The sequence below is a fragment of the Agromyces sp. C10 genome, assembly GCF_023217995.1.
GTDB lineage: Bacteria > Actinomycetota > Actinomycetes > Actinomycetales > Microbacteriaceae > Agromyces > Agromyces indicus.
On the sequence record NZ_JALPSX010000004.1, the window covers coordinates 1 to 55,332 of the forward strand.

55 protein-coding genes, 1 tRNA gene and 1 other RNA gene (1 of these 57 only partly in view) are annotated in these 55,332 nt (G+C 71.8%); 21 read left to right on the plus strand and 36 right to left on the minus strand.

What is annotated here, in order from left to right:
* Positions 1-103: 103 nt before the first annotated feature.
* The 4 genes from serA to M1L56_RS05210 all read right to left on the minus strand — a co-directional run bounded on the left by serA (position 104) and on the right by M1L56_RS05210 (position 3,147).
* The gene (gene serA, locus M1L56_RS05195; protein WP_067946629.1) at positions 104-1,696 is read right to left on the minus strand and encodes a phosphoglycerate dehydrogenase; all 1,593 of its coding nucleotides are present in this window, start codon (positions 1,694-1,696) and stop codon (positions 104-106) included.
* 152 nt (positions 1,697-1,848) lie between these two features.
* Positions 1,849-2,202, minus strand: a complete 354-nt coding sequence (locus M1L56_RS05200; protein WP_248598432.1) for a hypothetical protein — start codon at positions 2,200-2,202, stop codon at positions 1,849-1,851.
* Positions 2,199-2,675, minus strand: coding sequence for a DNA polymerase III subunit gamma/tau (locus M1L56_RS05205; RefSeq protein WP_248598433.1), 477 nt, complete (start codon positions 2,673-2,675; stop codon positions 2,199-2,201). The genes M1L56_RS05200 and M1L56_RS05205 overlap by 4 nt, the downstream gene beginning before the upstream one ends.
* Positions 2,676-2,790: 115 nt before the next feature.
* The gene (locus M1L56_RS05210; protein WP_067946635.1) at positions 2,791-3,147 is read right to left on the minus strand and encodes a hypothetical protein; all 357 of its coding nucleotides are present in this window, start codon (positions 3,145-3,147) and stop codon (positions 2,791-2,793) included.
* 112 nt (positions 3,148-3,259) lie between these two features.
* Here M1L56_RS05210 and M1L56_RS05215 point away from each other — a divergent pair, with 112 nt between their 5' ends.
* Positions 3,260-7,492 (plus strand): BTAD domain-containing putative transcriptional regulator, encoded by a 4,233-nt coding sequence (locus M1L56_RS05215; protein ID WP_248598434.1) that lies wholly within the window; start codon positions 3,260-3,262, stop codon positions 7,490-7,492.
* 110 nt (positions 7,493-7,602) lie between these two features.
* Here the strand turns inward: M1L56_RS05215 and ilvC are convergent, their stop codons facing one another.
* The 5 genes from ilvC to M1L56_RS05240 form a co-directional block, all read right to left on the minus strand.
* A complete protein-coding gene (ilvC, locus tag M1L56_RS05220) occupies positions 7,603-8,631 on the minus strand; it encodes a ketol-acid reductoisomerase (protein WP_067946639.1) in 1,029 nt (342 codons plus the stop codon).
* Between the two features lie 78 nt (positions 8,632-8,709).
* The gene (gene ilvN, locus M1L56_RS05225; protein WP_067946641.1) at positions 8,710-9,219 is read right to left on the minus strand and encodes an acetolactate synthase small subunit; all 510 of its coding nucleotides are present in this window, start codon (positions 9,217-9,219) and stop codon (positions 8,710-8,712) included.
* 2 nt (positions 9,220-9,221) lie between these two features.
* The gene (locus M1L56_RS05230; RefSeq protein WP_248598435.1) at positions 9,222-11,030 is read right to left on the minus strand and encodes an acetolactate synthase large subunit; all 1,809 of its coding nucleotides are present in this window, start codon (positions 11,028-11,030) and stop codon (positions 9,222-9,224) included.
* 45 nt (positions 11,031-11,075) lie between these two features.
* Positions 11,076-12,770 carry a dihydroxy-acid dehydratase gene (gene ilvD, locus M1L56_RS05235; RefSeq protein WP_248598436.1) on the minus strand — a complete coding sequence of 565 codons (1,695 nt, stop codon included), beginning with the start codon at positions 12,768-12,770 and terminating at the stop codon, positions 11,076-11,078.
* Positions 12,771-12,802: 32 nt separating this feature from the next.
* The gene (locus M1L56_RS05240) at positions 12,803-15,025 is read right to left on the minus strand and encodes a bifunctional alpha,alpha-trehalose-phosphate synthase (UDP-forming)/trehalose-phosphatase (protein WP_308198815.1); all 2,223 of its coding nucleotides are present in this window, start codon (positions 15,023-15,025) and stop codon (positions 12,803-12,805) included.
* Between the two features lie 95 nt (positions 15,026-15,120).
* On the opposite strand from M1L56_RS05240, the gene M1L56_RS05245 reads away from it, so the two are divergent.
* On the plus strand, positions 15,121-15,993 hold the full coding sequence (locus tag M1L56_RS05245; RefSeq protein WP_248598437.1) for a sugar phosphate isomerase/epimerase: 873 nt from the start codon (positions 15,121-15,123) through the stop codon (positions 15,991-15,993).
* A gap of 55 nt (positions 15,994-16,048) precedes the next feature.
* On the opposite strand, the gene M1L56_RS05250 is transcribed toward M1L56_RS05245, so the two are convergent.
* From M1L56_RS05250 to M1L56_RS05260, 3 genes are read right to left on the minus strand one after another with little or no spacing between them, the layout of a single operon-like run.
* Entirely contained in the window at positions 16,049-18,160 is a 2,112-nt protein-coding gene (locus M1L56_RS05250; protein WP_248598438.1) for a YhgE/Pip family protein, read from the minus strand.
* On the minus strand, positions 18,157-21,087 hold the full coding sequence (locus M1L56_RS16080; RefSeq protein WP_248598439.1) for an MMPL family transporter: 2,931 nt from the start codon (positions 21,085-21,087) through the stop codon (positions 18,157-18,159). The genes M1L56_RS05250 and M1L56_RS16080 overlap by 4 nt, the downstream gene beginning before the upstream one ends.
* A 9-nt stretch (positions 21,088-21,096) precedes the next feature.
* Positions 21,097-21,702, minus strand: coding sequence for a TetR/AcrR family transcriptional regulator (locus M1L56_RS05260; protein ID WP_248598440.1), 606 nt, complete (start codon positions 21,700-21,702; stop codon positions 21,097-21,099).
* A 122-nt stretch (positions 21,703-21,824) separates the two neighbouring features.
* On the opposite strand from M1L56_RS05260, the gene M1L56_RS05265 reads away from it, so the two are divergent.
* The 9 genes from M1L56_RS05265 (at position 21,825) to M1L56_RS05305 (ending at position 28,650) form a co-directional block, all read left to right on the plus strand.
* The gene (locus tag M1L56_RS05265; RefSeq protein ID WP_248598441.1) at positions 21,825-22,013 is read left to right on the plus strand and encodes a hypothetical protein; all 189 of its coding nucleotides are present in this window, start codon (positions 21,825-21,827) and stop codon (positions 22,011-22,013) included.
* A 184-nt stretch (positions 22,014-22,197) separates the two neighbouring features.
* Positions 22,198-22,677 carry a hypothetical protein gene (locus M1L56_RS05270; protein ID WP_248598442.1) on the plus strand — a complete coding sequence of 160 codons (480 nt, stop codon included), beginning with the start codon at positions 22,198-22,200 and terminating at the stop codon, positions 22,675-22,677.
* Between the two features lie 175 nt (positions 22,678-22,852).
* Entirely contained in the window at positions 22,853-23,500 is a 648-nt protein-coding gene (locus M1L56_RS05275) for a biotin transporter BioY (RefSeq protein WP_248598443.1), read from the plus strand.
* On the plus strand, positions 23,497-24,747 hold the full coding sequence (locus M1L56_RS05280; protein WP_248598444.1) for an AMP-binding protein: 1,251 nt from the start codon (positions 23,497-23,499) through the stop codon (positions 24,745-24,747). Before M1L56_RS05275 ends, M1L56_RS05280 begins: the two co-directional genes overlap by 4 nt.
* Complete coding sequence (locus M1L56_RS05285; RefSeq protein ID WP_248598445.1) at positions 24,744-25,880, plus strand: thiolase family protein; 1,137 nt, start codon at positions 24,744-24,746, stop codon at positions 25,878-25,880. Before M1L56_RS05280 ends, M1L56_RS05285 begins: the two co-directional genes overlap by 4 nt.
* Positions 25,877-26,557 carry an energy-coupling factor ABC transporter ATP-binding protein gene (locus tag M1L56_RS05290; protein WP_248598446.1) on the plus strand — a complete coding sequence of 227 codons (681 nt, stop codon included), beginning with the start codon at positions 25,877-25,879 and terminating at the stop codon, positions 26,555-26,557. Before M1L56_RS05285 ends, M1L56_RS05290 begins: the two co-directional genes overlap by 4 nt.
* A 7-nt stretch (positions 26,558-26,564) precedes the next feature.
* Positions 26,565-27,158 (plus strand): energy-coupling factor transporter transmembrane protein EcfT, encoded by a 594-nt coding sequence (locus M1L56_RS05295; RefSeq protein ID WP_067945733.1) that lies wholly within the window; start codon positions 26,565-26,567, stop codon positions 27,156-27,158.
* A 110-nt stretch (positions 27,159-27,268) separates the two neighbouring features.
* Positions 27,269-28,090 (plus strand): metal-dependent hydrolase, encoded by an 822-nt coding sequence (locus M1L56_RS05300; protein WP_067945735.1) that lies wholly within the window; start codon positions 27,269-27,271, stop codon positions 28,088-28,090.
* Complete coding sequence (locus M1L56_RS05305) at positions 28,087-28,650, plus strand: GNAT family N-acetyltransferase (RefSeq protein ID WP_248598447.1); 564 nt, start codon at positions 28,087-28,089, stop codon at positions 28,648-28,650. Before M1L56_RS05300 ends, M1L56_RS05305 begins: the two co-directional genes overlap by 4 nt.
* A 98-nt stretch (positions 28,651-28,748) precedes the next feature.
* On the opposite strand, the gene M1L56_RS05310 is transcribed toward M1L56_RS05305, so the two are convergent.
* Positions 28,749-28,821: transfer RNA gene (locus tag M1L56_RS05310), tRNA-Lys, on the minus strand.
* Positions 28,822-28,998: 177 nt separating this feature from the next.
* Between M1L56_RS05310 and hisN the strand changes: the two genes are divergently transcribed.
* The 4 genes from hisN (at position 28,999) to M1L56_RS05330 (ending at position 31,787) form a co-directional block, all read left to right on the plus strand.
* Positions 28,999-29,868, plus strand: coding sequence for a histidinol-phosphatase (gene hisN, locus M1L56_RS05315; RefSeq protein WP_082846931.1), 870 nt, complete (start codon positions 28,999-29,001; stop codon positions 29,866-29,868).
* Between the two features lie 48 nt (positions 29,869-29,916).
* Positions 29,917-30,840 carry an LLM class F420-dependent oxidoreductase gene (locus M1L56_RS05320; protein ID WP_248598448.1) on the plus strand — a complete coding sequence of 308 codons (924 nt, stop codon included), beginning with the start codon at positions 29,917-29,919 and terminating at the stop codon, positions 30,838-30,840.
* Between the two features lie 94 nt (positions 30,841-30,934).
* A complete protein-coding gene (locus M1L56_RS05325; protein WP_157356686.1) occupies positions 30,935-31,174 on the plus strand; it encodes a hypothetical protein in 240 nt (79 codons plus the stop codon).
* 97 nt (positions 31,175-31,271) lie between these two features.
* Positions 31,272-31,787, plus strand: a complete 516-nt coding sequence (locus M1L56_RS05330; RefSeq protein ID WP_248598449.1) for a septum formation family protein — start codon at positions 31,272-31,274, stop codon at positions 31,785-31,787.
* Positions 31,788-31,863: 76 nt separating this feature from the next.
* On the opposite strand, the gene ssrA is transcribed toward M1L56_RS05330, so the two are convergent.
* Positions 31,864-32,233, minus strand: a transfer-messenger RNA (tmRNA) gene (ssrA, locus tag M1L56_RS05335).
* A 166-nt stretch (positions 32,234-32,399) separates the two neighbouring features.
* Between ssrA and M1L56_RS05340 the strand changes: the two genes are divergently transcribed.
* Positions 32,400-33,056 carry an SIMPL domain-containing protein gene (locus M1L56_RS05340; protein ID WP_248598450.1) on the plus strand — a complete coding sequence of 219 codons (657 nt, stop codon included), beginning with the start codon at positions 32,400-32,402 and terminating at the stop codon, positions 33,054-33,056.
* 62 nt (positions 33,057-33,118) lie between these two features.
* Here the strand turns inward: M1L56_RS05340 and M1L56_RS05345 are convergent, their stop codons facing one another.
* The gene (locus M1L56_RS05345) at positions 33,119-33,856 is read right to left on the minus strand and encodes a tyrosine-protein phosphatase (protein WP_248598451.1); all 738 of its coding nucleotides are present in this window, start codon (positions 33,854-33,856) and stop codon (positions 33,119-33,121) included.
* A gap of 85 nt (positions 33,857-33,941) precedes the next feature.
* On the opposite strand from M1L56_RS05345, the gene M1L56_RS05350 reads away from it, so the two are divergent.
* Both M1L56_RS05350 and M1L56_RS05355 read left to right on the plus strand, forming a co-directional pair.
* The gene (locus tag M1L56_RS05350) at positions 33,942-34,439 is read left to right on the plus strand and encodes a hypothetical protein (protein ID WP_248598452.1); all 498 of its coding nucleotides are present in this window, start codon (positions 33,942-33,944) and stop codon (positions 34,437-34,439) included.
* A complete protein-coding gene (locus M1L56_RS05355; RefSeq protein ID WP_248598453.1) occupies positions 34,432-34,755 on the plus strand; it encodes a transcriptional regulator in 324 nt (107 codons plus the stop codon). Before M1L56_RS05350 ends, M1L56_RS05355 begins: the two co-directional genes overlap by 8 nt.
* Before the next feature lie 39 nt (positions 34,756-34,794).
* Here M1L56_RS05355 and smpB read toward each other — a convergent pair whose 3' ends face one another.
* From smpB to M1L56_RS05375, 4 genes are all read right to left on the minus strand, one after another.
* Positions 34,795-35,271, minus strand: a complete 477-nt coding sequence (smpB, locus tag M1L56_RS05360; RefSeq protein WP_248598454.1) for an SsrA-binding protein SmpB — start codon at positions 35,269-35,271, stop codon at positions 34,795-34,797.
* A gap of 107 nt (positions 35,272-35,378) precedes the next feature.
* Entirely contained in the window at positions 35,379-36,290 is a 912-nt protein-coding gene (gene ftsX, locus M1L56_RS05365; protein WP_248598455.1) for a permease-like cell division protein FtsX, read from the minus strand.
* Positions 36,287-37,660 carry a cell division ATP-binding protein FtsE gene (gene ftsE / locus M1L56_RS05370; RefSeq protein WP_248598456.1) on the minus strand — a complete coding sequence of 458 codons (1,374 nt, stop codon included), beginning with the start codon at positions 37,658-37,660 and terminating at the stop codon, positions 36,287-36,289. The genes ftsX and ftsE overlap by 4 nt, the downstream gene beginning before the upstream one ends.
* An 82-nt stretch (positions 37,661-37,742) precedes the next feature.
* A complete protein-coding gene (locus tag M1L56_RS05375; protein ID WP_248598457.1) occupies positions 37,743-38,282 on the minus strand; it encodes a flavodoxin domain-containing protein in 540 nt (179 codons plus the stop codon).
* Between the two features lie 151 nt (positions 38,283-38,433).
* Here M1L56_RS05375 and M1L56_RS05380 point away from each other — a divergent pair, with 151 nt between their 5' ends.
* Entirely contained in the window at positions 38,434-39,228 is a 795-nt protein-coding gene (locus M1L56_RS05380) for a gamma-glutamyl-gamma-aminobutyrate hydrolase family protein (protein ID WP_067950294.1), read from the plus strand.
* A gap of 30 nt (positions 39,229-39,258) precedes the next feature.
* Here the strand turns inward: M1L56_RS05380 and prfB are convergent, their stop codons facing one another.
* Positions 39,259-40,368 carry a peptide chain release factor 2 gene (gene prfB, locus M1L56_RS05385; RefSeq protein ID WP_248598458.1) on the minus strand — a complete coding sequence of 370 codons (1,110 nt, stop codon included), beginning with the start codon at positions 40,366-40,368 and terminating at the stop codon, positions 39,259-39,261.
* A gap of 235 nt (positions 40,369-40,603) precedes the next feature.
* On the opposite strand from prfB, the gene M1L56_RS05390 reads away from it, so the two are divergent.
* Positions 40,604-41,914, plus strand: a complete 1,311-nt coding sequence (locus M1L56_RS05390) for an MFS transporter (protein WP_248598459.1) — start codon at positions 40,604-40,606, stop codon at positions 41,912-41,914.
* Between the two features lie 10 nt (positions 41,915-41,924).
* On the opposite strand, the gene M1L56_RS05395 is transcribed toward M1L56_RS05390, so the two are convergent.
* The 4 genes from M1L56_RS05395 to M1L56_RS05410 are packed head-to-tail and all read right to left on the minus strand — an operon-like array spanning position 41,925 to position 43,459.
* The gene (locus tag M1L56_RS05395; RefSeq protein ID WP_248598460.1) at positions 41,925-42,392 is read right to left on the minus strand and encodes a pilus assembly protein TadG-related protein; all 468 of its coding nucleotides are present in this window, start codon (positions 42,390-42,392) and stop codon (positions 41,925-41,927) included.
* Positions 42,389-42,871 (minus strand): hypothetical protein, encoded by a 483-nt coding sequence (locus M1L56_RS05400; RefSeq protein WP_248598461.1) that lies wholly within the window; start codon positions 42,869-42,871, stop codon positions 42,389-42,391. The genes M1L56_RS05395 and M1L56_RS05400 overlap by 4 nt, the downstream gene beginning before the upstream one ends.
* A gap of 7 nt (positions 42,872-42,878) precedes the next feature.
* Positions 42,879-43,283, minus strand: coding sequence for a TadE/TadG family type IV pilus assembly protein (locus M1L56_RS05405; protein ID WP_248598616.1), 405 nt, complete (start codon positions 43,281-43,283; stop codon positions 42,879-42,881).
* Entirely contained in the window at positions 43,280-43,459 is a 180-nt protein-coding gene (locus M1L56_RS05410; protein ID WP_248598462.1) for a hypothetical protein, read from the minus strand. Before M1L56_RS05410 ends, M1L56_RS05405 begins: the two co-directional genes overlap by 4 nt.
* A 333-nt stretch (positions 43,460-43,792) precedes the next feature.
* On the opposite strand from M1L56_RS05410, the gene M1L56_RS05415 reads away from it, so the two are divergent.
* The gene (locus M1L56_RS05415; protein ID WP_248598463.1) at positions 43,793-44,641 is read left to right on the plus strand and encodes an aldo/keto reductase; all 849 of its coding nucleotides are present in this window, start codon (positions 43,793-43,795) and stop codon (positions 44,639-44,641) included.
* A 23-nt stretch (positions 44,642-44,664) separates the two neighbouring features.
* Here M1L56_RS05415 and M1L56_RS05420 read toward each other — a convergent pair whose 3' ends face one another.
* From M1L56_RS05420 to M1L56_RS05475, 12 genes are all read right to left on the minus strand, one after another.
* A complete protein-coding gene (locus M1L56_RS05420; RefSeq protein ID WP_248598464.1) occupies positions 44,665-46,485 on the minus strand; it encodes a recombinase family protein in 1,821 nt (606 codons plus the stop codon).
* A gap of 160 nt (positions 46,486-46,645) precedes the next feature.
* Positions 46,646-46,894, minus strand: coding sequence for a DUF4314 domain-containing protein (locus M1L56_RS05425; RefSeq protein ID WP_248598465.1), 249 nt, complete (start codon positions 46,892-46,894; stop codon positions 46,646-46,648).
* Positions 46,891-47,226, minus strand: a complete 336-nt coding sequence (locus tag M1L56_RS05430; RefSeq protein WP_248598466.1) for a hypothetical protein — start codon at positions 47,224-47,226, stop codon at positions 46,891-46,893. Before M1L56_RS05430 ends, M1L56_RS05425 begins: the two co-directional genes overlap by 4 nt.
* Positions 47,223-47,513, minus strand: coding sequence for a hypothetical protein (locus tag M1L56_RS05435; RefSeq protein ID WP_248598467.1), 291 nt, complete (start codon positions 47,511-47,513; stop codon positions 47,223-47,225). The genes M1L56_RS05430 and M1L56_RS05435 overlap by 4 nt, the downstream gene beginning before the upstream one ends.
* A gap of 1,068 nt (positions 47,514-48,581) precedes the next feature.
* On the minus strand, positions 48,582-48,953 hold the full coding sequence (locus tag M1L56_RS05440; protein ID WP_248598468.1) for a hypothetical protein: 372 nt from the start codon (positions 48,951-48,953) through the stop codon (positions 48,582-48,584).
* A 70-nt stretch (positions 48,954-49,023) separates the two neighbouring features.
* A complete protein-coding gene (locus M1L56_RS05445) occupies positions 49,024-49,359 on the minus strand; it encodes a hypothetical protein (protein ID WP_248598469.1) in 336 nt (111 codons plus the stop codon).
* 84 nt (positions 49,360-49,443) lie between these two features.
* On the minus strand, positions 49,444-49,788 hold the full coding sequence (locus M1L56_RS05450; protein WP_248598470.1) for a hypothetical protein: 345 nt from the start codon (positions 49,786-49,788) through the stop codon (positions 49,444-49,446).
* The gene (locus M1L56_RS05455; protein WP_248598471.1) at positions 49,785-50,009 is read right to left on the minus strand and encodes a hypothetical protein; all 225 of its coding nucleotides are present in this window, start codon (positions 50,007-50,009) and stop codon (positions 49,785-49,787) included. The genes M1L56_RS05450 and M1L56_RS05455 overlap by 4 nt, the downstream gene beginning before the upstream one ends.
* A gap of 251 nt (positions 50,010-50,260) precedes the next feature.
* Entirely contained in the window at positions 50,261-52,294 is a 2,034-nt protein-coding gene (locus tag M1L56_RS05460) for an AAA family ATPase (RefSeq protein WP_248598472.1), read from the minus strand.
* Positions 52,294-52,509, minus strand: a complete 216-nt coding sequence (locus tag M1L56_RS05465; protein WP_248598473.1) for a hypothetical protein — start codon at positions 52,507-52,509, stop codon at positions 52,294-52,296. Before M1L56_RS05465 ends, M1L56_RS05460 begins: the two co-directional genes overlap by 1 nt.
* Positions 52,510-53,063: 554 nt before the next feature.
* Positions 53,064-53,909: a hypothetical protein gene (locus M1L56_RS05470; protein ID WP_248598474.1), complete on the minus strand. Its 846-nt coding sequence runs from the start codon at positions 53,907-53,909 to the stop codon at positions 53,064-53,066.
* A 169-nt stretch (positions 53,910-54,078) separates the two neighbouring features.
* Positions 54,079-55,332 carry the final stretch of a class I SAM-dependent DNA methyltransferase gene (locus M1L56_RS05475; RefSeq protein WP_248598475.1) on the minus strand. 1,338 nt of this gene lie beyond the right edge of the window, so only the last 1,254 of its 2,592 coding nucleotides appear in the window; its start codon lies beyond the right edge, outside the window — the gene reads right to left on this strand; its stop codon occupies positions 54,079-54,081.

Here is a 55,332-nt window from a genome sequence, read left to right on the forward strand (position 1 = left end):
TGGTCGAGTAGCACGCGAAGCGCCCGTACCGAGACCCGCCCGTGGTCTCGATACGCGCCTTCGGTGCTACTCGACCACCGTCACGCCGTCGCCGTATCGAGACCTAGGACTCCGTGATGTCGACCTCGACCATGACGTCGGCGTCGATCGCGGTGCGCACCCGCTCGATCACCTCGGCCGGAACCGGCGAGTCCACCGTGAGCACCGACAGCGCCTGGCCCCCGGCCTCGCGACGCGCGATCTGCATGCCCGCGATGTTGATGCCGGCGTCGCCGAACTCGCTGCCATAGACCGCCACGATGCCCGGCCGGTCGGTGTAGATCATCACGATGTGGTGGTCCGCGATCGGCACCTCGATGTCGTAGCCGTTGATGCCGACGAGCTTCTCGATCTGCTTGGTGCCCGTGAGCGTGCCCGACACCGACACCTGGGTGCCGTCGGCGAGCGCGCCGCGCAGCGTGATGACGTTGCGGTACTCGGGGCTGTCGGCGTCGGCGATGAGGCGCACCGCGACGCCGCGCTGCTCGGCGAGCAGCGGCGCGTTCACGTACGAGACGGTCTCGCTCACGACGTTGGTGAAGACGCCCTTCAGCGCGGCGAGCTTCAGCACGCTCACGTCGTAGTCGACGAGCTCGCCGTGCACCTCGACGTCGAGGCTCTCGAGCGGTCCCTGCGCGAGACCCGCGAAGAGCTGGCCGAGCTTCTCGACGAGCGGGATGCCGGGGCGCACGTACGGGTCGATCACGCCGCCGGCGACGTTCACGGCGTCGGGCACGAGCTCGCCGGCGAGCGCGAGGCGAACCGACTTGGCGACCGAGACGCCCGCCTTCTCCTGCGCCTCGTCGGTCGACGCGCCGAGGTGCGGCGTGACCACCACGTTCGGCAGGGCGAGCAGCGGCGACTCCTTCGGCGGCTCCTGGACGAACACGTCGAGGCCGGCGCCGGCGATGGTGCCCGCCACGAGCGCGTCGTGCAGGGCCTCCTCGTCGATGAGCCCGCCGCGCGCGACGTTCACGACGAAGGCGGTGGGCTTCATCTTCGCGAGCTGCTCGGCGCCGATCATGCCGGTCGTCTCCGGCGTCTTCGGCATGTGGATGGTGATGAAGTCGCTGCGCTCGAGGAGCTCGTCGAGCGTGACGGTCTGCACGCCGAGCTGCTGCGCGCGTGCGGCGGTGATGTAGGGGTCGTAGGCGATGACCTCGACGCCGAACGCCTGCAGCCGGGCCGCGATGAGCGCGCCGATGCGGCCGAGGCCGATGATGCCGACGGTCTTCTCGTAGAGCTCGACGCCCGTGTACGCCGAGCGCTTCCACTCCCCCTGCGCGAGGGCGGCGTGCGCAGCCGGGATGTGGCGCGCGAGGCTCAGGATGTGTCCGACGGTGAGTTCGGCGGCGGAGATGATGTTCGACGTCGGCGCGTTCACGACCATCACGCCGGCGGTCGTCGCCGCCTTGATGTCGACGTTGTCGAGCCCGACGCCCGCGCGGGCGATGACCTTCAGCGAGCGCCCCGCGGCGATCGCCTCGGCGTCGACCTTGGTGGCCGAGCGCACGAGGATCGCGTGCGCGTCGGCGATCGCCTCGAGCAGCGCCGGACGGTCGGTGCCGTCCACGTTGCGGATCTCGAAGTCGGGTCCGAGGGCATCGACGGTGGCGGGCGAGAGTTCTTCGGCGATCAGCACGACCGGCTTCGACACGTTGGGTCCTTCACGGGATTCGGATGGGTGCGCGTGCACGCGTGCGCCGGCATCGTCGGAGGCGCGGGGACGCGCTCATGCTACTTCAGCGTCCGGGGCGTCCCCGAATCGTGTGACGCGCGCAGACGAGCGGGCGTTCGCGGGCCCGCCGCTCAGGTGAGCAGCGCTCCGATCCCGAACATGAGCAGGATGTCGAGGTAGAGCAGCGCCGACACCGCGAGCCCAGTGAGGTACAGCGCCGCCTGCACGACGGCCGAACGCCGTCGCCCGAGCAGGAACGCCGCGGCGAAGAGGCCGATCGGCAGCAGGATCGCCGCGATGAGCACGACCCAGCCCGACCCGCTGATCGACGTGTCGAGCGTGCGCGCGAGATCCGCGACGCCGACCAGGTTGCCGACGGCCTCCCACGCGTCGTATGCGAAGAACAGGCCGAACGCGATCGCGAGGGCGATCTCGAGCCAGAACGGCGTGCGGCGCACCGACGGGTCGACCGTCGCGGCGCTCATGCCGTCACCCCCGCCACGAACGCGACCGGCAGGAGCACGACGGCCCCGACGAGCATCCACACGAGTCGCGCCCTCGGTCGCCCCCGCGTCAGCGCGAACGTCACCCCGAACCACAGCGCCGGAGCGAGCACGGCGAGCCACAGACCCAGGCTGAACATGAACTGGCCCACCGGATCGGCCGCGGGGTTCTGCACGCGGAGCACGCTGAGGATCCACCCGAGCGTGTAGAGGAGGTAGACGCCGCCGAAGACGCCGAGCAGCACGAGCTCGGCCGACCCGGGCTGGTCCGCGGCATCCGCCGCGTCGACGTCCGGCTCGCCGTCGACGGATGCCGCGGCATCCATCGTGCCCTCGCCCGGCGCAGTGACGGGCACCGGGGTGCCGACCGCGCGCCATCCGGGCGCGAGCGTCGCATCGTCGTCGCCGTCCCAGTGGAGGGCCTCATCCTCGTCGTCGCCGTCGTTTCGGGCCATGCGTTCACGATAACGACCGCGGGGCCCGCGCGCGGCGGACCGCGCCGCCCACGCGCGACGGAACGCGGCGGCGACGGCGCTCGTCGCCCCGTCGCCGCCGCGGCATCCGCTCGGTTCAGCCGGTCGGGGCGGTCGGGCTGAGGTCGTCCCGGACGGGATCGGCCCGGCGGGCGTCCTGCGCCCGTTGCTTCAGCTCGGCGAGGTAGCGCTCGACCTGCGCCTGGAGCTGCTGGCGATGCGAGTCGGTGACGACGTTCGCGCGGGCCCTGGCGATCAGTCCCGAGACGTAGGCGTCGGCCGTGTCGCGGGCCATGTCCAGGTGCGCCTCGGTCGACACGCGGGCGGGCCCGCCGGCGCGGGCCTGGTCGCCGACCGTGGATGCGAGCGAAGCGCAGCCGGCGAATGTCGCCGCGAGCCCGACCATGAGGGCGGACGCGGCGAGGCGGACAGTGACGGTGTGTGCGTGTTCCATGCCGCCACGGTGCGCCGCGGGGGTACCGCCCCGTCACGCGGCGGTATTCCGGCGGTATGCCGGCGCCGGCCCGCGCATTGACCCGTCGCGGGCGCGGGTGGACACTGCGGGTATGGGCATCCGGGTCCTCGGCCCGCTCCGTCTCGACGACGCCGCGCTCAACCTGCGCGAACGCATGGTGCTCGCGGTCCTCGTACTCCGGAACGGCCAGCCGGTCCCCGCCGACGAGATCGCGTCGGCGGTCTGGGGCGACGACCGCCCGCACACCTGGCAGAAGCAGGTGCAGGCGGCGATCGGACTCGTGCGGAAGGCGGTCGGGCGCTCGGCGATCGAGACGGTCGACGACGGGTACCAGCTGCGGATCGACGCGGCGGAGATCGATGCGGCGCGGTTCGAGCGGCTCGCGGCCGCCGCGCGCGAGCACCTGGTGGCAGGCGACCTGGTGCGCAGCCTCGACGCGGCCGACCGAGCCCTCGGCCTGTGGCACGGCACCGCGTTCGCGGAGCTGTCCGCGTGGCTGCCCGCGGCGGCGGAGTCGGCTCGCCTCGAGGAGGCCCGCATGGATCTCGAGGAGGTCCGCCTGGATGCGTGGTTGCGAGCCGGGAGGCACACCGAGTCGGTGCCGATGGCCGAGACGATGGTGCGCGAGGCTCCGCTGCGCGAACGCCGCTGGACGATGCTCGCGACGGCGCTCTACCGCAGCGACCGCCAGGCGGATGCGCTCGCGGCGGTGCGGGCTGCGCGCGAACGGCTCGACGAGGAGCTCGGCGTCGAGCCCGGCGAGGAGCTGCAGGACCTGGAGCTCGCGATCCTCCGGCACGACCCGTCGCTGCGCCCGTCGACGCCGGTGACGGTCCCGAGCGCGGACTGCCCGTACCCCGGACTCCGGTCCTTCGCCGCGGAGGACGAGGAGCACTACTTCGGGCGCGACGCCGACGTGCGGGCGGCGCTGGCGCGGCTGGCTCGGGCCCCGTTCCTCGCGGTGTCGGGGGCGTCGGGCAGCGGCAAGTCCTCGCTCGTGCTCGCCGGGGTCGTGCCGGTCCTCCGGCGACGCGGCGACCGCGTCTTCGTCCTGCTGCCGAGCGCCGACCTCGAACGCCGCATCCGCGACGCCGTCGACGGTGCCCACGGCCGCACCGCGCTGGTGATCGACCAGTTCGAGGAGGTCTTCCACGCGCGCGGCGCGGATGCCGACGGGACGGCGGCGGCGATCGCCCGGGCGGCCGCGGCCGGCGTCGTGGTCGTCCTCGTCGTCCGCTCCGACTTCCTCGACCGGTGCGCGGCGCTCGACGACCTCGGTCCGCTGATGGCCGACGGCGTGCACCTCGTCGGTCCGATGGGTCGCGAAGCGCTCCGCGACGCCATCGAGCAGCCGGCCCGGCGCGCCGGACTGAGACTGGAGCCCGGGCTCGCGGAGCTCATGCTGCGCGACGCGGCCGGTGCGCCAGGCGCGCTCCCCCTCCTCGCGCACGCCCTCGTCGAGACGTGGAGCCGCCGCGAGGGTGCGACGCTCACGGTCGCCGGCTACGAGTCGTCGGGCGGCATCTCGGGCGCCATCGCCCAGTCGGCCGAACAGCTCTACGAGTCGCTCGACGCCCGGGAACGCGACCAGTGCCGATCGCTCATGCTCCGGCTCGTCGAGCTCGGCCCGGACGGCGCGCCCATCCGGCGCCGCGCCGCCGCCGGGCCGCTCCGGGCGGATGCGGCTCGGGCGCGCGTGCTCGCACGGCTCACGAGCGCGCGGCTCGTCACTGCGGAGGCGGAACCGGTCGCGATCGCCCACGAGGCGCTCGCGCTGGCATGGCCGAGGTTGCACGACTGGCTGCAGCAGGACGCGGATGCCGCGCGCGTGCTGGCGAGCGTGACCGCAGCCGCCGAGTCGTGGGACGAGGCCGGGCGCCCGGATGACGAGCTGTTCCGTGGCGCACGCCTGCAGGCGGCCCTCGAGCGACGGGATGCCGCTCCCGACGACCTCACGCGCATCGAGGCGGACTTCCTGGACGCGTCGGCCGCCCGCGCCGACGCCGAACGGACGGAGCTGCTCGCCCGGGCCGAGGAGGACCGGCGGCGGAACCGTCGGCTCCGATCCCTGCTCGGCGTGGCCGCGGGCCTCATCCTGCTGCTCGTCGGGGTCGGGTCGACCGCCGTGGTCACGTCGACCGAGGCGGGCGCGCAGCGCGACACGGCCACGGTCGAGGCGCTCGTCGCGACCGCCCTGGCGCTGCGGACGTCGGAGCGCGACGTCTCCGCCCTGCTCGCCGCCGAGGCCTACCGTCGCTGGCCCGACGACGCGCGGACGCGGTCGGGGCTGACGAGCGTGCTGCAGGCGGCGGGCGGACTCGTCGACACGATCGCGCTCGAACCCGAGGGCAGTGCGTACGGCTCGCTCATCCCCGGTACCGAGGCGGCCCTGGTGGTCACGTCCGGCGGTGCCGCCGCGGTGCGGGACCTCGCCGGCGGTGGCACGGTCCGGGCGCTCGACCTCGGATTCGAGCCCGAGCCGCCGCAGCCCTGGCCGCTCGTCGAGGTGAGCGCCGACGGCCGGGTCGGCACGGTGCTCTGGCCGTCGAGGACGCAGCCGTCCGGCGTGACGTGGTACGGCACGTCGCCGACCTCGGTGCTCGTCGCCTTCGACCTGACGGGCGGCGAACGCCTCCTCGGCCCGATCCGCCTCGGCACCGGGACCGGCGCCCTGGCGGTGAATCGCGACGGCTCGATCATCGCCATCGCCGACGCACGCGACGGCGCCGTCGAACTGGTCTCGACGACGGATGCCGCGGTGCGCGCGATCGACGGCGAGCGCACGACCGCGCTCGACCGCGACTCGTACGCCGCGGCGATCGCGTTCGACACCGCGGGCCGCCTGCTCGTCGGCCGCCTCGACGACCGGGTCGACGTCATCGACCCGCGCACGGCGTCGGTCGTGACCCGCATTCCCGTGGCGCCGTCGTCGGCGCACGTCGACCTGGCGGTGGCCCCCTCGGGGACGGTGGTCGCCTCCGGGGACCGCGCCGTGACCGCCTTCGACCCGGCGACGGGCGAGGTGCGCTGGGCGACCGACCTCTCGACGGCGAACCTCGGCCCGTGCGTCTGGATCGCGGTCTCCGAACCGCACGGGCGGGTGTTCTGCAGCAGTCGCTTCGGCGTGACGACGGTGTTCGACCTGGCGTCGGGGGTTCCCCTGCCGTCCGACGAATTCCGCGGATCGGACGACGTCGGCCCGCTCGCCGTGGGCGACGACGGCGGCATGCTCCCCGCGATCGGCGTCGGCCGACCGGTCGTCACCCGCTGGCGGATCGACGGCGACGGCCCCGGGCACCGGCTGCTGACCCGCGGCTGGGAGGTGCTCGGCCCGTACTCGCAGGAGGACTCGATGCTCCTCATCACGCCCGCCCGCGTCGAGCGCGACGTGTGGGATCCGGCGTACGACGCGGTCGCCATGGATACGCGGTCGGGAACGGTGGTGCACCGGTTCCCCGACGCCGTGGTCGAGACGGGTTGGCTCCGGGACGGGCGGCTCTACGCCCGGTCGGCCGCGGACGACCTCTTCCGCGTGTTCGACTCGCGGACCGGGACGCAGCTCGGCGAGGAGCTGTGGGGGGTGGTGTCGCTCTGGCCGATCGACGGCGGCGAGCACCTCCTCGCGGTGCGCACCAACGGCCGGATGCGGACGATCGATCCGGAATCCGGGGCGGCGGAGGGCCCGGCCTGGAGCGTCGACGGGTGCCCGGTGTGGGTGTCGTCGGCGCCCGACGGGGATCCGCTCGCCGTCAGCTACCTCCCGGAGGTGCGCAGTCGCGAGATCGGTCCCGACGAGCCGCTGCCGCAGGGCCCGATCCGCACCGCGGTCGTGTCGGGCCAGGATCACGCGCTGCGCGCCGACGGACTCCTCGGCCTGCGGGCCCACGTCGTCACGCCGGATGACGAACTCGTCGGCGTCGGCGACGACGGCATCGGGCACTACCGGGCGGATTCGCTGCGCCGGGCCGGGATCGTCACCGGTGCCGCCACCGGTCGCTACGCACCGTCCTTCGACGCCGACGGCCGGACCGTCGTGGTGACCCTCGCCGACGGCACGTCGATCGTCTACGACACGGTGAGCGGTGAACCCATCGGCGACCCGTTCCGCAGCAGCGGACGGGCCGTCGTGCCGGCCGCGATCCGCCCCGACGGCGCCGAACTCGCGGTCTCGACGCGAGAGGGCGTCGTGGTCTGGGACCTCGACCCGGAGCGCCAGTTCGCGGCCGTCTGCCGCCTCGCCGGGCGCGACCTCACCGAGGCGGAGTGGCACCGCTACCTGCAGCCGCTCGGCGAACCGCGGAGCACCTGCGCATCGGCCCGCTGAACGCCGACGGCGGGGCCGGTCGGAACCGGCCCCGCCATGCGGGATGGTGCGAGGCGTTCGAGAGCGTCAGCGAGCGACCTCGCCTTCGCCACGCGCCGAAGACGCGAGGATCAGCGAGCGACCTCGCCGTCGACGTAGTCGTCCTCGTCGACCTGGGTCCACGCGAAGAGCTTGCGCAGCTCGCGCCCCGTGGTCTCGATGGGGTGGCCCTGGCCCTTCTCGCGGAGCTCGAGGAACTCCTTGGCGCCGTTGTCCTGGTCGTCGATGAAGCGCTTGGCGAACGTGCCGTCCTGGATGTCGGCGAGCACGGCCTTCATGTTCTCCTTGACGTGCTCGTCGATGACGCGCGGGCCCGAGACGTAGTCGCCGTACTCGGCGGTGTCGGAGACGGACCAGCGCTGCTTCGAGATGCCGCCCTCCCACATGAGGTCGACGATGAGCTTCAGCTCGTGGAGCACCTCGAAGTAGGCGATCTCGGGCTGGTAGCCCGCCTCGGTGAGGGTCTCGAAACCGTACTGCACGAGCTGCGAGACGCCGCCGCAGAGCACGGCCTGCTCGCCGAACAGGTCGGTCTCGGTCTCCTCGGTGAAGGTGGTCTTGATGACGCCGGCGCGGGTGCCGCCGATCGCCTTCGCGTACGACTTGGCGAGGTCCCAGGCGGTGCCCGAGGCGTCCTGCTCGACCGCGATGATGTCGGGGATGCCGCGGCCCGCGACGAACTCGCGGCGCACGGTGTGGCCCGGGGCCTTCGGCGCGACGAGGATCACGTCGACGCCCGCCGGGGCCTCGATGTACCCGAAGCGGACGTTGAAGCCGTGGCCGAAGACGAGCGTCTTGCCCTCGGCGAGGTTGTCCTTGACGGACTCGGCGTAGATGTGGCGCTGGAACTGGTCCGGGGCGAGGATCACGATGACGTCGGCCCAGGCCGCGGCATCCGCCACGCTCTTGACCTCGAAACCGGCCTCCTCGGCCTTCGCCGTCGACTTCGAGCCCTCCTTGAGGCCGATGACGACCTCGACGCCGGAGTCGCGGAGGTTCTGCGCGTGCGCGTGGCCCTGCGAGCCGTAGCCGATGACGGCCACCTTCTTGCCCTGGATGAGCGAGAGGTCGGCGTCCTTGTCGTAGTAGATCTCAGCCATGTGCGGTCTTTCTCCTTGTGATGGGTTCGGGCAGGCGGCCTCGGTGCGCGCGCATCGCGTGCTCCTCGACCACCGGTGTCAGTTCTTGTAGACGCGTTCGGTGATGGACTTGCCGCCGCGGCCGATCGCGAGGAGGCCCGACTGGGCGATCTCCTTGATGCCGTACGGCTCGAGCACGCGGAGCAGCGCCGTCGTCTTGCCGGAGTCGCCGGTCACCTCGATGACGAGCGCGTCGGTCGACACGTCGACCACGCGCGCGCGGAACAGGTTGACGGCCTCGAGCACCGCCGAGCGCGTGGCGTTGTCGACGCGGACCTTGATCAGCAGGTGCTCGCGCTGCACCGACTGCGCGGGGTCGAGCTCGACGATCTTCAGCACGTTGACGAGCTTGTTCAGCTGCTTGGTGACCTGCTCGAGCGGCAGGTCCTCCACGTCGACGACGACCGTGATGCGGGAGAGCCCGTCGATCTCGGAGTGGCCGACCGCGAGCGACTCGATGTTGAATCCGCGGCGGGCGAAGAGTCCCGCGACGCGGGTGAGCAGGCCGGGCTTGTCCTCGACGAGGAGGGAGAGCACGTGGGTCGACATGTTCAGTCCTCCTGGCTGAAGGCCGGCGAGTGGTCGCGGGCGTACTGGATGTAGGAGTTGGAGACGCCCTGCGGCACCATCGGCCACACCATGGCGTCGGCGGAGACGACGAAGTCGATCACCACCGGGCGGTCGTTGGTCTCGAGCGCGAGCTTGATCGCGTCGTCGACCTCCTCCTCCTTCGTCACGCGGATGCCGAGTGCGCCGTACGCCTCGGCCATCTTGACGAAGTCGGGGACGCGGACGGTGTCGTGGCCCGTGTTCAGGTCGGTGTTGGAGTACCGGCCGTCGTAGAACAGCGTCTGCCACTGGCGCACCATGCCGAGCGAGGAGTTGTTGATCACCGCGACCTTGATCGGGATGTCGTTCAGGGTGCAGGTCGCGAGTTCCTGGTTGGTCATCTGGAAGCAGCCGTCGCCGTCGATCGCCCACACCGTGCGCTCCGGCTCGGCGACCTTGGCGCCCATGGCGGCGGGCACCGCGTAGCCCATCGTGCCGGCGCCGCCGGAGTTCAGCCAGGCGTTGGGCCGCTCGTACTTGATGAACTGCGCGGCCCACATCTGGTGCTGGCCGACGCCCGCGGCGTACACGCCCTCGGGGCCGGTCAGCTCGCCGATGCGCTGGATGACGTACTGCGGCGCGAGCAGCCCGTCCGAGGGCTGCGTGTAGCCGAGCGGGAACTCGGACCGGAGGCCGTCGAGCGTCGACCACCAGTCGGCGACGTCGGGCGTGTGCTGGCGCGTGACCTCGCGGTAGGCCGCGAGGAGGTCGACGAGGACGTCCTTCGCGTCGCCCACGATGGGCACGTCGGCGGCACGGATCTTGCCGATCTCGGCGGGGTCGATGTCGACGTGGACGACCTTGGCCTCGGGGGCGAACAGCGCCGCCTTGCCCGTGACGCGGTCGTCGAAGCGGGCGCCGAGGGCGACGAGCAGGTCGGCCTCCTGGAGGGCGAGCACGGCGGGGACCGTGCCGTGCATGCCGGGCATGCCGAGGTGCTGCGGGTGCGAGTCGGGGAACGCGCCGCGCGCCATGAGGGTCGTGACGACCGGCGCGTTCGTCGCCTCGGCGAACGCCTGCAGCTCGCCCGAGGCACCGGCGCGGATGATGCCGCCGCCGACGTAGAGCACCGGGCGCTTCGCCTCGGCGATGAGCTGGGCGGCGGCGAGCACCTGCTTGCCGTGCGCCTTGGTGATCGGCCGGTACCCGGGCAGGTCGAGCTTCGGCGGCCACTGGAACGGGAAGGTGGCCTGCTGGGCGTCCTTCGTGATGTCGACGAGCACGGGGCCGGGGCGGCCGGTCGTGGCGATGTGCACGGCCGACGCGATGGTGGCCGGGATCTCCTCGGCCGTCTTCACGAGGAACGAGTGCTTCGTGATCGGCATCGTGATGCCGACGATGTCGGCCTCCTGGAACGCGTCGGTGCCCATGAGGTTCGAGAACACCTGGCCGGTGATCGCGAGGAAGGGCACCGAGTCCATGTGCGCGTCGGCGATGGCCGTGACCAGGTTGGTGGCGCCCGGGCCCGAGGTCGCGATGGCGACGCCGAGCTTGCCCGACGACGAGGCGTAGCCCTCGGCCGCGTGGCCGGCGCCCTGCTCGTGGCGGACCAGGATGTGGCGGAGCTTGCGGCTGTCGAGCAGCGGGTCGTAGACGGGGAGGATGGCGCCGCCGGGGAGCCCGAAGACGTCGGTGATGCCGAGCAGCTCGAGCGAGCGGACGACCGCTTCGGCTCCGGTGAGCATCTCGGGACCGCTCTGCGACTGCGACAGGCTGGCGGGCGATGGCACGGGGCTGGCTTCCGTGGTCATTCGTTTCCTGTTCATGGTGCGTGGTGTTCGGGACAGGCGAGAGCCTCAGCCCGTGGTCGCGCCTTCGGCTGCGGAGCGCACGAGCTTGGAGTACTTCGCGAGGACGCCTCGGGTGTAGCGCGGGGGAAGCGGCGCCCAGCCGTCACGGCGGGCTGCCAGCTCGGCCCCGTCGACCAGTAGGTCGATGGAACGAGCCGCGATATCGACCCGAATCAGATCACCATCGCGCACGAAGGCGATCGGACCTGCGTCGACCGCCTCGGGTGCTATGTGGCCGATGCACAGGCCGGTTGTGCCGCCTGAGAATCGACCGTCCGTCAAGAGTAGTACATCTTTTCCGAGCCCAGCGCCCTTGATGGCGGCGGTGATGGCGAGCATCTCGCGCATGCCCGGTCCGCCCTTGGGGCCCTCGTAGCGGATGACGACCACGTCGCCGTGCTTGATCTCGCCGGCGGTCAGGGCGTCCATCGCGGCCCGCTCGCGCTCGAAGACCCGCGCGGGCCCCTCGAAGGTCGCCGCGTCGAAGCCGGCCGTCTTCACGACGGCGCCGTCGGGAGCGAGCGAGCCGTGCAGGATCGTCAGGCCGCCGGTCTCGTGGATGGGGTTGTCGAGGGTGCGGAGCACCTCGCCGTCCAGCGGCGCGACGTCGAGCTCGGCGAGGTTCTCGGCGAGGGTCTTCCCCGTGACCGTGAGCACATCGCCGTGCATGAGCCCCGCGTCGAGCAGGGCCTTCATGAGCACGGGCAGGCCGCCGCGGCGGTCGACGTCGTTCATGACGTACTTGCCGAACGGCTTGAGGTCGCCGATGTGGGGCACCTTGGACCCGATGCGGTTGAAGTCGTCGAGGGTGAGCTCGACCTCGGCCTCGCGGGCGATGGCGAGCAGGTGGAGCACGATGTTGGTCGAGCCGCCCAGCGCCATGCCCACGGCGATGGCGTTCTCGAACGCCTCCTTGGTGAGGATCTGCCGGGCGGTGATGCCGGTCTTCAGCAGGTTCACGACGGCCTCGCCGGACCGGTGGGCGTAGTAGTCGCGACGGCGGTCGGCGGACGCCGGGGACGCCGAGCCGGGCAGCGAGAGTCCGAGCGCCTCGGCGACGGAGGCCATGGTGTTCGCGGTGTACATGCCGCCGCAGGCACCCTCGCCGGGAGCGAACGCGCACTCGATGCGCTTGGCATCCGCTTCGCTCATCTTGCCGGCCTTGACCGCGCCGACGGCCTCGAACGAGTCGATGATCGTGATGTCCTTCTCGGTGCCGTCCTCGAGGCGGACCCAGCCCGGCGCGATCGACCCGGCGTAGAGGAAGACGGATGCGAGGTCCAGTCGAGCGGCGGCCATGAGCATGCCCGGGATGGACTTGTCGCAGCCCGCGAGCAGCACCGACCCGTCGAGGCGCTCGGCCTGCATGACGACCTCGACCGAGTCGGCGATCACCTCGCGCGAGACGAGGGAGAAGTGCATGCCCTCGTGGCCCATCGAGATGCCGTCCGAGACGGACACGGTGCCGAACTGCAGCGGGTAGCCGCCGCCGGCGTGCACGCCCTCCTTCGCCGCCTGCGCGAGGCGGGCGAGCGAGAGGTTGCAGGGGGTGATCTCGTTCCACGAGCTCGCGATGCCGACCTGGGGCTTGTCCCAATCGGCGTCGCCCATGCCGACGGCACGCAGCATGCCTCGGCTCGTGGTGGCCTCGATGCCATCCGTGACGACGCGACTGCGGGGCTTGGGATCGATCTCCGACATGCGTCGAGTCTAGATGCCGCCAGAGACCGGTTTCACCGTGCGGCGTCGCGGGCGTCGGCGAGCACCTCGAGCAGTTCGGCGACGTCGTCGGGACCGCGCAGCCGGTAGGCCGCGAGCGACTTCCCCTGGCCGACCTTCACGCCCACGTCGTCGATCTCGAGCGTCGCGAACGCGTCCTCGTCGGTCACGTCGTCGCCCACGTAGAGGACGGCATCGGCACCGGCGTGCTGGCGCAGGCGCGTGACCGCCTCGCCCTTGTCGCTCGCGCGGACCGCGAATTCCAGCACGTTCTTGCCGGTCCGCGTCGCCAGCCCGGGCAGCGCCTGCTCGACGCGCTCGCGGGCCTCGCGCTGGAGCGCGGCGCCCGCGGTCGCGCCGAGCTTGCGGGTGTGCAGGGCGATCCCGGCCGGCTTGCGCTCGACCCAGGCGCCGTCGGCGGCGGATGCCGCGTTCTCGACGATGTCGATGAGCTGCTCGAGCCGCGTGAGCTCGTTCTCGCGCAGGTCGATCGTGACGCCGCTCGCGTCGAGCTGCAGCTCGACGCCGTGCGAGCCGCTGAGCAGCGCGGCGACCGGCGGCGAGGCGACGTCCTTCAGGCTGTCGAGCGCTCGGCCGGAGACGAGGGCCACGCGCGTGTCCTCGTGCTGCGACATCCGCTCGATGGCGGCGCGCGCCCGTTCGGTGGCCCGCGCGTCCTCGGGACGGTCGACCAGCGGCGCGAGGGTGCCGTCGAAGTCGAGCGCGACGAGCAGCCGCTCGACCTCCGCGATGCGCGCGACGGCGCTGCGCAGGGCGTCCGGCACGCCCGGCTGGATCTTGCCCACGCCGGTGAGCGTCTCGAGGAACGTCGCCGACCAGTTGGCCACGTCGTTGTCCTTCACGCGCTTGCGCAGCGCGCGCATGCGCCGCGCCCGTTCGCGCTTGGGCATCTGGGTCGCCTCGACCATGGCGTCCTTCAGGCCCTCGATGTCGTGGGGATTCACGAGGATCGCCTGGCGCAGCTCGTCGGAGGCACCGGTGAACTCGCTGAGCAGCAGCACGCCGTCGTCGTCGAACCGGCAGGCGACGTACTCCTTCGCGACGAGGTTCATGCCGTCGCGCAGCGCGGTGACGAGCATGACGTCGGCGGCCAGGTACAGCGCCGCCATCTCCTCGCGCGGGTAGCCGTGGTGCAGGTACGAGATGGCCGGATGCCCCAGCGTGGAGTGGTCGCCGTTCAGCCGCCCGACGAGCAGCTCGATCTCGTCGCGCAGCTGCCGGTAGGTGTCGACGCGTTCGCGGGAGGGGCTCGCGACCTGCACGAGCGTGGCCTCCTCGACGGTGAGCCGCCCGTCGCGCAGGAGCTCGCCGAACGCCTTGATGCGGTGGCGGATGCCCTTCGTGTAGTCGAGTCGGTCGACGCCGAGCATCACGACATCGGGGTCGCCCAGGCTCTTGCGGATCTCCCGGGCGCGCTCCTGCACCTCGGGGCGGCGCGCCATCCGCTCGAATGCGGCCGCGTCGATCGAGATCGGGAAGTGCCGGGCGACCACGTGTCGGGTCTCGCCGTCGGGGCCGGGCACCTCGAGCACCGAACCGCGCGTGCGGTAGCCGTAGAGGCGCCGGACGGCACGCGTGAAGTTGCCGGCATCCGCTGCTCGCTGGAAGCCGATGACGTCGGCGCCGAGCAGGCCGTCGACGACCTGGCGACGCCACGGCAGCTGCGAGTAGATGCCGTATGCGGGGAACGGGATGTGGTTGAAGAAGCCGATCACGAGGTCGGGCCGGCTCTCGCGGAGCATGCGCGGGACGAGCTGGAGCTGGTAGTCCTGCACCCACACGACCGCGCCCTCGGCAGCCGCGCGGGCGGCCGCCTCCGCGAAGCGGCGGTTGACGCGCACGTAGGCGTCCCACCACTCGCGGTGGAAGCGGGGCGGAGCGATCACGTCGTGGTAGAGCGGCCACAGGGTGTCGTTCGAGAAGCCCTCGTAGTACTCCTCGACCTCGTCGGCCGAGAGCGGCACGGGGATGATCGAGATGCCGTCGTGCTCGAACGGGTCGAACTCGCGATCGGCGACGCCCGCCCAGCCCACCCACGCGCCGTCGTTCTCGCGCATGACGGGCTCGAGCGCCGTCACCAGACCGCCGGGCGAGCCCTTCCACTGCGTGTCGGCTCCCTCGCCGCCCACGTAGTCGACGGGCAGGCGGTTGGACACGACGACCATGTCGTACGCGCCATCGGGGAACAGGTCGTCGGGCTGGGAATCGGGCTTCACGGCGTCGGGTCCTCCTCGGACTGCTCGGCGTTCAGGCTAACAGGGCGGCAAGTCCTCACCCTGCGTCCAGCCGCCCGGGCTAGACTGCGATCCTCATGATCCGAATCGGTATGAGCACCACTTGTGTGTACCCACTCGAGCCCGAGCACGCCTTCCGATACGCGAAGGAGGCCGGGTTCGACGGCATCGAGATCATGGTGACCCAGGAGCTCACCACCCAGGTCGCCGAGGGCCTCAACGAGATGTCGGAGCGGTGGGACCTGCCCATCCTCTCCATCCACGCGCCCGTGCTGCTGCTCACCCACTTCGTCTGGGGCCGCGACCCGCGCGTCAAGCTCGACCGCACGGCCGAACTGGCCGCGGCCGTCGGGGCCGAGGCCGTCGTCGTGCACCCGCCGTTCCGGTGGCAGGCCACCTACGCGCGCGAGTTCCTGCCCGCGGTGCGGGAGTTCTCGGGCGCGCACGGCGTCGAGATCGCGGTCGAGAACATGTTCCCGTGGCGCGCCGCCGGCCGGAACATGAAGGCGTACGCGCCCGGTTGGGACCCGCGCGAGATGGACTGCGACGCGGTCACGCTCGACTTCTCGCACGCCTCGCTCTCCGGCGTCGACAGCCTCGAGTACGCGAAGGACCTGGGCGACCGACTCCGCCACGTCCACCTGTGCGACGGCACGGGCGCGATCGGCGAGGGACAGATCTTCGACGAGCACCTGCTGCCCGGCCGCGGCACCCAGCCCGTCGCCGAGACGCTGCGGTGGCTGGCCGACCGCGGGTGGAACGGCTCGGTGGTCGCCGAGATCAACACCCGCAAGGCGAAGTCCGAGGCGGAGCGGCTCGACCTCCTCCGCGAGACGCTCGCGTTCGCCCGCGAGCACACGACCGTCGCACCGGCCGCCGAGCCCGAGCGGCCGCAGTCCGAGTCGCCGCTGCGTCGGGCGATCGACGCGATCCTCCCCCACCGCCGCTGACGCGACGCGACCCGGCAGCCACGGGGGCCACCGGGTCGCAATCCCCACGTCGCCGTCAGGCGGGCGAGGGCAGCGTCGAACCCACCGAGCGGATGCCGCGGCGCCGCGCCACCACGGCCGCGGTGCCGGCGACGCCGAGCAGCCCGAACAGCGCGACCACCGCGGCGGATCCGGCGACGGCCCCGCCTCCGGCGCCGCTCACGATGAGCTGCATGCCCTGCACCGCCCAGGTCAGCGGCAGGAACGGGCTCACCGCCTGGAACGGCCCGCTCACGATCTCGAGCGGGTAGAGCCCACCGGAGGCCGCGAGCTGGAGCACGACGAGCACCAGCGACACGATCGTGCCGGCGCGGCCGAGCCACGCGTTGAGGAATGCGTGGATCGCCGTGAACGCGACCGCGAGCAGGGCGGAGAACGCGAGCGTCTGCGGCAGCAGCGCCCAGTCGACGCCGAGCGCCGTGTGCATGAGCAGCACGACGGCCGCCGCCTGGGCGAGGCCGACGAGCGAGCCGCGGAAGAGCGTGCGAGCCAGGAGCCGCCCCGTCGGCGCCGTGCTGGCGAGCGCCTCCCGCCCGAACGGACGGAACACGAGGAAGAGCGCCATCGCACCGAGCCACAGGCCGATGGGTGCGAGCAGCATCGCGATGACCTGGCCCAGCGAGTCGATGGCGTTGTCGCGCTGCGCCGCGACGGTCACCGGCTCGGCGACCACCGAGGCGGTGTCCTCGGGATCGAGGTCGGTGAGGGATGAGGAGCCCTCGGCGCCCTCCGCGAGTCCGTCGGCCAGCTCGCCCGTGCCGTCGGCGAGTCTGGTCGCGCCATCGGCCGACGCCGAGGCTCCGTCGCGGAGCTGCGCGAGTCCGCCGGCGAGCTCCGACGTGCCCGACGCGGCGCCCGAGGCGCCCGACTGCAGTTCGCCGAGGCCGCCGGAGAGTCCCTCGAAGCCCGCGGTGAGGCGGTCCGCACCGTCGCGCAGCTGCGGAGAGCCGCTCGAGAGCTGCGACGCGCCGTCCGCGAGTCCGGCGATGCCCGACTGGAGCTGACCGAGTCCGGCGGCGCCCTCGGCGATCGGCGCTCCCCCGGCGGCGAGGGCCGACGCGCCGTCGCCCGTGTCGACGACGCCGGCCCGCAGCCGGCAGAGCTCGACGAGGGGCGCCGCCGGCTCGGGCGCGCAGGTCGCCGGCACGCCGGCCGCGGCGGCCGTCGCGGCGATGTTCCCGTCGATGAGCTGGAGGAGGCCGACCTCCAGTCGGTCGTACCCGGCGGAGAGCCCCTGGACTCCCGCGACGTAGTCGCCGATCCCGGTGCCGAGTGCACCGAGCCGTCCCGTCTGGTCGCGCAGCACCCCGAGGCCGCCGGAGAGCGAATCCACGCCGCCCGTGTACTGGTCGACGCCGTCGGCGTACGCCGCCGCGCCGGCCGCGCCCTGAGCCGCACCCGATGCCGCGCTGCCCACGCCGCCCGCGAGCCGGTCGAGACCGCCCGCGAGCTGCTGCGCGCCGTCGGCGGAGGAACCGACCCCGGCCGCGAGCTGGTCGAGGCCGCCCGCGAGCGAGTCGGCGCCGTCGGCGAGCTGCCCCGCGCCATCCGCTGCCTCGCCGAAGGCCCCGCCGACCTGGATGAGGTTGCCGTACAGGCCCTCGAGGTACTGCGTGGTGAGCTCCTGCCCGAAGGCGTCGGCGATCGCGTCGCCGACCGTCGTGGCGACGGTGCCGGCGAGGTAGCCGTGCGCGTCGTCGGTGCGGATGTCGAGCGCCGCCGTCGTGGGCGCCTGGCCGGAGAGCGACGTGACCGACGCCGAGAAGTCCGCGGGGATGGTGAGGACCGCGTACGCGTCGCCCGCGGCGAGCGCCTCGGCCGCCTGCTCGTCGTTCGAGATCGTCCAGTCGAACCCCGTCGACCCGTCGCCGGTGAGCTCGGTGACGAGCTGCCGACCCGCGAGCACGGGCTGCTCCTCGCCGTCGGGCAGGGTCATGGTGACCATCTCGTCATTGTTCACGACGATGGCCGGGATGGCGTCGAGCCGGTCGTCGGCACCGCCGACCGCCGCGGCGACGAGGCCGGCGACGGCGAGCGGCACGGCGATCACCGCGGCGAGCAGGGCAGCCCTGCGGCCGCGTCGGCTGCCCGGGCCGGCGCCGCGGCCGGTGGGGTCGGTTCGGGTCATCGGAGCGCCTCCTGGGCTCGGATCGCGAGGTCGAGTTCGCGGATGCCGCGGGCGTCGAACGCCTCGCGGGCGGGGACGGGGTCGGCGTCGTCGGGCACAGTCGCGATGAGCGCGACGTCGTCCGGTACCAGGTGCGCGAGGGCTCGCCAGGTGCCGGCCTCGGACGCGGACGCCGCGTCGAGGTCGAGGACGAGCGCCCGCGGCTGCTCGGCGAGCGCGGCGGCTGCGGTCACGAGGATCCGGTCGAGCCGGTCGAGCTCGCCCACCGGCGTGTCGGGATCGACGGCGGTGGTCCGCCACGGGAACGAGTCCGTCAGCGCCGCGGCGAGGCGGCCCCCGCTCGTCTCGGCGACCGATCGGGCGACCGCGGCGGCATCGAGGGCGTCCTCGACGGCGTCGCGCGTGGAACCCAGCCGGTACCACGGCCGGGTCGCGTCGACCCGTGCGGCGACGAGGTCGCCCGCGGTCGGCGCGGATGCGGCGTCCGTGGCGGTGTCGGCGACCGCGACCCGGCGCATGACGGCGTTCGCGTCGGTCGGCAGCGGCAGCCCGAGCACCGCGAGGCGCCCGCCCGCGGGCAGGACCCTGCCGGCGATCGTCGCCGAGACGAGGCGCCGTTCGGCGGGGCCGCCCCGGACGACGAGCGCGCCGCCGCGCGGCACGTCGAGCGTGATCGGCCCGACCGGGGCCGCCGGGTCGCCGACGAGCAGCCCCTCGGCGAGGACGTCCGCGTTGCGTGCTGCGGCCCACTCGGACTCGGCGAGGTGGGCGCGCAGCCCCTCGCCCTCGATGTCGACGTCGGGCAGGACGCGGGCGAGCCACCTCGGCAGCCACCACGCGTGACGACCGGCGAGGGCCATGGCGGCGGGCACCAGCGTCATCCGCACCAGGAACGCGTCGAAGGCGACGCCGATGGCCAGCGCGAAGGCGATGCCCTTGATGACGCCGGTGCCCTCGGGGACGAACGCGAAGAAGACGAAGAACATGATGAGCGCCGCCGCCGTGACGACGCGCGCGGCGTGCTGGAAGCCGTGCACGATCGACGAGCGCGGTTCGCGGGTCTTCACGAACTCCTCGCGCATGCCGGAGACGAGGAACACCTCGTAGTCCATGGCGAGCCCGAACAGCACCGCCATGAGCAGGATGGGCAGGAAGCTCAGGATCGGCCCCGGTTCGACGTGCATGAGGTCGGCGAACCACCCCCACTGGAACACGGCGACCGTGACCCCGATCGCGCCGAACGCCGAGAGGAGGAAGCCGAGCGCCGCCTTGACGGGCACGAACAGCGAGCGGAACACGATGAGCAGCAGGACGATCGACAGCCCCACGACGATGAGCGCGAACGGGATGAGCGCATCGGTGAGGCGCTGCGAGATGTCGATCGAGACGGCGGTGTAGCCGGTCACCGCGATGGGCGTGCCGAACTCCTCGGCGATCTCCGGCTCGAGCGCACGGATGTCCTGCACCACCTGCTTGGTCTCCGGGTCGGTCGGTCCGCTCTCGGGGATCACCTGGATGATCGCGGTGTCGACGGTCTCGTTCGGGAGGCCCTCGCCGACGTAGTCGACGCCGTCGACCCGGGCGAGGCGCTCGCCGATCGCGTCGAGGTCCTCGAAGATGTCGGTGGTCTGCGTGATGTCGACCGTCACGATGAGCGGACCGTTCGCGCCGGGGCCGAAGCCCGCCTCGATCATCTCGTAGGCCTCGCGCTGGCTGGATCCGGCTTCGCCCTCGCCACCCGGGAGGTTCAGGTCGAGGCTCGCCGCGGGGATCGCCGCCGTGCCGAGGAGCCCCACCACGAGCACCAGGAACACGACCGGCGCCTTCAGCACCGTGTCGACCCAGCGGCGCCCGAGGGTCGGCCGGCCGCCCTCGTCGGCGGCGACGGCGCGGCGGTGCGCCCGACTGCCGGGCTTCGGCGCCAGCCGCCCCTTCGCGAGGCCGAGCAGCGCCGGCAGGAGCGTGGTCGCGCCGATCACGGCGACGAGGACGGCGAACGCCGCGGCGACGCCCATGACGCTGAGGAACGGGATGCCGACGACGAGCAGGCCGAGGAGCGCGATGATCACCGTGAGGCCGGCGAACACGACGGCGCCGCCCGCGGTCGCGACGGCCTCCGCCGCGCTCTCCTCGGGGTCCATGCCGCGCGCGAGCTGGGTGCGGTGCCGCGACAGGATGAACAGGGCGTAGTCGATGCCGACGGCGAGGCCGATCATGACCGCGAGCATGGGCGCCGTGCTCGACACGGTGGCGAACGCGGAGACCACGGCGATGCCGCCGAACGTCGCGCCGACGCCCACGATCGCCGTGAGGAGGGGCATTCCGGCAGCGAGGAGCGACCCGAAGGTGATGAGCAGGACCACTCCGGCGAAGAGCACGCCGAAGACCTCGGTGATCGTCAGGCCGAACGTGGTCTCCTGGAACACCTCGCCGCCGAACGCGACCCGGAGGCCGGCGTCGCGGCCCGCGTCGCCCGTGGCGACGACCGCGTCGATCGACTCCTGCGCGACATCCGTCACCGGCCCGTCGAACTGCACCTGGATGTAGGCCGTGCGCGCATCGTCGGAGACCTGGTCGCCGGCGTACTCGTCGAACGGGCCGAGCACGCTCGCCACGCCGTCGACGCGCTCGAGCTCGCGCTCCATGTCGGCGATCGCGGCGCGGGAGTCCGGGTCCTCGACGGACCCGCCGTCGGGCGCCTCGACGACGGCCTTGGCCGACGCGCCGGCGGTCTGGGGGAACACGGCGGCGAGCTGGTCGATGGCGTCCTGCGATTCGGTGCCGGGGATCGCGTACGACTCCTGGAGTTGGCCGCCGAGGGCGATGCCGCCGCCGACGAGCGCCGTGAGCGCGACGACCCAGGCGACGACGACGAGCCAGGCGCGGCGGAAGGCGGCGCGCCCGATGCGGTGGAGGAGGAGAGCCACGTGCGGTCCTTACTCGGCGTCGGCGGTGCGGGTGGCGGCGGGCGGGGCGAGCAGCTCGGGCAGCACCGCGTGCAGCGCGGCCCGGAGTTCGTCGTCGGACGGCTGCGCGCGGTCGTCGGCGAACGTGCGGCCGGCGGTGAGCAGGAAGGCGGCACCGCCCAGCGCGACGCCGAAGCGCACCTGGTCCTCGACGCTCTCGCGCTCGTCGCAGATCGCCGCGGCGAGGCGGCGCACGGCCGCGTCGGCGCGGGCGATGATCGGCAGCTCGGCGAGGCTCGGCCCCTGGATCAGGAACACGTGCACGGCCTCGCGGTGCACGAGCATGAGGTCGATCACCCGGTCGACGAGCCGGCGGCGGCGCACCGGGTCGCGGCCCGCGAGGTAGTCCTCGAGGACCTCTTCGAACTGGCTGACGGCCGGCTCGATCGCGGACTCGAGCAGGGCCTCCTTCGACGCGTAGTGGTAGAGCACGCTCGACTTCGAGTAGCCGGCGTGGTCGGCGATGTGCTGCAGCGAGGTGGCCGCGAAGCCGACGCTCGCGAACTGCTCGAGGGCGGCCTGCTTGAGTTCGTCGGCCGCGCGGGCGCGCGCCGGCGCCTTGGCATCGGTGGGCATGCGGATGACGCTACCTTGACCGATCGGTCAGATCCTGCACGATCGGTCAGATTCGCGGGGATCTCCCAGCGAGCGGGTGTCAACCGGTCGCATGCGTCGGACCCGGGCGGTAGTTTCGGGGCATGCGCAAGTACCTCTTCAGCGGAGCCGTCCTCACCTCGCTCTTCGGCGCCGTCGGCGTCATCAAGGCGACGGCGGCAGGACCGCGCGACTGGAGGCTCCTGCTGATGTGGGTGTCATGGGCCGCGACGCTCGCGATCGCGATCGGCACCGTGGCCGACGAGCAGAAGCGCCGCGAACTGGCCGAGTAGCCCTCCCGGCCGCGGCGGCGACGACGCGGCCGCACCATCCTCGCCCGAGCCATCACCCCCGTTCAGGGGCGGCTCGGGCGCTGTGCGGCGTGTCCCGGCGAGGATGCCGCGCCGCCGACGGACACTGGACGGGACCGAGTCCGCCGCCCGAGATCCGCCGACCGACCCCCACGAGAGGACACCGATGTTCCGCCGCTGGCGCCGCGCGCGGCTCGCCGCACAAGCCGCCGCCCACACCGCACCCGCCGCCCCGTCGCCCGCCGCGACCGCTGCGGACCTGCGCGGGGAGCACATCTTCGAGCTCGTCAACGCGCGACTCTCCCGGTTCATCGGCCCCGAAGGCGACTGGTCGCTCGTCCGCCGCGGCGACGACGACACCGACCGCATCTTCCAGTCGATGCTCACCCACCAGATCGCCGCCGAGGTCACGCGCGCCATCCTCGAGGAGCGCGAGCAGGTCGCCGTCGTGGTGCCGGCCGACGAGGCATCCCTCGCCCTCAGCTGGTCGCCCGCCCCGCTCGTCATGTGGGCCGACCCGATCGACACCGGCGCCGACACCCTCGACGACGAACTGCAGTCGACGGATGCCGCGGGCGACGACGCCCTCCGCGCCGCATCCGTGCCCGCCCCGGTCGCCGCGACCGACCCGGCCAAGGCGGCCTGACCCGCAGCGAGTGCCTGAGGCCGGTCCACTTCGCCCGCCGAGGCGTCGTGCTCGACGGACGCCGCTCCAAAATCGCGCACCGTTTCTTGTACGGCCACCTCGAGCGACCGCTCCCCCGCCGTTCCTAGCGTGAGAACAGGGCCCCGCGCCCGCCACGCCGAATCACGGGAGCATGATGACCGACACCCAGACCCCCGCCGCAACCGCGCCCGCGCCCGGGCGCGGCCGCGCCCGCATCCCGGCACGCGACCTCGCGCAGATCGCCGTCTTCGCCGCGCTCATCGCGGCGCTCGGCCTGCCGGGCGCGCTCTACCTCGGCGGCACCGCGGTGCCGATCACGTTCCAGACGCTCGGGGTCATGCTCGCCGGTGCGATCCTCGGGGCGCGCAAGGGCTCGCTCGCGGTGCTCCTGCTGCTCGCGCTCGTCGCGGCGGGCCTGCCGCTGCTGTCCGGCGGACGCGGGGGCCTCTCGGTGTTCGTCGGCCCGTCGGTCGGCTACCTCATCGGCTGGGTGCTCGGCGCGTTCGTCGTCGGCTGGTTCACGGCGCGGCTGCTCCCCCGCTACCGGGTGCTGCCCGCGCTCGGTGCGACCGCCCTGGGCGGCATCGTCGCCATCTACCTCGTCGGCGTTCCCGTCTTCGCGGCGATCACCGGCACGCCCCTCGGGGTCGCCATCGCCGGGTCCGCGCTGTTCCTGCCGGGCGACATCCTGAAGGTCGTCGTGACCGTGCTGGTCGCCAAGGGCGTGCACCGCGCGTGGCCCGGGCTCATCGAGCCGCGACCCTGGCCGTGGCGTCGCCGGGCGGTGATCCCGACGGCATGAGCGACTGGCTGCGCGGCCGCGCCGACGACGTCGCCCTCGCGTTCGGCGGCGACGTCGTGCGCTACGGCGAGCTCGCGCGCGCGGTCGACGCGGCCGCGCTCCCGCCGGGTGCCGGGGCGGCCGGATGCCGCGTCGGCACCGATCCGGTCGACCTCGTCGTCACGGTGCTCGCGGGCCTGCGACGCGGTCGGCCGGTCCTCGTCGGTGCCGACCGCGCGGCGGCCGACCGGCTCTCGCCCCTGCTTCCGGAGGGGACAGAGCTCGGCCTGACCACCTCGGGATCGACCGCGCCGCCCGGCGCCGCGCCGCGCATGGTCGCCCGGACGGGCGCGTCATGGCTCGCCTCGGCGGCGCCCCTCGCCGAACTGGCCGGGCTCGAGGCCCGCGACCGCGTGGCCGTGTCCGGTCCCCTGCACGTCTCGATGCACCTCTACGCGGTGCTCCACGCGCTGTCGCTCGGGGCCACCGCCACCGACCGCGTGCAGGGCGCGGACGTCGTGCACGCCACGCCCACCCGGCTGACCCGCATCGTCGAGGAGCCCGACGCGCCGCGGACCGCGATCGTCGCGGGCGCCGCGACGGGAGCCGCGCTCCGTGAACGCGCGGCGGACCGCGGCATCCGCCTCGTCGAGTACTACGGCGCGGCCGAGCTCTCGTTCGTGCTCGCGGGCGACCGCGCCGTCGGCGTGCTCGAGGCCTTCCCCGGCGTCGACATCGAGCTCCGGCCAACGCCGGCGGGCGACCGGATCTGGGCGCGATCGCCCTACCTCGCCCTCGGCACCGTCGACGAGACCGGTGCGACCGACCTGGAGCGGGACGAGCGCGGGTTCGCCACCGTCGGCGACCTCGGCGAGCGGATGGCGGGCGGCGGCATCCGGGTGCTCGGCCGCGGCGACGCCGCGATCACCACCGCGGGCGCGACCGTGCCCGCCGAGCAGGTGGAGGCGCGCCTGGCCGCACTGCCCGGCGTCGCGGCCGCCGCGGTGCTGGGCGAGCCGCACGACCTGCTCGGGCAGCGCATCGTCGCCGTCGTCGAGCTCGACGCCGGCGCGACGCTCGAGCAGGTCGCCGTCGCCGCGCGCGGCGTGCTCTCGGCCGTCGAGCTGCCCCGCCGGTGGTACGCCCGGCCGCTCCCGCGCACGGCATCGGGCAAGGTCGCCCGAGCAGCGCTGCGCGACGCGGTGCTCTCCGGCGAAGCCGGCCCCGGCTTCCCCGCCGCCCACGCACCGGACGGAACCGCCGCATGAGCACCGACCGCTCCCCCGTCATCGTCGCCGCCCGACGCACCGCCATCGGCACGGCCGGGCGCGGGTTCGCCGCGCACACGGTCGACGCGCTCGCCGCGCCCGTGCTCGCCGCGACCACCGCCGCGGTCGCGCCCGCCGGGCTGCCGGTCGACGACGTCGTGCTGGGCAACTGCATGGGTCCCGGCGGCGACCTCGCGCGCGTGGCGGCGCTGCGCGCGGGCCTCGGCACGACGGTGCCGGGCGTCACCGTCGACCGCCAGTGCGGCTCCGGCCTCGACGCGGTGCTGCAGGCCGCCGCTCGCGTGCGCGCGGGCGACGCGAAGCTGGTGCTGGCCGGCGGCGCCGAGTCCGCCTCCACCGCGCCGCACCGCCACTGGCCCGATTCGGGCGAGCGCTACGAGCGTGCACCGTTCGCACCCGCGGGGTTCGCCGACCCGGAGATGGGGCCGGCCGCTGAGCACCTGGCCCGCGCGCGCGGCATCACGCGCGCCCGGCAGGACGCCTGGGCGGCACGTTCCCACGCGCGCGCTGCGGCCGCGCAGGCGGCGGGCGTCTTCGACGCCGAACTCGTGCCGGTCGACGGCGTCGCCCGCGACGACCGGCCCCGCGCGGCGATGGACGCCACCCGCCTCGCGCGATTCACGCCGGTCTTCGAGTCGGACGGCACCGTCACCGCGGGCAACTCGTGCGGGTTCTCGGACGGCGCCGCCGCGATGGCGGTCACGACCCCGGACGTCGCGCGCGAGCTCGGTCTCCCGGCGCTGCGCGTGCGCGCGGCCGCGGTCGCGGCGGGCGACCCCGCGCTACCCGGCATCGGCGCCGCGCCGGCCGCCCGTGCCGTGCTGGACCGCGCCGGCCTCACCGTCGCCGACCTCGGCTTCGTCGAGATCACGGAGGCGTTCGCCGCGCAGCTGCTCGCGGTGAGCGACGACCTCGGCCTCGACGAGGCGACGATCTCCGCCGACGGCGGCGCCATCGCGCTCGGTCACCCCTGGGGCGCGTCCGGCGCCATCCTCCTCGTGCGGCTCGCCGCGCGCATGCTCGCCGACGACGCCGACGGCCGCGCCGGGCTCGCCGCGTGCTCGATCGGCGGCGGACAGGGCATCGCGATGATCGTGGAGCGGGCGGCATGAGCGGCATCCGCTTCGAGGACGTCAGCCACGACTTCGGCGACGAGCGCGTCGTCGACCACGTCACGCTCGAGCTGACCGAACGGCGGGTCGGCATCGTCGGCGCGAACGGCTCGGGCAAGTCGACGCTCGCGCGCATGATCAACGGCCTCGTCACGCCCGCCGAGGGCCGCGTCGAGGTCGACGGCCTCGATGTCGGCAAGCAGGGCCGGGAGGTGCGCCGCCGCGTCGGCTTCGTCTTCACCAACGCCGACACGCAGATCGTGATGCCCACCGTGCGCGAGGACGTCGCGTTCACGCTGCGCCGCCACCGGCTGAGTCCGGCGGATGCCGCGGCCCGCGTCGAGCGGACCCTCGACCGGTTCGGGCTCACCGACCTCGCCGACCGGCCCGCGCACCGGCTCTCCGGCGGACAGAAGCAGCTGCTCGCGCTCGCGGCCGTCCTCGTCGGCGAGCCGTCGATCGTCGTCGCCGACGAGCCCACGACACTGCTCGACGCCCGGAACGCCCGCCGCATCGCCGAGCACTTCGAGACGCTCGACGAGCAGCTCGTGGTCGTGAGCCACCAGCTCGAACTGCTCGAGTCGTTCGACCGGGTCATCGTCATGGAGGGCGGCCGCGTGATCGCCGACGACGAACCGCGTCCGTCGCTCGACGCGTACCGGGCCCTGATCGGGTGAGCGGCGCATGATCGGCGTCTTCCACCCCGGCACCTCGGTGGTGCACCGCGCGCCCGCGCTGGTGAAGCTCGGGCTGCTGGCCGTCATCGTGACCACGGTGGCGCTGCTGCCGTCGCTTCCGGCCCTCGGGGCGGCATCCGTCGTCGTCGTCGCGCTGTTCGCGCTCGCGCGCGTGCCGTTCCGCGTGGCGTGGCGGCAGGTGTCGCCGATCCTGTGGATCCTCGCGTTCGCGGTGCCCGTGCAGTGGATCTTCGCCGGCTGGGAGGCGGCCGCGACCATGGGCGTGCGGCTCGTGCTCGCCGTCGCGCTGGCGGCCGTCTACACGCTCACGACGCCGGTCACGGCGACGCTCGACGCGATGCAGGTGCTGCTGCGACCGTTCCGCCGCTGGATCGACGCCGACCGCGTCGGCCTCGCGCTGGCCCTGGCGATCCGCTGCGTGCCCCTGCTCGCCGACCTCGTGCGCGAGGTGCTCGACGCGCGCAAGGCGCGCGGCGCCGAGGGCTCGCCGACGGCGTTCGCGGTCCCCGTGATCGTGCGCGCGCTGCGCACCGCGGATCACCTCGGCGAGGCGCTCATGGCGCGCGGCGTCGACGACTGAGCGGATGCCGCAGCCGGGCCGGCCGGCGTCTCGACGCACCGGTCCGCCCGTGTCGCCGGTCTGCGCCAGACTGGTCCTCGCCCTGCCGACCCGAGGAGACCCGCACCGACATGATGGGTGTCACCCATGCCACCAGCGGCGCCGCCGCGTGGATCGCGATCACCAGCACGATGCCCGTCATCACCTTCGGGACGTACCCGCTCGATCCCGTCGGCGTGCTCGCGGGCACGGCCGTGTGCGCGGGGGCCGCGCTGCTGCCCGACGCCGACCATCACAGCGCGACGATCGCACGATCCGTGCCGGTGCTCGGGCGCCTCGCGACCGGGACGGTCGGGGTGTTCGCGGGCGGCCACCGCCAGGGCGCGCACTCCGCGATCGCGATCGGCGTCGTCGCAGCGGCCGCGTGGGCGCTGACGCTGCTCACCGTCCCCACCGAGGCGTTCGGCACGATCGCCGTCGGCGCCGGCATCGGCACCGCGGCCCTGACCGCGTTCGGCCTCAAGGCCCGGCGGTACGCGCCGTCGTGGCCGGTCGCGTGGCTGCTCGGCGTGCTGCTCGGGGCGTTCATCGTCGTGTTCGCGCCCGACCAGGTCGGATGGTTCCCGCTCGCCGTCACGGTCGGCTTCGTCGCGCACCTCGCCGGGGACTTCCTCACGACGGGCGGGTTGCCGGGACTGCTCTGGCCGTGGGTGCTGCGGCCGCCGGAGCAGCTCCGGCCGGTGCCCGTGATCAACCGCATCTGGCTGCCCAACGGCTTCGTCGCCCTGCCGGTGCTCGGCGACACGGGTTCGTACCGCGAGGCCCTCTTCGGTACGCTGCTCGCGCTGTACTGCTTCGCGGGGTTCGCGCACGAGGGGCTGGTGCTCGCCGGCGTCGACCTCCTCGCCCTCCTGGCGACGGACGCCGCGAACCCGACCGGAGGCACGCCATGACCGACCCGCAGCCGCACGCCACCCGCATCGGCATCGAACCGGCCACGTCCGCCGCCGACGCCGAGCTGGTCGAATCGATCGCGGACCTCGTCAACCGCGTCTACAACGAGGCCGAGGCGGGCCTCTGGCTGCCCGGTGCGGAGCGCACGACGCCCGAGCAGGTCGCCGAGCTCGTCGCTGCGGGACAGATCGCCACCGCGAGGGAGCACGACCGCCTGGTCGGGGCGGTGCGCGTGCACGCGCTCGACGACGACCTCGCGGAGTTCGGCATGCTCGCCGCCGACCCCGACCGACGCGGGCTGGGCATCGGCCGCGACCTCGTCGCGTTCTCCGAACGTCTCGCCGCGGGGCGCGGCGCCCGGACGATGCAGCTCGAGCTCCTCGTGCCCGTGTCGTGGGCCCACCCGTCGAAGGAGTTCCTCCGCGCCTGGTACGAGCGCCTCGGATACCGGGTGGTGCGGACCGGCGACCTCGCCGAGCTGCACCCCGAGCTCGCGCCGTTGCTCGCGACCGAGTGCGACCTGCTCGTGTTCCACCGGCCGCTCGCATCCGTGCGCTGACGCCGGGCAGCCGTGCACTGACGCCGTCGAGCCGCGAGCGGCGTCCCCGGACGCGAAAAAGCCCCGGATGCTGGCGAGAGCATTCCGGGGCTGATCCGTGCACCCCCAGGGACTTGAACCCTGAACCCACTGATTAAGAGTCAGTTGCTCTGCCGATTGAGCTAGAGGTGCGTTCCGGCGGGATCTGCATCAACCCCGAACCGAGGAACAACGGTATCAGGTGGGCCGCCCCAACGCGAATCGGGGCCGCTCGGGCGCGTCGCGCGTCGAACCGACGAGCAGCCGCGCACGGATCGGCGTTCCGCCGCGGCATCCGTCGGCGTCTCGCGTCGCGATTAGGCTGGCCGGGTGACGGATGCCACGACCCAGCCGGAACCCCACGACCCCGCCCGCGACGGTGTCGACCCCGACGTCGAGGCGCTCGCGCTCGACAACGACCTCGCGCTCGCCCTCGAGTTGGCCGATCTCGCCGACGCGGCGGCCATGGACCGGTTCCGGGCCGTCGACCTCCGCGTCGACACCAAGCCCGACCGCACCTTCGTGACCGAGGCCGACCTCGCCGTCGAGCGCGCCGTTCGCGACCTGATCGCCGAACGACGACCCGGCGACGGCGTCCTCGGCGAGGAGTACGGCACGCAGGGCTCCGGATCGCGCCAGTGGATCGTCGACCCGATCGACGGCACCTCCAACTTCCTCCGCGGCGTCCCGGTCTGGGGCGCGCTCATCGCACTCACGGTCGACGGCGTCCCGGTCGTGGGCGTCGCGTCGATGCCCGCGCTCGGCCGTCGCTGGTGGGGCGCGCAGGGCCTCGGGGCGTTCACCACCGATGCGCCCGGCGCCGAGCCCCGCGCGATCCGGGTGTCGGAGGTGTCCGAGCTCGCCGACGCCTCGCTGAGCTTCCAGAGCATCGCCCAGTGGCGCGACGCCGGGCAGCTCGAGGCGCTGCTCGCCCTCGGCGAGCGGGTCTGGCGCGATCGCGCGTACGGCGACCTCTGGTCGTACTGCCTCTTGGCGGAGGGGCTCGTCGACGTGGTGGCCGAGTTCGACCTGAAGCCGTGGGACATCGCCGCGGCGGTGCCGATCGTCGAGGCGGCCGGCGGCCGGGTGACCTCGACGGCCGGCACGGACCTCGGCGACGGCAGCGTGCTCGCCACGAACGGTCGCCTGCACGACGCGGTGCTGGGCGTGCTCGATCGCGGCGCGGCATCCGCCGACTGACCCGCCCGGCACCTGAACCCGCACGCGATCGACCGACCGGAGGCCGCCATGGAACTCTGCATCTTCACCGAACCCCAGCAGGGCATGAGCTACGACGAGCAGCTCGCGCAGGCGCAGGCGACCGAGCGGCTCGGGTTCGACGGCTGGTTCCGCAGCGACCACTACCTGCGCATGGGCGACGGCTCGCCGCTGCCGGGGCCGACCGACGCCTGGACGACGCTCGCCGGGCTCGCCCGCGAGACCAGCCGCATCCGGCTCGGCACGCTCGTGTCGTCGGCGACGTTCCGGCACCCGAGTGTGCTCGCCATCCAGGTCGCGCAGGTCGACGCGATGTCGGGGGGTCGCGCCGAGTTCGGCCTCGGCACCGGATGGTTCGCCGAGGAGCACCGCGCGTACGGCATTCCGTTCCCCGACCGCCGGTTCGGCCTGCTCGAGGAGCAACTGGCGATCGTCACCGGGCTGTGGTCCACGCCGGTCGGCGAGACGTTCTCGTTCGCCGGCGAGCACTACGAGCTCGACGCCGCTCCCGCCCTGCCGAAGCCCGTGCAGGCCCGCATGCCCGTCATCGTCGGCGGCGGCGGTCCCTCGCGCACGCCCGCGATCGCCGCGCGATACGCGACCGAGTACAACCGGGGCTTCGTGGGCGAGGACGAGATCGCGGTCGCGTTCGCGCGCGTACGGGCCGCCTGCGAGGCGGCCGACCGCGATCCGGCGAGCCTGCGCCTCAGCGTGGCGCTGCCGACGGTCGTGGCGACGGATGACGCCACCTACCGCCGTCGGCTCGACGCGATCGGGGCCGACCCGGCGACGTTCGCCGAGGTCAACGTCGCGGGGACGCCCGAGCGGGCCGTGGAGAAGCTGCAGCGCCTGCGCGACCTCGGCGCCGACCGCGTCTACCTCCAGCTCGTCGACGTGCGCGACCTCGAACACGTGGAACTCATCGGCGCCGAGGTGCTCCCGCACCTGCGTTGACGCGCCATCCGGCGTCACGAGCGGTGACGCGGAGCCTCGCGGAGCGTACCCTTGAGATGAGGGCCGGGGGGCCTCGATGGGGGAAGAGCCGGTGGTGGGGCGGAGACGTCATCAGGTCGAGGACCAGCGACCGCTGGGTCCTGACGACGACCCCTACCTCGCCTACCTCCAGTGGCGCGAAGAGCGCGAGGCGGAGGCCGCCGCGGCGCGCGCCGCCGCGGGCGAGCCCGAGCCCGAACCGCAGGAGGCGGAGTCGGTCTTCGCGGGGCGCACGGGCCTCCGCTCGCTGATCGGGCGTCTCTCGGCACGGCGTCACGTCAACGGCCGCGACTGAGGCGCCGGCCGCCCTCCCGGAACCGGTGGCGTGCCGCTAGGCTGGCGCGGCCGCACCCGCACGGACGGCGGCTCACCCTCTCGAGACAGGAACCGAATTGCCCTCCATCGTTCGCGTCGCGCGCCCTGCCGCGATCGCCGCCGCCGCCCTCCTCGCCGCGTCGCTCACCGGTTGCGGTGCGATCGGCGACCTGCTGTCGGGACCGGCCCAGCCGGAGCGGGACGAGACCACCCAGGAGATCGTCGAGTCGGCCGACGCCGACGTCTTCGCGCTGCGCGTCGGCGACTGCCTCAACATGATCGCGGCCGACGAGGTGGAGACCGTTCCGGTCGTCCCCTGCGGGGAGCCGCACAGCGACGAGGTGTTCCACGAGTTCCAGATCCCCGAAGGCGAGTATCCCGGCGACGATGCCGTGATCGCCGCCGCCGAGGAGTCGTGCCTCGCCGCCTTCGAACCGTTCATCGGCCTGCCGTTCGAGGAATCGACCCTCGACGTGTCCTGGTACGTGCCCACGCAGCAGTCGTGGGAGGGCATGGACGACCGCACGGTGTCGTGCATGGTCTCCGACCCGGCCGGCGAGGTCACGGGCACGCTGAAGAACGCCCAGTACTGACGCCGCGTACGACGAAGGCCGCCCCCTCGGGGGCGGCCTTCGTGCGGCTGACTTCACGTCGTGCGATGACGGCCGATGGTGGAGATGGGGGGAATTGAACCCCCGTCCATCGCTGTGATTCCACGCCTTCTCCGGGCGCAGCCTGTGCAAGCGTTCTGCTCGGCCCCGACCTTTGCCACAGGCACCCAAGTCGACAGGCCCAGCCTGAAGAAAGTCCCACGCGTCGCTCAGGCGACGACGCGCAGCAAGTTCCCTAGATGACGCCAGCGACCGGGTCGGGAACGCACCCGGGCTGACGGACTATCGGGCTCGCTTAGGCAGCGAGGGCGAAGTCAGACTGCTTCGTATTGGCAGTTATTGTTTCGCAGAGATCGTTTACGAGATAACCCTGCATCCTCGGCCCGCTTCTCGTGGGTTCGCAGGCGATGTCGAAACCGATCATCCCCATGTCTCGCCGCCCGACCGGAGTCGGACTGACGGGCCGTCAATCGCACGCTGTGGAGTTGCCATACCCGGGCGGTGGAGCGTTGAGGCTCCGGTCACCCGGCCTTACAGTCTAGAACAGGCGCGGCCGCTCCGCCATTCCCGAGCGGATGTCACGAGGGGAACCGCATGGCCACGGTCATCGCCGTCAGCGGACGCGCCGAGGTGCGCATCGAACCGGAGCTCGGGGCGGTGTCGCTCACCGTCGGGTCGTCGGGCGGAGACCGCGAGCCGCTGCTCCGCGACGTGTCCGGCGCGCACGAGCGACTCCTCGAGGACGTCCGCGAGCTTGAGGCATCCGGCGCGCTCGACTCCTGGTCGGCCGGGCAGCTGCGCGTCTGGTCGCACCGCCCCTGGAACGCCGAGGGCCGGCAGCTTCCGCTCGTGCACCAGGCCAACGCCGACGTCGAGGTGGTCTTCCGCGACCTCTCGGCGCTCGGCGGCTGGCTCGGCCGCGTGACCGGCGCACCGCACCTCTCGCTCGGCGGCATCGACTGGCGGCTGACGGAGGCCACGCGGGAGCGCGTGCTCGAATCGGCGCAGCGCGACGCCGTCGCCGATGCCGTGCGCAAGGCCGCGGTCTACGCCGAGGCGCTGGGGCTCGGCACGCCCGTCCCGATCGAGCTGGCTGACAGCGGCATGCTCGCCGCGCCCCAGCCCGTTCCTCGCGCCCACAAGGCGCTCATGATGCGGGCCATGGACGTGGGCGGCGCGCCGGAACCCGAGATCGCTCCTGCGAAGCTCGTGGTCGAGGCGTCGGTCGACGCTCGCTTCAGTGCCGAATAGCCGCGGAGTAGCGGCCGCGGTTCCGCGGTGTCCGCGACGGACGGGCCTCGGGTCGGCAGGACTCAGCTGCGCTCGATGAGCAGCGACTCGAGCGCCTCGAGCTCGTCAGGCGTGAGGCCCGACGCGAGCAGGTACTCGCGCACCGTGCCGTGGCGCCGCTCGACCTCGTCGAGCGCGACCTCGATCGCCTCCCGGGGGCTGCCGCCCATCAGGGTGCGGAGCTCGGGGGTGTCCGGCACGCCGTAGCATCCGATGAGCGCGACCATCTCCTCGAGCCACTCCCCCGCGAGGTGGGACTCGGTGAGCACGTAGTCCGCGATCACGGCCTCGCGATCGACGCCCGCCCCGAGCAGCGTGAGCGCGACGACGATGCCGGTGCGGTCCTTGCCGGCGGTGCAGTGCACGAGCACCGCACGCTCGCCGGAGGACGCGATCTCACGCACGGCGTCGACGACCACGGGCGCGTGCGTGGTGACGATGCGGTGGTAGAGCGCTTCGAGGGAGATGCCGTGCTCGCCCTGCGACGCACCGGAGCCCTCGAACACGGGGAGGCGGCGCACCTCGACGTCGAGACCCTCCAGGTCGTCGGGCATGAGCCGCGCCTCGTTGTCGTCGCGCAGGTCGATCACGACGCCGACGTCGAGTCGCCGGAGCGCCTCGCGCCCCTCGTCGCCGAGCCGGTGCAGCCCGTCCGACCGGAACAGCACCCCGCGGCGGACGCTCCCGCCACGCGCCGGCAAGCCGCCCACGTCGCGGAAGTTGTACGTGCCCGGCACGGGGATGCGCGTCGAGATCTCCACGGATCGGAGCCTACCCGTCGTCATCCGACGGACGGCTGGGAGAAACTACTTTCCATAGTTGCAACTACTTGCTAGAGTGCCGGGCATGACGTTCGACGACCGCTCCGACCCCGCACTGCCCGACCCGGGGGCTTCGCCGTCCGGCCGCGAACCCGATGCCGCCACCGCCGCGGCGCGCCTGCGGGAGGCCGCCTCGGCGGGTCGCCTGGTCGCCGTGCAGGGGTCCGCCTCGGCATCCGCGTGGCTCACCGGCCTCGCCGCGGCGAGCGCCATGTATCTCTTCGCGCTCGGCTGGTTCGAGCGCAGCGACGAGGCGCCCATCCTCGCCGTCTCGTTGGCGTTCGGGGCCGTCCTCGGCGTGCTCTCGGTCGTCCACCTCCGCCGGCTGCGGGCGTCGAGCCTGGGCTTCTCCCGTCGCTTCGGGGTGGCGGTGGGCGGCTGGGGCGCCGTGTTCGCGGTGACGCTCGTGCTGGGCCTGCTCGTGTTCCCGGCGTCGCCGGTGTACTTCGCGATCGCCGCGATCGCGACGGCCGCGCCGCCGCTCTGGGGATCGCTCCGCGAGCTGGTGATCGTCCGTGGCTGAGCCCGCTGCCACCGGCGCGGCGGACGGCGCCCATCCGCGTCACCGGCTCGACCCGCTGCTGCAGCGGGCCGTGCCGTTCTCGATCTGCGCGCTGCTCGCCGCCGCCGACGAGGCGGAGTTCGCGTTCGTCCGCGACACGGTCGAGGTGAGCGATTCGGTGCTCAGCAAGCAGGCCTCGGCGCTCGAAGCCGCCGGCTACGTCTCCGTCCGCAAGGGGTTCGTCGGCAAGTACCCGCGCACGTGGCTCGCGCTGACCCCGCAGGGTCGAGCGGCCTTCGCCGCGCACCTCGACGCGCTCCGTGCGATCGCCGGCTGAGGACGCGGCGCGGCAGGGGTGCGGCGCCGCTCCGCTCGGCTACTCCCCCAGGTGCCGCCGCGAGGCGATCGCTCGCGCGGCCTCGCGCTTGTCCTGCTTCTCGCGCAGCGCCTGGCGCTTGTCGTACTCGCGCTTGCCCTTCGCGATCGCGATCTCGACCTTGGCGCGCCCGTCGCTGAAGTAGAGGCGCAGCGGCACGATCGTGTAGCCGCCCTCCTTGGTCTTGTGGCTGATCTTCACGATCTCGTGCTTGTGCAGCAGCAGCTTGCGCTTGCGCCGCGGCGCATGGTTGTTCCAGGTGCCCTCGGTGTACTCGGGGATGTGCACCGCATCGAGCCACATCTCGCCGCCGTCGATGAACGCGTACCCGTCGACGAGCGACGCCCGCCCCTGCCGCAGGGACTTGACCTCGGTGCCCGAGAGCACGATGCCGGCCTCGTAGGTGTCCTCGATGGTGTAGTCGTGGCGCGCCTTGCGGTTGGTCGCGACGACCTTCTCGCCCTGCTCCCTCGGCATGGCACGCTCCTCTCCTGGCAGCGTTCGAACAGCGGATGCCGCCGGCGTCGGCCGGCAAGCCCTTCAGTCTAGTCCGCCCCGCGGCATCCGCTCACCGTCGGCCGGGATCACACCCGGAGGTACCGCCCGATCGCGATCGCCGCGGAGATCGCCGCGAGCAGCACGCCCACGCCGATGAGGAGCGGCACCACGAGCAGCGCATCGCCCAGCCCCACGAACGTGAACGAGAGCGTCTCGGCGAGGTAGCCCTGCACGAAGAAGTACACGATGGCGACGACCGCGCCGCCCGCGAGGAGCGAACCGATCAACCCGGCGAAGATGCCCTCGAGCACGAACGGCGTCTGGATGAAGCGGTTGGACGCGCCCACGAGCCGCATGATCCCGAGCTCCTTGCGCCTCGAGTACGCCGACAGCCGGATGGTCGTCGCGATGAGGAGCGCGGCCGCGATGAGCATCACCCCGGCGACGGCCACGGCCGTGTAGCTCGCCACGTTCAGCACGTTGAAGATCTGGTCGAGGTAGCGGCGTTGGTCGACGACCTGCTCGACACCGGCGAGACCGGCCAGGCTCTCGACCAGCACGTCCGACTGCGACGGATCGACGAGGTTCACCCAGAACGTCTCGTTGAGCACGTCGGGCGTGACGTAGTCGGCCGCGGGCGTTCCCTCGAACTGCTCCTGGAAGTTCGCGTAGGCCTGGTCGCGGTCCTCGAAGTAGTACTCATCGATGAAGGGCGACAGCGTGGCCCCCGAGAGCTGCGCCTCGACGGCCTCCTTCTGTTCGGGCGTCGCCTCGCCGTCGATGCAGCCCGCGGCCGTCGACACCGCCGTGCACAGGTACACGGCGACCTGGGCGCGGTCGTACCAGTACCCGCGCATCTGCTGGATCTGCAGCTGCAGCAGCGCCGCGATGCCGACGAACGTGAGCGACACGAACGTGACGAGCACGACGGAGACCACCATGGTGGCGTTGCGGCGGAGGCCGTTGGCGGCCTCTCCGAGCACGAGTCCGACCCTCACTTGACGGGCCCCACTTCCTGGTCGTCGTCGCCGGGTCGCGGTCCGGCGGGGCTGCGCAGTCCGAGGCGCTCGGCGAGCGTGAGGTTCGCCGACTGCCGGCCGCTCACGGGCGGCGCGGGGCGTCCCGGTGGGCCGTCCGCGTCGTCGTCGACGGATGCCGCGGCATCCGCCTTCGCGCGATCGCCCGTGCCCAGCGGCTCGACGGGTGCGGTCGCGGCGGCCGTGATCGCGGCGGCCTCCTCGGTCACCTCGTCGGTCACCTCCGGCTCGACGTAGAGCGGCGGCGCGTCGCGCATCATCTGCGGCGTGACCTTGGGTGCGGCGGCGGTGACCGTCGGCGGCTCCGCCGGCGTCGGTCGCTCCTCGGGCGCCTCCATGGCGGCGGCCGTCCCGGCGGGCGCCTCCGGCGTCGGGACGTCGGCGGCGGACGGCGCCGAGGGCGCGGAGGCGGGCGCGGCGGCCGGCGCGTCGATGGGCTCGGCCGAGCGGCGGCGTCCGAGACCGCGCCGCTTGGGCTTCGGCTTCGGCTCGGGCGCAGCCGCCGCGGGCGCCGGCTCCGGCTGCACGGCCGCGGCGGCGGCCGGCGCGGGCTCGGTCGCGGCATCCGTCGCCGCCTCGGCAGCGACCGCTGCCGCCACCGCGCCGGGGACGCCGTCGGCGTGGATGGGCAGGTCCATGACCTCGTGGCTCAGCGCGTACCCGGCGCTCCGGGCGTCGCGGACGACCTCGCCCGAGGACAGCTCGATGACCCGGCGCTGCATCTGGTCGACGATGCCGGCCTCGTGCGTGGCCATGATGACGGTCGTGCCGCCGGCGTTGATGCGCTCGAGCAGGGTCATGATGCCGGCGCTCGTCACCGGGTCCAGGTTGCCCGTCGGCTCGTCGGCGAGGAGGATCTGCGGCTTGTTCACGATCGCCCGGGCGATGGCGACACGCTGCTGCTCTCCGCCGGACAGCTCGTGCGGCATCCGCTTGGCCTTGCCGTCGAGGCCGACCAGCTTCAACGTCTCGGGCACGGCGGTCTGGATGTAGCCGCGCGACTTGCCGATCACCCGGAGCGCGAACGCCACGTTGTCGAACACGTTCTTGTTCGGCAGCAGCCGGAAGTCCTGGAAGACGACGCCGAGGTTGCGGCGGAAGAACGGCACCTTGCGGCTCGAGATCCGCCTCAGGTCCTGTCCGAGCACGTGGATGCTGCCCGCCGTGGGCTTCTCCTCCTTGAGGATGAGGCGCAGGAAGCTGGACTTGCCCGAGCCCGACGCGCCGACGAGGAACACGAACTCGCCGCGCAGGATCTCGACGGTGATCCCGTCGAGGGCGGGGCGGTTCTGCCCGGGGTAGGTCTTGGTGACGGAGTCGAAGCGGATCATCGCGTTCGAGCGTAGGCGGAATCCATCGGAGTTCGGGCAGCGACACCGGAAAACGGCGTGCTCGCGGACGGGTGGAGACGGTTCAGTGGGGTGTTCCGGCCGACGAGCGCAGGTCGGCGGCGACATGATCGGCCCACGAGTCGATCGCGTGCCAATCGCGGAAGTCGCCCTCGGGCAGCGCATCGTTCGCGGGCATCCAGCTGACGATGCGATCGGGTCCGCGCAGCCGGTCGACGTCGAGCGCGCCGAAGAACACCATGCGGCCGCGCGGATGGATGCGCGACTCGTACTCCTCGAACTGCTTCGGCTCGGCGGCGACGAGCACGTCGTTGCCGTCGCGGTCGATGCGCTCCGTGCCGAGCGGACCGCTGCTGAACAGCCAGGTCGGCCTCGAGGCGAGCACCCCCGTGTTGCGCTCCACGAAGTTCCGGGCGGCCTTGCGCCACTTGCCCATGTAGGCGGCGCTGCCCACCACGTACGCGTCGTACTCGTGGGGTCGGTCGACGTCGCGGCAGCGGAGCACGTCGACGTGATGCCCCGCGGTGCGCAGCCGTGCGCCGATGCGCTCGGCGATGCCCTCGGTCGCCCCGTACTTGCTCGGATACGCGACCAGCACGCGCATGTCGGTCTCCCCTCACCGCGTCCCCCGACGGCCGACTGCGACGCCACGCTCGCCGGCCTCGGGGACCGAGTGCCGAAGGTCCCGACGCGCCGACCCGGTTCCCGCGACGACGCACGCGGAGTAGCGTGGCCCCCACCGCTCCGGAGGCTCGATGACCGTTCCGCTCATCGGCGTCGTCGCCGATCGCAAGCCCGCCAGCTCCGGCGCGTGGGTCGACATCCCGACCGACGGGCTGCCGCATTCGTACCTGTCGGCCATCGAGCAGGCGGGCGCCGCTCCCCTGCTGTTCCCGGCCCTCGACGTGCACCTCGACGATCCCGGCCGGCTGCTCGACCGGATCGACGGCCTGTTCCTCTCCGGCGGCCGCGACGTCGACCCGCACCTCTACGGGGCCACCCCGCACCCGGCCAACGACGAACCCCTCCGCATCCGCGACGAACTCGAGATCGCGCTGGCCCGGCAGGCTCGCGAGCGGGGCATGCCGGTCTTCGGCGCGTGCCGCGGCATGCAGGTGCTGAACGTCGCCCTCGGCGGCACGCTCGAACAGCACCTCGGCGACCGGGTGGACCTGTCGCCGCATCGCGACGTGTACGGCGTGCACACGGCGCACTCGGTCACGGTCGCGCCCGGCACGCTGCTGGACCGCATCACGCGCGACCGCGACTTCGACATCTCGTCGCACCACCACCAGGCCGTGGACCGGCTCGGCGAAGGGCTCATCGCCTCGGCGTCGGCGCCCGACGGGGTCGTCGAGGCGATCGAGACCACGGACGGCGGGTTCTGCATCGGCGTGCAGTGGCATCCCGAGGAACGACTCGAACCGGAGGGGCTCGCCCTCATCCGGGCGTTCGTCGGCGCGGCGCGGGCCTACGCGCAGGGTCGGGCCGACGGTGCGACGGCGGCGCCGATCAGCGCGGCGGCGGCGGTGGTCGAGTCGGCGTCGTGATGAACGGATGCCGCGCGGCATCCGTTCGGATCAGTCGTCGGTCTTGCGCTTGCGCCACTTGATGCCGGCGGCGATGAACCCGTCGAGGTCGCCGTCGAACACCTGGCTGGGGTTGCCGACCTCGTACTCGGTGCGGAGGTCCTTCACCATCTGGTACGGCGCGAGGACGTACGAGCGCATCTGATCGCCCCAGCTCGCGGTGATGTTGCCCGCGAGCTCCTTCTTCTGGGCGGCCTCCTGCTCCTTCTGCAGCAGGAGCAGCCGCGACTGGAGCACGCGCAGCGCGGCGGCGCGGTTCTGGATCTGCGACTTCTCGTTCTGCATCGACACGACGATGCCGGTCGGGAGGTGCGTGATGCGCACCGCGGAGTCGGTCGTGTTGACCGACTGCCCGCCAGGACCGCTCGAACGGAACACGTCGACGCGGATGTCGTTGTCGGGGATGTCGACCTCCTGCGCCTCCTCCATGAGCGGGATGACCTCGACCGCGGCGAAGCTGGTCTGCCGCTTGCCGGCGGCGCCGAAGGGGCTCATGCGCACGAGGCGGTGCGTGCCCGCCTCGACGGAGAGGGTGCCGAACGCGTACGGGGCGTCGATCTCGAAGGTGGCGGACTTGATGCCCGCCTCCTCGGCGTAGCTCGTGTCCATCACGGTGGCGTTGTAGCCGTGCTTCTCGGCCCAGCGCAGGTACATGCGCATGAGCATCTCGGCGAAGTCCGCGGCATCCACCCCGCCCGCGCCGGCGCGGATCGTGATGACGGCGGGCCGCTCGTCCCACTCGCCGTCGAGCAGCGTCTGCACCTCGAGGTCGCCGACGGTCTTCTGCAGCGACGCGAGCTCGGCGCGCGCCTCGGCGGCGGATTCCTCGTCGTCGGCCTCGCGCGCGAGTTCGATGAGCACCTCGAGGTCGTCGAGTCGCGACTCGATGCTCGTGATGCGCGTGAGCTCCGACTGGCGGTGGCTGAGCGCGCTGGTCACCTTCTGCGCGGCCTCGGGGTCGTCCCACAGGTCGGGCGCGCCCGCCTGCTCGCTGAGGCGCGCGATCTCCGCCTTCAGGGCGTCGACGTCGACGACGGCACGGATGTCACGGAACGTGGAGCGCAGCGCGGCGATCTCCTGCGAGAGGTCAAGATCCAACATGGCCTCCCCAGCCTAGTGGGCGGTGCCGGGAGGGGCCTGCGCGCGTGCTCGCCGCCGGTCCGGCGCGCGCCGGTGCCGGTCGCCCGGGCGCCGGGCGCGCGAGTGCGCGGCGAGTGCGCGGCGCCGGAGGCACGCGCTCGTCGCGCACCCGCGCGCTCGTGAGGAGCGGCGCGTCCCGGGGCGCCGGGGCGGGCGGAGCGGCGGGCCGCGGGGACGCGGGCATACGATCGGTCGGGTGACCTCCGACACCGCGCACTCGTTCTCGTGGCGGTCGATCGTCCTCCCCGCGTACCTGCCGACGCTGCTGTTCTCGCTCGGCGAGGGGGCGCTGATCCCCGTCATCCCGGTCGTGGCGACCGAGCGCGGTGCCTCGCTCGCCCTCGCGGGGCTGATCGCGGCGATGCTCATGGTGGGCGAACTCGTCGGCGACCTGCCCGCGGGCTGGCTCGTGGCGCGCATCGGCGAGCGCGCGGCGATGATCGGGGCGGCGGTGCTCGCGTCGGCGGGCACGGTGCTCGCGCTGCTCGTGCCGACGACGTGGGCGCTCGGCATCGGCGTGTTCCTGCTCGGGCTCGCCACGGCCGTGTTCGGGCTCGCCCGGCACGCGTTCCTCACGAGTTACGTGCCGGCCCGCGTGCGGGCGCGGGCGCTGTCGACGCTCGCGGGCGTGTTCCGCGGCGGGTGGGCGATCGGTCCGTTCCTCGCGGCGGGCATCATCGCGTGGACGGGATCGTCCGCGGCGGTGTTCTGGGTGCTCGTGGCCGCGTGCGCGGCGGTCGTGGTCGTGCTGCTCGTGCTGCCCGACCCCGAGCGGGTGTTCGGTGCGGCGATCCGGTCGCGCGCGGCATCCGCGAACCCTGACCCCGACGGCCAGACGGATGCCGCGCACGGCGTGTGGCGCGCGATCGTCACGCATCGCGGCGTCCTCACCCGCATCGGTACGGGCGTGGGCCTGCTCGCGGCGATCCGGGCGAGCCGCACGGTGATCGTGCCGCTGTGGGCGGTGTCGATCGGCATGCGACCGGATGCCGCGGCGCTGGTGATCGGCATCGCCGCGACGGTCGACTTCGCCCTCTTCTACGTCAGCGGGCACGTGATGGACCGGCACGGACGCCTCTGGAGCGCGATCCCGGGTCTCGTGGGCCTCGCCGCCGGGCACTTCGTGCTCGCGGTGACGCATGACGTGCCGGGCGCGGTCGCCTGGTTCACCGCGGCGGCCATCATGCTCGGGCTCGCGAACGGGCTCTCGTCGGGGGTGATCCTGACCGTCGGCGCGGATCTCGCGCCGAAGGCGAACCCCGCGCCGTTCCTCGGCGCCTACCGCACGATCGCCGACGCCGGTCAGGCGGCCGCGCCGCTCGCGGTGGCGGCGGTCACGTCGGCGGTGTCGATCATGGCCGCGAGCGCGACCATGGGCGTCGTCGGCCTCATCGGCGCGGTGATGCTGTGGCGCTGGATCCCGCGCTACGTACCCGTCAGGCCGCGGCATCCGTCACCCGCCGACGCCGACCGCGACGACGGTTGGACGCCCGCCGCCGACACCTGAGCCCACGCGGTCAGTGGAAGACCGAGCGGGCGTCGGCCGTGACCTCGATCGGCACGGTGAGCGGCGTGAACTCGGAGTGGATGGGCGCGTGCCAGGTGGCGCGGAGGGTGACCGTCGCGCTTCGGCCGTCGGCGGAGCCCGCTCGGACCAGTTCGAGGCCGCGCAAGGAGTGGGCGGCGTCTCCGAGGTACCCGGATGCCACGGCGCGGACGCGCGCGTCGTCGAGCTCGTACGTCAGGCGGTCGCCGTCGATCCGTACGTCCTCCAGCCGCCACGACTCGGCGGCGGCCAGCGCCGCACCGTCGGCGAGGGTGAAGAGCCGCTTCCGCTCGAGGTACAGCGAGGTCGCGGAGACGACCACGAGCACGAGGGCGAGCGCGAGGACGCCGTAGAAGATGGTGAGCAGGAGGGTCGAGCCGTCCTCGTCGGCGAACCGACTCCTCGTCGCCGGCCGCGGCGTGCGCGTCGTCTGCGTCATGACGGCCCGGTGAAGCGGGAGACCGTGTGCGTCGCGATCCCGTCGAGCTGCACCGTGCCGATGGCGCTCCCGGCGAGCGCCTGCGGGACGAGCGGCAGGGCGACCGCCGCGCTCACGCGGACCGTGATGCGGGTGCCCGGTTCGTCGCACGCCGCGGAGCACTCGACGGCGACGGTGGCGGCGCCGGCGTCGATCCCGTAGTCGGCGAGCACCACGCGCACCGTGCGCTCGACGGATGACGCAGACCCACCGTCATCTGTCTGCAGCACCGCGATGCGGGCCGCCTGCCTCGCCGCCCCCTCGACGCCGAGCGCGGCCGCCTGGATGGAGGCGAGCGCGAGCACGAGGTAGACGAGCGGCACGAGGAGGATCATGCCGACCGTGAGGAACTCGAGCGACGCCGAGCCGTCGTCGGCGGCGAAGCGCAGCCGCAGCCGCCGTCGCAGGGCGTCGGAACATGCACCGGGCGATACGGGCACACCTGGCTCAGTCGACCGTCTCGACAGGGGCATGGCCCGTCACCTCCAGCGCGCGTTCCGGTCCGAGGAGTCCGACGACCGGGAGGGTCGTGCGGACGGTGACCGCGATCGCCGTCGCGCCGCCGACGTTCGTGGTCGTCGCGCTGACGTCGCGGGCGTAGTCGGCCGCGATCGCCGCGCCGATGAGCGCCCGGGTCCGCTCGACGCCGGCCGCGGGCGACGAGCCCGCGAGGGCCGCGTAGCGGGCTCCCTCGGCGGCTGCGTCCAGCACGGTGTTGCGGACGTGGAGGGCGAGGGCGAGCTGCACCACCGCGAGCACGAGCGCGGTGAGCAGCACGCCGACGAGCGAGAACTCCGCGACGGCCGAGCCGCGTTCGTCGCGGAGTCGCGCGGCGAATCCGCGGGACGTCAGAACCCCGTGACGCGTCCGATCGCCTGGTCGAACACCCCGCTGAGCGCCGGCCCGGCGAGGCCCCAGATGAGGATCACGAGTCCGGCCGTCATGAGGGTGATGAGCACCCATCCAGGAACATCTCCAGTCTCATCTTCGAGGAGGTCTCGAAGGTCGAATCGCGGCTTCAAGGTCATTGACCCAGTCTTGCGGTCCTGCTGATCGGACCCGCGAAGTTGTCCACAACCCGACCACCCCGAATCGGCCACCCGGATGCGGTGTTGCCCGCTGCGGATCACCGGAACGGCTGACGCGACCCCGAACCCGAGGATTCGCGTCACCATATGCCCGACCACCACCGGCAGCCCGAGAGCGGGGAGCTGGACGGGCTGGGCGATGCGGAGGGGTTGGAACCTCACAGGTGGCCTCACGGCGAGGGGACTACCTTGTGCGGCACGTCGGCTGGTCTGTCTGCCGGTTCTCTCGAAGAGCCACACTCTCACCCGGCCATCACCGAGGGAGCACGCATCATGACCGCACCCACCATCCGCACCGTGTCCCTGCCGAACCGAGCCGACATCCCCGCGTTGGGGATGGGCACCTGGTACATGGGTGAGGCACCTCACCGGCGCCGGGCCGAACTGGCCGCGTTGCGTACCGGCATCGAGATCGGCCTGACGCTGATCGATACCGCCGAGATGTACGGCGATGGAGCGGCCGAGTCGCTCGTCGGCGAGGCGATCGCGGGCCATCGGGACGAGGTCTTCGTGGTGAGCAAGGTGCTGCCCGGCAATGCCTCGCTGCGCGGCACGGTGGCGGCCTGCCAGGCCAGTCTGCGACGCCTCGGCACCGACCACCTGGACATGTACCTGCTGCACTGGAGGGGCCGGTTCCCGCTCGCCGAAACCGTCGAAGCGTTCGAGGCACTGGAACAGGCCGGCCTCATCGGCTGCTGGGGCGTGAGCAACTTCGACGCATCCGACATGGACGAACTCGTCGCCGTCCCGGGCGGTGCCCGCGTGCAGACCGACCAGGTCCTCTACAACCTGGCCCGGCGCGGACCGGAGTACGACCTGACCCCCTGGGCCGAGGAGTTCGGCATCCCGGTGATGTCGTATTCGCCGGTCGATCATGGCCGACTGCTCGAGCACCCCGCGGTGCTGGACATGGCGAGGTTCAAGGGTGTGACCACGGCCCAGCTGGCCATCGCCTGGGTGCTGCGGCTCCCCTACGTGTGCGCCATCGCGAAGGCATCCACCCGGGCGCATGTGATCGAGAACCGCGCCGCGATGGAGATCACCTTCAGTGAGGCGGAACTCGCCCAGCTGGACATGATCTTCCCCCCGCCCGTCAGCAAGAAGCCGCTCGAAGTGCTCTGATCGCCATCGATTCGCAGGATTGTTCAGCCCGCTCGGCTGCTCCGGGCGGAGCGACGCCGCTCACGAAACTGCGGGCTGAACTGCAGGCCCCCTCTAGAACACGATGACCCACGGGTCATTCCACGGTCGGCGATCGGGTGGTGAGGCGGTGCATCAGAAGCCCGCCTGGAGGACGAGGTAGCCGGGGAACAACGCGAAGGCGATGGTGACCGGCAGGATGAGGAACACGAGCGGCACGAGCCTGCCTGCTCGGCTGGCTTGCGTCCGGCCTCCTCCCCGGGCAGGAACATCGACGGGTCGAGCACCCCATGGATACTGACCGACTGGGGGCGTCCGGCCACGATGTCCGACACCACCACCCGCACGTCGAGCAGTTCCACGACCTCCCGCCGCATCGCCGCCGAGGCGTTCTCCAGACGGCCACGAGCACGCTCCGCGAGTGCCGCCACGTCAGTGATTCGCCGGGCGTGGTCCGTCCGCCGCGACTGCATCGACGCGAACGCCTCCAGCCGCTCCCGCACGTCCGCGAGTTCGCCGCGCAGGCGTTCCATCGTCGCGCGGTGCTCCTCCGGGTCATCCGCCATCAGGTACAGGTCCTTCGCCCGGACCATCGCCCGCTCCAGATTCGACTCTTGCTTTCGGAGCGCCGCGACCATGGGGGCGTCGTCGTTGAGGTCGGCGTCGTCGTCCAGCTCCAGCCACTGCCGCGCCAGCCGTTCCAGCCGCTCAGGGTTCGCGAGCATCGCAGCGAGTTCGCCCCACACGACCTCGTCGATGGCCGGTCCCTTGATCTGAGTGCACGAGCAGCGCGGCTGTTCCTTCGACCGGTAGCGCTTCCCGGCACACGTGTACCAGTGGTTCGGACGGCTCTTCGTGGCCACGCCGTCGTAGTGCTTACCGAAGTCGCACGGCCCGAACAGCCGACCGGTGAGCATCTGCCGCTGAGGTGCCGAGGGAGTCCACGATGCCTTGCGGTTCACCGCCCTCTGGAGGGCGAGCCACTCCTGCCGCGTGAACACCGGGTCACCGAGCGTCACCGTCACGGTGCCGCCGTACTTCGGCGTGCCGTCGCGGTTCATCTTCGTGACCTTCCGGTGCGGTCGGTAGTTGCCGGTGGTGGCCGCACCCCACTCGGTTTCGCCCGTCCAGAGGGTTGGGTTTGTCGCTGTCTGCCGCACGGTCTGGTACTGCCATGCCGCCGCCTGGCGCGGACGGAGCCCCATGAGGTTGAGCCGCTCCGCCACCTCGGCGGTGCTCAGTCGTTCCTTGACGAACAGGTGGTGCATCGCGCGGAGCACTTCACGCTCGCGCTCGTCCGGCACCGGGCGGGCGTCCTTCTTGAGCCCTTCGAGCCGCCAGCCGAATGGGGGCTTCGAACCCGCCCATCCCCCGGCGCGGCCCTTGGCGCGCTGACCGGCGGCGGTGCGGGCGACGATGGTGTCGCGCTCGAACTCGGCGAACCCGGCCAGCATCGTCCGCATGGCGCGACCCGCCGGAGTGCTCATGTCGATCTGCTCCTTGACCACCACGAGGTCGACGCCCATATCGGAGAGGCGGTCGGTCTCGCGGATTGCGTCCCCGGCCTTGCGGGCGAACCGGTCGAGCTTGGCGACGACCACCGCATCGACCTTGCCGTCGCGGGCGTCCTGGAGCATCTGCCGCCATGCGGGCCGGTTGGAGTCGGTGCCAGACAGGCCCTCGTCCACGTACTCGCCGACGAGTTCCCACCCGCGAGCCTTGATCGTGGCTTCGCAGATCTCGCGCTGCTCGGGCAGCGACGTGTTGTCGACTTGGACGTCGGTGCTCACCCGGGCGTAGTAGACCGCTCGAATCTTGGCGTTCATGAGTTCCCCCGGTTCGCGCGCCGCTGACGCTGGAGTTCGGCGGCGCAATCGTTGCACTTCGAGCGGAGCCAGTTGCGGTCGGCACGAACCCGCCCGAAATTGTCGAGCGGGAGTGCCCGGCCACACCTCCGGCACTGCTTCGTCTGCGTGTTGGTCATGGTCACGAGTCGCCCTCCACTTCGAAGAACTGCTGGTTGTCGGCGCGCCATTGGGGGCCGAGGTTCCGCCACACGTCGATCCCGGGGACGAGGCCGAGCATGTGCCCGTCCGGGTCCCACGCGACGTGCACGGTCCCGAGGTCGTCCACCGAACGGACCACCCCGGTGTCGCCCGGGACGAGGCGCGTGTGCGGGTCGGTGGTGCTCACGAGGACCACGTGGTCCCCGGGAGCCCATTCGCGGTTGGTCATTCCGCCTCCTCGAAGTCGTGAATCAGGGCCTGCCGGAGTTCGACCCACTCGGCCTCAGTACGGGCGACGAACGTGGGACTGTCGACGTTCCAGACCCGAACGTTCTGATCGGTGAGGTGCTGGATGGCGATGGCGGTGAGGTACGAGACCCACTCGATGACGTTGCCGTCCTCCAGTTCGGCCTCATACTCCTGGCCGAACTGCTCGTCAGTCGCGACGAGGTACGACATGTATTCGGGGAGGGTCCAGATCTGGTCGGGCTGTTCACAGTCGATCCCCGGGTGCGGCAGGCTGCCCGGTGCGCAGCCGAGCGACTCGGTGTCGCCGTTCACGCCGCGTCCCCGACCTTCGCGTCAGCCTTCGCCTTCGGCTCGGGCTTCGGGGCGGTCGCACGGGCGACGGCCCGCTCGAACTTCGCCCGCAGGGCTTCGGACGGGAGGCCCTTGGCGAGCTTCGTCACGCCAGCCTTGGTGAGGTTGTCGGCGACGACGATGGCGACGAGGTTCGACACCAGCCGGGCGTCGTGTCCGGGCTTGAACAGCGCCTTGGTGGTGATCTCCTGCTCGCAGCCGCAGAGGCAGGCGTGGGCGGTGTTTGCGGTGGCGGCCTTGGCGTTCATGTGGGGTATCTCCTGTCTGGATTCGAACCTTTGTTCGAACCTCTACGAAAAGCCAAACATAGGCGTATGCCTACGCACAATTCCCGGTGTGATCGGGGATTCCTCGTGCTCACTCCCCGAGTCGGGCCAGCAGTCTTGCCTGGAGATTCGGTGATTCTGCCAGCGCCATCCACGCCCGATCGCGGGCCATCGCGCCGGCCTCCACGTACCGGGCCAGACGAGCGAGGTGGCGAGCGTCATGACCTGGAAGGTAGCGACCGCCGCGAGTCTTGCCGCCGCACTCACACGCACAGTCACGCCTCTTCGGAGCCGGACCCGTAGCGCCCTGCGGTCGGGGCCGCACCCCTGCGCGACCCAAGCGTCTGCGCTCCGCGCGCCTATCGGACTCGTCGCGGCAGGCGGCACAGCGCCGCCACCCCCTCGAAGTGATCTTGACTGCCCCCGGCTGGGTGAGGTCGTGCCCCTTGGGACATGCGTTCCGCCTACGAAGGGCACGCGGGTTGGCCGGGTCGCGTGTCACCCCTCCCCACGTGCCCGCGTTCACCTTCGCGAGGTCGGCGTACTGCTTGCACAGCAGCATCGCCGGGCAGTCCAGGCACCGGTCGGCGGCGACCGCCTGCTCCTCCCAGTCGTTAGCGGTCCATGCCTCCGCACCCGGCCCGAGGCAGGGGACCTCCTGGCCCTTCTCCCGAGCGAGCAGCAGCGCGTGGTTGAGGTCGTCGAACGCCTCCACAGCCTCGACGCCCTGCGTGTGCCGGGCGAACACTTCCGCGATCAGCTTGTCGGTCTCGCGGGTGCTGAGGCCGAGGCCTGCGGGGCGGGAGTGGCCCGTCCCGACCTCCCGTGCCGTCTCCTGTGACCTCTCGGGGCCCGGGACGGCCCGGAGGAGGGTGCGACCGTCCCGGGTTCCCGAAGAGGCCACGAGCGGAGAAGCCGCCGCAGGGACGGACATCATGGCTGGAAACCTCCGAGTCTGATCGAGGCCGCGAGCGTCGCGGCCGTCCCGCGCGGAGTCAACCAGCCACAGACGAGCGGCGGGCTTCTCCACGTCGAGAGGGCCGCGACGAGTCACGCGACCGCCTGACGACTGTCGTCGACCAGGCCGGCGCGCCGGAACTGCTCAGCGCGGATCCAGTCGAGGATCACCTGGTGGTGTGATTCCTTGAGCCACAGCATTCCGTGGACGTACTCGACGGGGCCCGCGAGCCCGGCGACGCGCCCGAGGTCGTAGAGCACCGACGCCGGAGCATAGATGTCTGCGTGATCCTGGGACGCTCCCTCGGAGCGCATCCGTTCGTTCCGCATCGAGATGATCTCGGTGAGCGGGAGCGGCCCGCAGACGAGCCACGCGGCGACCTCGGGTGCGCGCTTCGCGTCCTTCGTGTCGTCGATCAGCCACTCCATGAGCCGGTCGTCGGCGTTGTCGATCAGGGTTTGCATTTCGTCCTCCTTGGACGCTCGATGTCGGGATGTGTAGGGGCCGAAGGTGAGCGACCCCTGGCGAGGTGAGCTACGGCTGGCGGAACTCGACCGGCATGTTCCCGTCGACGGCGAACACGTACGCGCGCTCGGCGGTCTGGAACTCGGCCCATGCGAGCTGAGCCCCGCGGATGCGACGCTCGGTCAGGTCAGCGCGCTCTTCGCCGGTGAGGTCGCGGTGCGCGACCCGATCGGTCGCGGCCACGGAACCCTCCTCGTAGACGAGCGAGTGCATGAGGCGCGACCGCGCCTCCTCATAGGCCTGCCACGCTTCGGCGTATGCGCGACCATTGTTCTTTCGGATGGCGTCTTCTGCCGCCTGCCGCTCTTCGTCGGTTTCGAACTGGTCGAGGATTGTCTGGATCATGGTGGACGTTCTCCTTGTTGGAAATCGGGGTTGTCGAGGGCTGGCATCCGCGAGGCGGCGCACGAGCGCGACTACGCAAGGCGTTCATGCGCCGGTCACCAGCGGGGATGTGCGCCCCGCTGAGGTCTTGCGCTCGGCGCGCCTGGCGTCGAGCCCTTCGAGGAGCGCATCCATCTGCGCGTGACGCCTCGCCGTGCGCCGAGCCCAGCGAATCCGGCGTGCGGCCTCCTTTCGGTCCACGCCCTCAGCCACGAGCTGACCGACCGTCTTGGCGGCGTCCGCTCTCCAGTCCGCGTGGTCGTCTCGCGCACCCGCGCGCGAGGCTTCGATAACCCCGCCCTCGCCGGTCGGCGGCTGTGCCTCGCGCGCGAGCGCGCGCAAGGAATCGATGACCCCCGCGCGCTCTGGGTCGTTCTGCTGGTCGTTCATGACTTGCTCCTCCGGCGGCGGTTCTCTTCGGAAGGCGAGGGGTGCCACGCGCGCTTAGCTCGCTGGCGGTGGGGCGTGCACAGGCCGTTGAGGCTGGCGTCGCGTCGACACCCCGGGATGAAGCACTCTCGGCCTTCTGGCGCTGGCCCCCAGCTCAGGATTTCCGCGAGGTTGTCGGCGACCCAGTCCGGCAGGCCAGCGGGGATCGTGTCGTCGTTCATGTCGGACTCCTTCGGCTGGGCGCGGTCGGTTTGGCGCGCGTGAGGTTGAGAAGACGGGCTGGGTTGAGCCTGCTCTCCCGATGCCCCCGGGAATGTCCCCGCCTCCCCGCCCCTTTTAGGGGGGCGGGGAGACTGGCGGCGGAACCCGGCGGGGAGATTCGGGGGGACTCGGGGAGACCCCGTCGTTCCGTGCTTCTCGCCTCGGGGAGATTCTGGGGAGATTGGGGTCGGGGAGATTCGGGGAGACTGCATCAGAACTCCTCCTCGTCGATGCCCGTGATAGCCGCTCTCGTCTCGGCGTCTGAATGTCCTGCCGGATACCAGTGCGTGGCGTTGTGGCGGCCTTTCTTCCTGCCGATCTGCCCGCCGTTGAACATCGCGTTCAGGGTCTTGGTCTCGTCGCCGTTCTGGAATGGCACGCGTGCCGCACGAAGCGCCTCGGTCACGCCCTTGGTGTTGATCCCGGGCTGTCCCTGGATGATCCGCCGCAGATGCGGTTCGAGGTCGCCCTGCTTCTGGATCTGCTTCACCTCACGTCGCGATCCCTCACCGGTCAGGCTTAGTCGGTATGTCGACGGGTCGAACGCGAGCTGCATTTCCTCGACGTCGACGTCGCGACCCTTCGCCTCGATGTACGTCGACTTGTCGCCCTTCTCCCGGTCGCCCGGCCGAAGCCAGATGATCGAGTCCGGGTGGTCCTCCGTGGCCGATGCGCCGCGCGACCGGTCCGCGTTCCAGCCCGCGTGAACGTTCAGCACCACGTCAGAGGCGCCGACCTCCGAGCGGGCGAAGGTGTCGAGGTCGGAGAGGAATCGCTGCATCTGTGTGTTGTCGTTGCCGTTGTCGCCGTAGAACGCACGGCTGAGCGGGTCCACGAACAGAAACTCGACCTCGCGCTCTCGCAGGTACGCCGCGAGGTCGGCGCGGTCCTGCGGGTGCAACAGCGGGTTCCGCCGGCCACGGAGCGTCACGATGTCGAACCGGTCAGGGTCGACGCCCACGAGGTTTGCCCAGTGCGCGACCTGCTTCGCCGCGACCTCGAAGTTGAGGAGCGCGATGCGACCCTCGACCGGCTGAACCGGGAATCGACCGAGGAAGTCGCGTCCGGAGAGCAGCGAGTCTGCGAGGTTGAGGTTGAAGGTCGTCTTGCCGGTCTTCCGCGCGGCCACCACTGTGGTGAACCCTTCCGCAAGCACGAGCCCCTCGACCCGGAACCGGGTCGTGTCAGGCCGAGCAAGGATCTCAGCGAGCGACCCCGCGTCGAACGGCTCCGCAGGCTCAAGCTCCGCGAGCGCCTGGGTGAATAGCGCCTTGGCCTCGTGCTCGATGAGCTTCGCTTCGACCCGCTGAGCGACCGCCCAGGCGCGTTCGCCCTCTTTCGAATGCTCTGCGTCCCAGATCGATTCGACCGTCTTGGCCTGGTCTTCGTAGTTCGGGTCGACGCCCGCGAGCCACTGGGTGACGTGGTACTCGTAGAGGTCGCGGCTCTCACGGTAGATACGGGCGTAGTAGCCGGCCACCTTGGTGAGCGCGTCGTTCGTGACGCCCTGACCACGCGCGGGAGGATCGAGGAGGAACCGCACGGCGTCGGACTGCCCGTACGAACCGCTCGCCACTCCCGTGTCACGCGAGGGGCGCTCGGTGGCGGTGTCGGGTGCCTTCCTCTCCCCCGGCAGGATCGCGCCATACGCCGCCCAGATCGTGCGCACGTCATCATCGGTCAGCGCGAGCTCGGGGATTTCGGGGTTGACGACGGTGTACGGCTTGCCGGTGTCCGGGTGCGTCGAGCCCGGCAGGACTACGTAGGACCCTGCGCCGGTTCGGACGTCGATGCCCTTCCCGAGGACGTTGACCCCCGGCTTGATCGCGCGGGCAAGCTCGCCGCCGACGCCGTAGATCAGATGTGCATTGCCGTTGCCGCGCCCACTGAGGTGCTCCCTCGTCGGCGGGAAGGCGTCGAGTCGCTCGGCTCCGTGCTGGCTGTCGAAGTCGAAGATCACACGGCCGGTCGCAGCGCCGCCGATGTTCGCCTGCGGGTAGGCCGCGAACAACCGCCGAATGACCTCCGGGTCCCGGCTGGCGTCGAGCACGCCGTGGCCGAACTGGCCGCAGCGGCCGTCACACTTCTCGCCCTTCTTGTGAGCGCTCGGGATTACTGGCGTCTTGTCGTTGCGGCGAAGCGGGAACACGGGCCATCCCTGCTCCGCCCACCGGAGACCGGCGGCCAGCGCCGGATTGTCGACCAGTTTCTCCGCGCTCAGGGCGTAGTCGGGTGCCTTCACCATCAGGCGACCACCGCCTGCGCGTCTTCGTCGAACCACGCGAGATGTCGGTCGATCCGCTCGAACGCTGCGTTCAGGCCGCACGGAGGCTCGTCGGTGTGGTCGCCCTCGGGGGCTGGCTCCGCGAACAGCAACCGCAGCAGGTGCTCGAAATCGGGCCGGTCGAACTCAGCCCTGGTGAAGGAAACGTCGGTGGGCACAGTGGATTCCAGGTCCACCGGTGCCTATTTGTCGTCAGGACCGCCCGGAGGGTCTTAAGTCCTTCTAGCCACGCTTCGCGCTACTCGGTGATTCTCAGAGGCCCAGGTGTCGTCTCGTCGGCTTTCCGTCCTCGCCACCTCGTTTCAAGTGGCTCAGGTTCACGTGCGGCTCGTTGTTGCCCGCACTTCCAGGTTCGGTGCCTCGTCCGACTATGGCGTCGGTCCTCGGTTTGTTGATGTTCTGGGACCCATTCCAGCACGGCGAATACGTGGCGCACAATAACGACACGCCGCGAGCCGACCTTGACATTCCGTCAAGGGCATACTTCCCGAGGGTTGGGCATTCCGCCCGAGCGCGTCGCCCGGTAAAATGGGGTTGGTGGTTTTCCATCCGTTGTTGTTCTCGGCCTGGGCCTCGTTTTCGGCGAGGCCCTCGTCGTAACCAGGCGACTTGTCGCCGGCGCTGGGCGTCGCCATCGCGGGATCTTCTTGGAAGACAGGCGCTCCCCTAGGCCCGATTCCCCGCGATCTCCTCGGACGCCGGGCCGTCTCCCCGTTAGCAGCGTTCTAGATCATCCCAACGCAGTGTCCGGCCCGGGCGCCAACTTCCGATAGTCCGACAGGGTTGCAGTCGTGACGGGTGGCACACCCTGGCCCTCTGGCCACTCGATACTCAGGTCGAGCTCAGGCCGGACGATCGCACCTGCCCAAAGCTGGCCCAGCCCGTGCGCTTGGAGGAACAGAGCGGCCCCGCGGGTAGTACCCGCGACGATAAGGAGATTGCCGTATGCCTTCGGAAAGGTGTGGCCGCGTCGAATCTTCTCCAGGTACTCGGGCTCGCCGTGTGCCAGGTCGTCCGCGATTAGACCTTCCGCCTGGAGGCCATAGACAGCATCGAGGAGCCGGACGGCTCCTTCATGTGAGGCCGGAATATCCATCACGGCGAGTAGGTCGGTGAACGCGAAGACGAGCGGCCGCGCGAGGATCTCGACTATCGCATCATGTTCTACGTTCAACCCCAGCTCGCGAATGGCTCGGTACAGAACGTAGTGAAGCCGGAGCTGGTCAGCGGACAGCCGCCCGACGAGCGCCGTCCATGTCACGGCACGGTCATCTTTTCCATCCGGCGTGCGGGCGGTGGCAAGCACACCACTCAAGTACTCCGCCACGAACTCGTCGTCCGCCCACTGCGCCTTGCTAAACACCTCTGCAGCCACGCGGGAGGGTACTGCGCCGTTGGAGGCGGTGTTAGCCTTCGCTTCCGCGCGCTTTGCGACGCGTTCCACGTTCTTGCGCGTATACCACTCGTGGAGCTGAGCACCCATAACGTCGGCAGTCGGCCCGAGGAGACGCGACAGCACGCCACCACCCGCCTTTGCGACTTCGTTGGCAGCGGCTGCCGTGAACGGATCGACCATGGCTAGGAGCGTAGACCCCGGCACCGACAGGGCGGCGTTGCGACTGCCGCGGAATACGAACTCGTAACCGCGTCGGGTTGCTTGCGGTCTCTCAAACAGGAGCACATTCTCTCAGGCTCACAGGAGGGACGCCCGTCCCAACGGGAAGCCGGGTACGTTCTGTGACGGCCTAGACCACCATTACGTGGCTGGCGCGAGGGGCAACCGGTGGAGAGGGCAGACGGTTCTCGGCAGCGAGCGCGGCCACCTTCTGCTCCACTGAAGTGAATCCACCGATCAATTGCTGCACGAAGGGCCAGAGTTCGGTGCGTACGCCTGCATCCGTCACTAGCGGAATGAGTACGTCCGCAACGTCGTCAGCGCTCACTTCCGCGAGACCGTCGCTACCCCGAGCACGCGCACGCATCTGAACTCGGTATGCCTCAGTTGAGAATGCGGCCACGAGGTCTACGACGCGTTCGGCGTGCTCCGGCTTCAGCCTCAGTCGGTGCATGCCGTTGGTCACGAGGAGGTCGTCCGAACCTTGGCCTACGAGCATCCACTTCCGGACGCTGCCCCAGACCGCACCCACAAAGAAGTCGCCCGGTGAAGCGCCGTGACGAGCGCGGGCGGGGAGCTGCCAGCCTTTCAGCGTTTCAGACCTATAGGAGCCCGACTCGACGCTCTGAAGCTCAACGTAGCGGTAATCGCTGCTCTTCGAAATCGCGAGGGGTTCTCCGTCTGCGCCGACTCCCTCGTCTACGAACTCAGCGAGGTCTCCGAGCCGTGCATGTTCAACGCCTCGGATGGCGGCAACCACCTCGAGGTATTTCTGGTTGAGGCGCTTGGCATCCATCGTGAATAGCGGATCGTCTGTAATCACCTTCGAGCTGACGCTCCATGCGCGATCCGCGTGCTGCTCATCCGCCGGCGCATTTGCGGTGAGCCACGGAAAATCCTGGCTCGCATCCGAGAGGCGGATACCGGAGAGCACAGCACCGAAGTCGCTGTCGAGGATCATCTCCGAGTTCTCATCGAGCACGAAGGTGCCATCAGCGGTGTCGCGTCGAAATGTCGGTGCTGCCTTCTTGTCTCCGGTTGACCAGCCCACCCGGTCAATGACCTGGACGGCGATGTCGTACTCCTCGACTTCGAAAACGGAGTCAAGTGCAGTCTCTCGGCGTTCCAGGAAGATGACGGATGCAGACACATCCGCACCGGATCCCTTGAACGTGAAGCGCGGCAGAGCGACGATGGCCGCGATCCGCGCGTTGCGCAGGAGCCACTGACGGAGCTGCAAGTATCGGGCAGACTTGTTCCCGAGGTAACCGTTCGGAAGGACCAGCGCGACTCGACCGGACCCTGGGCGAGCCAGACGGACGCACAGCTCGGCAAAGAGGATTCCTGTCTCCTGCGACTCCAGGACGCGACGAGTCGGGAACCA

Coding starts and splice junctions, on each gene's coding strand:
- ilvC (WP_067946639.1), bottom strand. CDS start 8,631: ATGGCTGAGATCTACTACGACAAGGACGCCGACCTCTCGCTCATCCAG.
- M1L56_RS05205 (WP_248598433.1), bottom strand. CDS start 2,675: ATGGCCCGAAACGACGGCGACGACGAGGATGAGGCCCTCCACTGGGAC.
- M1L56_RS05395 (WP_248598460.1), bottom strand. CDS start 42,392: ATGACGCAGACGACGCGCACGCCGCGGCCGGCGACGAGGAGTCGGTTC.
- M1L56_RS05470 (WP_248598474.1), bottom strand. CDS start 53,909: ATGGTCGATCCGTTCACGGCAGCCGCTGCCAACGAAGTCGCAAAGGCG.
- M1L56_RS05435 (WP_248598467.1), bottom strand. CDS start 47,513: ATGAACGCCAAGGCCGCCACCGCAAACACCGCCCACGCCTGCCTCTGC.
- M1L56_RS05420 (WP_248598464.1), bottom strand. CDS start 46,485: ATGAACGCCAAGATTCGAGCGGTCTACTACGCCCGGGTGAGCACCGAC.
- prfB (WP_248598458.1), bottom strand. CDS start 40,368: ATGTTGGATCTTGACCTCTCGCAGGAGATCGCCGCGCTGCGCTCCACG.
- M1L56_RS05290 (WP_248598446.1), top strand. CDS start 25,877: ATGAGCGGCATCCGCTTCGAGGACGTCAGCCACGACTTCGGCGACGAG.
- M1L56_RS05410 (WP_248598462.1), bottom strand. CDS start 43,459: ATGACCTTGAAGCCGCGATTCGACCTTCGAGACCTCCTCGAAGATGAG.
- M1L56_RS05230 (WP_248598435.1), bottom strand. CDS start 11,030: ATGACCACGGAAGCCAGCCCCGTGCCATCGCCCGCCAGCCTGTCGCAG.
- M1L56_RS05200 (WP_248598432.1), bottom strand. CDS start 2,202: ATGAGCGCCGCGACGGTCGACCCGTCGGTGCGCCGCACGCCGTTCTGG.
- M1L56_RS05450 (WP_248598470.1), bottom strand. CDS start 49,788: ATGAACGACCAGCAGAACGACCCAGAGCGCGCGGGGGTCATCGATTCC.
- M1L56_RS05445 (WP_248598469.1), bottom strand. CDS start 49,359: ATGATCCAGACAATCCTCGACCAGTTCGAAACCGACGAAGAGCGGCAG.
- M1L56_RS05215 (WP_248598434.1), top strand. CDS start 3,260: ATGGGCATCCGGGTCCTCGGCCCGCTCCGTCTCGACGACGCCGCGCTC.
- M1L56_RS05300 (WP_067945735.1), top strand. CDS start 27,269: ATGATGGGTGTCACCCATGCCACCAGCGGCGCCGCCGCGTGGATCGCG.
- M1L56_RS05425 (WP_248598465.1), bottom strand. CDS start 46,894: ATGACCAACCGCGAATGGGCTCCCGGGGACCACGTGGTCCTCGTGAGC.
- M1L56_RS05275 (WP_248598443.1), top strand. CDS start 22,853: ATGACCGACACCCAGACCCCCGCCGCAACCGCGCCCGCGCCCGGGCGC.
- ilvN (WP_067946641.1), bottom strand. CDS start 9,219: ATGTCGACCCACGTGCTCTCCCTCCTCGTCGAGGACAAGCCCGGCCTG.
- M1L56_RS05245 (WP_248598437.1), top strand. CDS start 15,121: ATGATCCGAATCGGTATGAGCACCACTTGTGTGTACCCACTCGAGCCC.
- M1L56_RS05455 (WP_248598471.1), bottom strand. CDS start 50,009: ATGAACGACGACACGATCCCCGCTGGCCTGCCGGACTGGGTCGCCGAC.
- M1L56_RS05280 (WP_248598444.1), top strand. CDS start 23,497: ATGAGCGACTGGCTGCGCGGCCGCGCCGACGACGTCGCCCTCGCGTTC.
- M1L56_RS05305 (WP_248598447.1), top strand. CDS start 28,087: ATGACCGACCCGCAGCCGCACGCCACCCGCATCGGCATCGAACCGGCC.
- M1L56_RS05350 (WP_248598452.1), top strand. CDS start 33,942: ATGACGTTCGACGACCGCTCCGACCCCGCACTGCCCGACCCGGGGGCT.
- M1L56_RS05415 (WP_248598463.1), top strand. CDS start 43,793: ATGACCGCACCCACCATCCGCACCGTGTCCCTGCCGAACCGAGCCGAC.
- M1L56_RS05260 (WP_248598440.1), bottom strand. CDS start 21,702: ATGCCCACCGATGCCAAGGCGCCGGCGCGCGCCCGCGCGGCCGACGAA.
- M1L56_RS05295 (WP_067945733.1), top strand. CDS start 26,565: ATGATCGGCGTCTTCCACCCCGGCACCTCGGTGGTGCACCGCGCGCCC.
- M1L56_RS05285 (WP_248598445.1), top strand. CDS start 24,744: ATGAGCACCGACCGCTCCCCCGTCATCGTCGCCGCCCGACGCACCGCC.
- smpB (WP_248598454.1), bottom strand. CDS start 35,271: ATGCCGAGGGAGCAGGGCGAGAAGGTCGTCGCGACCAACCGCAAGGCG.
- M1L56_RS05320 (WP_248598448.1), top strand. CDS start 29,917: ATGGAACTCTGCATCTTCACCGAACCCCAGCAGGGCATGAGCTACGAC.
- M1L56_RS05265 (WP_248598441.1), top strand. CDS start 21,825: ATGCGCAAGTACCTCTTCAGCGGAGCCGTCCTCACCTCGCTCTTCGGC.
- M1L56_RS05250 (WP_248598438.1), bottom strand. CDS start 18,160: ATGACCCGAACCGACCCCACCGGCCGCGGCGCCGGCCCGGGCAGCCGA.
- M1L56_RS05380 (WP_067950294.1), top strand. CDS start 38,434: ATGACCGTTCCGCTCATCGGCGTCGTCGCCGATCGCAAGCCCGCCAGC.
- M1L56_RS05440 (WP_248598468.1), bottom strand. CDS start 48,953: ATGCAAACCCTGATCGACAACGCCGACGACCGGCTCATGGAGTGGCTG.
- ilvD (WP_248598436.1), bottom strand. CDS start 12,770: ATGTCGGAGATCGATCCCAAGCCCCGCAGTCGCGTCGTCACGGATGGC.
- M1L56_RS05340 (WP_248598450.1), top strand. CDS start 32,400: ATGGCCACGGTCATCGCCGTCAGCGGACGCGCCGAGGTGCGCATCGAA.
- M1L56_RS05270 (WP_248598442.1), top strand. CDS start 22,198: ATGTTCCGCCGCTGGCGCCGCGCGCGGCTCGCCGCACAAGCCGCCGCC.
- ftsE (WP_248598456.1), bottom strand. CDS start 37,660: ATGATCCGCTTCGACTCCGTCACCAAGACCTACCCCGGGCAGAACCGC.
- M1L56_RS05210 (WP_067946635.1), bottom strand. CDS start 3,147: ATGGAACACGCACACACCGTCACTGTCCGCCTCGCCGCGTCCGCCCTC.
- M1L56_RS05460 (WP_248598472.1), bottom strand. CDS start 52,294: ATGGTGAAGGCACCCGACTACGCCCTGAGCGCGGAGAAACTGGTCGAC.
- M1L56_RS05375 (WP_248598457.1), bottom strand. CDS start 38,282: ATGCGCGTGCTGGTCGCGTATCCGAGCAAGTACGGGGCGACCGAGGGC.